This window comes from Streptomyces acidicola (assembly GCF_009377235.1).
In the GTDB taxonomy this organism is placed as follows: Bacteria; Actinomycetota; Actinomycetes; order Streptomycetales; family Streptomycetaceae; genus Streptomyces; species Streptomyces acidicola.
In genome coordinates this window covers 1-57671 of the sequence record NZ_VMNX01000019.1, presented here as the reverse complement: position 1 = coordinate 57671, position 57671 = coordinate 1, and the positions used below count along the sequence as shown (strand labels likewise).

Here is a 57671-nt window from a genome sequence, read left to right as displayed (position 1 = left end):
ATGTTCTGCCGCCTCCCTGTGGGCCGAGGTGCTGTCAGCGTCACCCTGCGGATAAGATGAAGCAAATCGATGAATTGCATATAGTGATTGGTTAGTTCGATGGAAGTGACTCTGCGGCAACTCGGGGTGTTCGTTGCGATCGCGGACCATGAAGGATTCGGCGCCGCCGCCACCGCGCTCGGCATGAGTCAGTCCTCGGTGTCGCACTCGCTCGCCGCACTGGAGCGCGCGGTGCAGGGCGAACTCGTATGCCGCGCCGCTCCGGTCCGGCCGACCCCGCTGGGTGACGTCCTGCTGCCGCACGCGCGCGCCACCCTCTCCGCCGCCCGCGGTTTCACCGCCGCCGCTGCGGCGCACACGAGCGCTGCGGCCGGAGGGTCGATCGGGCTGGCCGTGCCGCCCACAGCCGCGCGGGGCCTGCTGCCCGGCCTGTTGCGGCTGTGGCACGAGCAGTTGCCCCACGTCGAGATCACGCTCTTCGAGGGCCTCGACGGCGAGATCGGGGAGTGGCTGGAGAGCGGCACGGTCGACGCGGCGATCCTCGTCGACCCGGACCCGCTGCCCCGCGGTGCCCTGCACCTGGCGACCGACGCCTACGAGGCCGTCGTACGCAGCGACCACCCGCTGGCAGGCGAGGAGTCCATCGAACTGGCGGACCTACTGGAGGATCCGCTGCTGGCGACCACCTCCGGTTGCGAGAACCAGGTCAAGCACCTGCACTCCCTCACCGGGCTGCCGTACCGGCCCACCCAGCGCATCCGTGAACTCACCACGCTGCTGTGCATGGTGGAAGCCGGCCTCGGCGTCGCCATCGTGCCGTCGCTGGCGGCGAGCATGCTGTCCAAGACCCTCACCCTGGTCCCGCTCAGGCCGCGTCTGGAACGCCGGCTCGTCCTGACCGGCCCGACCAGCCGTCCCTGGCATCCGAACGTCACCGCGATCCGGGAGCTGGCCGAGAAGCACGTATCCGCACCGGCGTCGAGCTGACGCGGGGTTCAGGTACGGCCGGCCGATCGACATCGCTCGGCTCCCTCGCTCCGGCGACAGTGGTGACGCCGACGAGATCCATCGAATCGAATTTCTGCATCGGACGATGGTTTTGATTGATTTGACGCATCCATGCAGGCTGAACAGGCTGAGCTGACCTCACAAGGAAGGGCGCACCATGTCCATCAGCTATCGTCGGCTCGGCAACTCCGGCCTGACCGTCTCCACCGTCGGCCTCGGCTGCAGCAACCTGGGCAGGCCGAACACCGCCAGCGCCACCCAGGAGGGCAGCAACGCCGTGGTGAGAGCCGCCCTCGATGCCGGCATCACCTTCTTCGACGTCGCCGACACCTACGGCACGCCCCCGGGGCTGAGCGAACAGCTCCTCGGCGCGGCGCTTGACGGGCACCGGGACGACGTCGTGATCGCCACCAAGTTCGGCATGGACGCCGAGGGGGCCAATGGCCGTGACTTCGGCGTTCGCGGCTCGCGCCGCTACATCATGCGCGCAGTCGAGGAGTCCCTGCGCCGGCTGGGCACCGACCGGATCGACCTGTACCAGTTCCACACCCCCGACCCGGGCACGCCGATCGAGGAGACCCTGGCAGCACTCGACACCCTGGTGCGGCAGGGCAAGGTGCTCTACATCGGCCACTCCAACTTCGCCGGCTGGCAGATCGCCCAGGCCGAGTACCTCGCCCGCCAACTCGGCACCGCCCGCTTCGTCGCCTCGCAGAACCACTACAACCTGCTCGACCGCCGCGCCGAGCTCGAAGTCCTGCCCGCCGCCCAGGCGTTCGGCCTCGGAGTCCTGCCCTACTACCCGCTCGCCAGCGGGCTCCTGACCGGCAAGTACTCCTCCGGCAAGGCACCCGAAGGCGCCCGGCTGACCCACTTCCGCCAGGACGACCTCGAGAACGCCGACCTTCAACAGCTCGCGGCCTTCAGCGACTTCGCCGAGAAGCGGGGCCTCACCGAGGTCCAGGTCGCCTTCTCCTGGCTCGCCTCCCGCCCCGCCGTCGCCTCGGTCATCGCCGGCGCCACCCGCCCCGAGCAGGTCGCCCAGAACGCGGCAGCCGTCGGATACGAGTTCGGCACGGACGACCTCGCCGAACTCGACGAGATCTTCCCCCCACTGCCGCCCATCGCGCTCTTCTGACGGCGAGCCGTGGATCGGGTGCGCGTGGACGACGCCCGCTCTGCCTCGCCGGTCCGGTCCCGGTCGGCGAGGAGACGCTCGGCGTGCTCCGGCCGGCGGGGGAGCGTGAGGACGACGACCTCCACCTGCGTGCCGTCGGACAGGCCGCCGTGGTCCTCGGCCTGGAGATGCTGCGCCGCCGCGCCGTCACCGACGCCCAGTGGCAGCTCAGTGGCGACCTGGTCGCGGAACTGGCGAGCGGGACGCTCACCGACCCCGGGGCGGTGACCGCGCGCGCCGACCGGCTGGGCAGCTGCGGCGCAGCCGGAACCGGGTCGGCGATCGTCAGCGCTGGTGCACGGTGACGGGAGTGCTCATGGCCCGCGTGTGGCCGACGAAGCGGGTGCCGCCCTCCAGCGTCACCTCCACCATGTGACCCTCATCGCCTACGGACCGCGCCACGGCGAGCAGGATCCGACCCGGTTCGACGCGCCTGCGCAGGTCATGACCGGTGAGTCGGGCAGAGCGCGTGGCGATCGGGGACTTCGGTCCCGGCCCAAAGTCCCAGAAAAGTCCCCGAGGCGCCGCCACGTCCCCTCCTGCCCCGCATTCATGCAGGTCAGCAGGGGTGTGGCGGCAGTTATTCGCAGGGTGTTCAGATGTCCCGGAAGATCTCGATCTGCGCCCCCACCGAGTTGAGCCGCTCGGCCAGGTCCTCGTACCCGCGGTTGATGACGTACACGTTCCGCAGGACGGAGGTGCCGTCCGCCGCCATCATCGCCAGCAGGACGACCACGGCGGGCCGCAGGGCGGGCGGGCACATCATCTCGGCGGCGCGCCAGCGGGTGGGTCCCTCGACCAGTACGCGGTGCGGGTCGAGGAGTTGGAGGCGGCCGCCGAGCCGGTTGAGGTCGGTGAGGTAGATCGCGCGGTTGTCGTAGACCCAGTCGTGGATGAGGGTCTTGCCCTGCGCGGAGGCGGCGATGGCCGCGAAGAACGGCACGTTGTCGATGTTGAGGCCGGGGAACGGCATCGGGTGGATCTTGTCGATCGGCGCCTCCAGCTTGGAGGGCCGGACGGTGAGGTCCACCAGACGCGTACGGCCGTTGTCCGCGACGTACTCGGGGGTGCGGTCGTGGTCGAGGCCCATCTCCTCCAGGACCGCGAGCTCGATCTCCAGGAACTCGATCGGGACGCGACGGACCGTCAGCTCCGACTCCGTCACCACGGCGGCGGCCAGCAGGCTCATCGCCTCGACCGGGTCCTCCGAGGGGGAGTAGTCGACGTCCACGTCGATGTCCGGCACGCCGTGCACGGTGAGGGTGGTCGTCCCGATGCCCTCCACCCGCACGCCCAGGGCCTCCAGGAAGAAGCACAGGTCCTGGACCATGTAGTTGGACGAGGCGTTGCGGATGACGGTCGTGCCGTCGTGCCGGGCGGCGGCGAGCAGCGCGTTCTCGGTCACCGTGTCGCCGCGCTCGGTCAGTACGATCGGCCGCGCCGGGCTGACCGAGCGGTCCACCGTGGCGTGGTACTGGCCCTCGGTCGCGGTGATGTCCAGCCCGAACCGGCGCAGCGCGATCATGTGCGGCTCGATCGTCCGCGTACCGAGGTCGCAACCGCCTGCGTAGGGCAGCCGGAAGCGGTCCAGACGGTGCAGCAGCGGGCCGAGGAACATGATGATCGAGCGGGTGCGGCGGGCCGCCTCCTCGTCGATGGCGTTCATGTCGAGGTCGGCCGGGGGCACGATCTCCAGGTCGACCCCGTCGTTGATCCACCTGGTGCGGACGCCGATCGACCCGAGTACCTCCAGAAGGCGGTACACCTCCTCGATACGGGCGACCCGGCGCAGCACGGTGCGCCCCTTGTTGAGCAGCGTGGCGCACAGCAGCGCGACACACGCGTTCTTGCTGGTCTTCACGTCGATGGCGCCGGACAGGCGGCGGCCACCGACCACGCGCAGATGCATCGGACCCGCGTAGCCCAGCGAGACGATCTCACTGTCCAGGGCTTCACCGATTCGAGCGATCATCTCAAGGCTGATGTTTTGGTTGCCGCGCTCGATGCGATTCACGGCGCTCTGGCTGGTGCCGAGTGCCTCCGCGAGTTGCGACTGTGTCCAGCCCCGATGCTGCCGGGCGTCACGGATGAGTCTGCCGATGCGTACGAGGTAGTCGTCTCCCATGGGGCGACCGTATATCTGATGTGAGATATACGAAAAGCGGAAGACCGCCTTCCGAGTGAGTCGGCCCGGATGAGGCCTTCCTCGGCCGCGCCGTGCGTGCGGGAACGCGGGAACGGCGCGACAGGGCCAACAGGGTTCTGGGCATGACCGCGCCGCGCGCATGTACTAGAGTTATCTCGACATCGAGATATCTGCCGAGGCGCGCCGCAGCCGCACGCCAACACCGAATGGGCGGTAAGGCGTACCTAAGTTAGCCTTACCTTAGCGGATCGTCGAGACGGCGTGGCGGCAGGATGCGGTGGTACGCGCACAAAAATGAAGGAGACTGTCGTGTCGGCGAACAGCTTCGACGCCCGCAGCACGCTGCAGGTGGGCGACGAGTCGTACGAGATCTTCCGGCTGGACAAGGTGGAGGGCTCGGCCCGCCTTCCCTACAGCCTCAAGGTCCTGCTGGAGAACCTGCTCCGCACCGAGGACGGCGCGAACATCACCGCCGACCACATCCGGGCCCTCGGCGGCTGGGACTCGGGGGCCCAGCCCAGCCAGGAGATCCAGTTCACGCCGGCCCGCGTGATCATGCAGGACTTCACCGGCGTGCCCTGTGTCGTGGACCTCGCCACCATGCGTGAGGCCGTCGCGGCGCTCGGCGGCGACCCGGCGAAGATCAACCCGCTCTCCCCGGCCGAGATGGTCATCGACCACTCCGTCATCGCCGACAAGTTCGGCACGAACGACGCCTTCAAGCAGAACGTCGACCTGGAGTACGGCCGCAACAAGGAGCGCTACCAGTTCCTGCGCTGGGGCCAGACCGCCTTCGACGACTTCAAGGTCGTCCCGCCGGGCACCGGCATCGTCCACCAGGTGAACATCGAGCACCTGGCGCGTACGGTCATGGTCCGTAACGGCCAGGCCTACCCGGACACCCTCGTCGGCACCGACTCGCACACCACCATGGTCAACGGCCTCGGCGTCCTCGGCTGGGGCGTCGGCGGTATCGAGGCCGAGGCCGCGATGCTCGGCCAGCCGGTGTCGATGCTCATCCCGCGCGTCGTCGGCTTCAAGCTGACCGGTGAGCTCCAGCCCGGCACCACCGCCACCGACCTCGTGCTCACCATCACCGAGATGCTGCGCAAGCACGGTGTGGTCGGCAAGTTCGTCGAGTTCTACGGCGAGGGCGTGGCCGCCACCTCCCTCGCGAACCGCGCCACCATCGGCAACATGTCGCCGGAGTTCGGCTCGACCGCCGCGATCTTCCCGATCGACGCCGAGACCATCAACTACCTGAAGCTGACCGGCCGCAGCGAGCAGCAGCTGGCGCTCGTCGAGGCGTATGCCAAGGAGCAGGGCCTCTGGCTCGACCCGGCCGCCGAGCCCGACTTCTCCGAGAAGCTGGAGCTCGACCTCGCCACGGTCGTCCCGTCGATCGCCGGCCCGAAGCGCCCGCAGGACCGCATCGTCCTCGCAGGCGCCGCCGAGCAGTTCAAGACGGACGTCCGCAACTACGTCGACACCGTGGACGAGGCGGGCCAGGAGTCCTTCCCGGCCTCCGACGCCCCGGCCGTCACCCCGAACGGCGTCCCGTCCAACCCGGTCACCGTCACCGCCCCCGACGGCTCGACCTACGAGATCGACCACGGTGCGGTGACCGTCGCGGCCATCACCTCCTGCACCAACACCTCGAACCCGTACGTCATGGTCGCCGCCGCGCTCGTCGCGAAGAAGGCCGTGGAGAAGGGCCTGACCCGCAAGCCGTGGGTCAAGACCACCCTCGCCCCGGGTTCGAAGGTCGTGACGGACTACTTCGACAAGGCCGGTCTGACCCCGTACCTCGACAAGGTCGGCTTCAACCTCGTCGGTTACGGCTGCACCACCTGCATCGGCAACTCCGGCCCGCTGCCGGAGGAGGTCTCCAAGGCCGTCAACGACCACGACCTGGCCGTGACCTCGGTCCTCTCGGGCAACCGCAACTTCGAGGGCCGCATCAACCCCGACGTCAAGATGAACTACCTGGCGTCCCCGCCGCTGGTCGTCGCGTACGCCATCGCGGGCTCCATGAAGGTGGACATCACCAGGGACGCCCTCGGCATCGACCAGGAGGGCAAGCCGGTCCACCTGTCCGACATCTGGCCCTCCGAGGCCGAGGTCAACGACGTCGTGGCGAACGCCATCGGTGAGGACATGTTCAACAAGTCCTACTCCGACGTCTTCGCGGGCGACGCCCAGTGGCAGGCCCTGCCGATCCCGACCGGCAACACCTTCGAGTGGGACGCCGAGTCGACGTACGTCCGCAAGCCCCCGTACTTCGAGGGCATGGAGATGGAGCCGTCCCCGGTCACCGACATCGCCGGTGCCCGCGTGCTCGCCAAGCTGGGCGACTCGGTCACCACCGACCACATCTCCCCGGCCGGTGCCATCAAGGCCGACACTCCGGCGGGCAAGTACCTCACCGAGCACGGTGTGGAGCGCCGCGACTTCAACTCGTACGGGTCCCGCCGCGGCAACCACGAGGTCATGATCCGCGGTACGTTCGCCAACATCCGCCTGCGCAACCAGATCGCGCCGGGCACGGAGGGCGGCTACACCCGCGACTTCACGCAGGAGGGCGCGCCGGTCTCCTTCATCTACGACGCCTCGCAGAACTACCAGGCCGCCGGCACCCCGCTGGTCGTCCTGGCCGGCAAGGAGTACGGCTCCGGTTCGTCCCGTGACTGGGCGGCCAAGGGCACCGCGCTCCTCGGCGTCAAGGCCGTCATCGCCGAGTCGTACGAGCGTATCCACCGCTCGAACCTCATCGGCATGGGCGTGCTCCCGCTGCAGTTCCCGGAGGGTGCCTCGGCCGAGGCCCTCGGTCTGACCGGCGAGGAGACCTTCTCCGTCTCCGGCGTGACGGAGCTGAACGAGGGCACCACGCCGCGTACGGTCAAGGTCACCACCGACACGGGTGTCGAGTTCGACGCGGTCGTCCGCATCGACACCCCCGGTGAGGCCGACTACTACCGCAACGGCGGCATCATGCAGTACGTGCTGCGGAGCCTGATCCGCAAGTGATGTGCCCCCTGGCGTGAGCGCCCAGGGTTCTGGCCGCTGCCCTTCACGGGGCGGCGGCCAGTGCCGCCCCGTGAAGGGCGACACGGGCACGGCCCCTCACCCTCGCGCGGAGACTGTGCGTGCTCTTGGTGACCGTGTCGCCCGTCCGGAGTGCACGGGCCTCGAACGCGACTGAGGCGACGCGATCCGCGTGGTCGGTGACGGCGTCTTTCGCCAGGAGCGTCGTCCAGGATCCCGCTGGCCGCGCTCCTCCTGAGGAGCGACGCGGCCCTTCGCTCCGGCTACACCCAGCCGCGCTGCGCGGCCCGCATCCCCAGCTGGAACCGGCTCGCCGCTCCCAGCCGCTCCTGCAGCTCACTCGTCCGCCGCCGCAGCGTCCTGAGGCTCACCCCCAGATGGCGGGCCACCGCCTCGTCCTTCATTCCGGCTGCCAGCAGCCGGGTCAATGCCCGTTCAGCCTCGGAGAGTTCACCGTCGTCAGACCCCTGGCCGAGCGGCGTCGCCTGCTGCCAGGCCAGGTCGAAGAGCCGCTGCAGGGCTTCGGTCACCGCCGAGTGCCGTACCACGACGGCGCAGTAGCCGCCCGCCGCTGAGGCGGTCAGCGGGAGCATCGCCCGACTCCCGTCGATCACCAGCAACTTGACCGGCACCGACGGCAACACTCGGGCCTGCTCGCCGAGTTCGGCCATCTTCCAGGCGTGGGACAGGACGTCCGGATCCTCCAGGGCGGCGGCCGCGTAGATCGCACGATATGCGACCCCCCGGCTGAGCAGATCGGCTTGGAGGGCCAGCTGCGGGGTGCGCGGGGCGAGATAGGGAGGACTGTCGAAGAGGCACACCTCGCGCTCGGCGCGCGCGTACAGCTCTTCCAGGCGCGCCGCGTTGGCGCCCTCTCCGGAGACGACCTCGACCAGTCGGGCGGGCTCCTCGCGCAGTACTCCGGCCTCGTACGCGGTGGCCATCTCCTCGGCCGTCGCGGCGAGCATCTCCGACTCCGCCTCGCGCCGCCGGATCAGTGCCCTGATCGCCACTCGGGGGTCGACCGGGCGTAACCCTCCCAAGGAATCCGGCGGTTGGAGCAGTCCGAGCGCGAGCAACCGGTTGCAGGACTCGCGTACCCGACCCAGGGAGGAACCGGTCAGCTGCGCCCAGCCGGCCGCGCCCGCATCGGGCTGATGAAGGACCGCCTGGTACACCCGCTCGTCGAAGGAGGAGACCCCCACCGCGGCCCAGGGGCTCGCGGCGGGGGTCCGTCTGGCCATGTCGTACGCCGTGTTCACCATGGCCCGGCACGGTAGACGATCTTTGTTAAGGCGGGTGCACCGTGCCGGGCCGCCCTCTACTTCAGGCCGAAGGCACGCAGTACGGTCTGGTCGATCGCGTTGCCGTCCCGGTCGGCGGCCCTCACCCGCAGCGACACGGACTCCGCGGCCTTCGCCGGCTTGAACCTCGCCTCGCCGTGCTTGACGTTCACCTCTTTCCAGGACGTGCCCTCGTCGTAGGAGACCCAAGCCTTCAGGCTGCTCGGCCGAACGCTCCCGAGCTGGTTCCCGACCGAGAGGTCGATCACCGACTCCCGGCTGCGCTCGGCACGGTTGAGGAGGTCGAGGCCCTTCGGGGCGATGCCGACGGTGAGCAGGGGCAGCGCCGTCCCGGCATCGGTGTGCGCCGAGGCGAAGGACCATTCGGTGTGAGAGCTCGTGGAGTACGCCGCCCAGGGTGCCCGGCGCTGTACGTCCAGCTCGAAGCGGTACGAGGCCTTGTCCGGCGCCACGTTGAACGTGCCGTAGCCGCCGAGGGCCGTGTCGCCGACCAGTTGCCCGTCCGCGTACAGCTTGCCCTTCGCGGTGTCCAGCGTGCCGTCGATGTATCCGTAGTGGCCCGGTGTGGCGTCGCTCAACTCCGCTACCCGGAGGGTGAGTTTGTCGCCGGTTCGCTCGGAGAGGCCGTACTCCTCGCTGGTCCCCGGGCGGACGACCTGCCGCAGCCAGTTCTCCGCGGGCTCCGTGGCCGCCTTGCTGTAGGTCCGCAGGGGACTCCACTGGCCCCTGGTCGCCTGCCAGTTCGGATAGACGGTGTGCCGGGTACGGGTGTCGGGGTCGGCGTAGTAGTACTCGGTCCGCTCCGTACCGAGCTGCAGGTAATCGGCGTTCTCGATACCGAAGAGCTGCCAGGGCCGGAACGTGTACAGGGCGTCCGCGCCCATCTCGCCGGCCGTGGCCCCGTAGTAACGAGCCTTCCGCTTCGCCGTGTTGGAGCTGTCCATGCGGTACGTCTGGCTCTGCGAGACGGAGCCGCTCTGTGCCACCAGGAGGTTGTAGACGTACGGACTGACCGGTGCGCCGCCCAGCTTCAGTTTGACCTTCTTTCCGGTCTTCAGCAGGCCGGTGAGCTTCGCGCCCTCCTCGCCGGTGGCGATCATCAGTGGGACAGTCGTCGCGCGGTCCACGGCCGCGATCCAGAAGCCGGGCTTCTTGCGGTACGCGATGACGTAACCCGCTCCCGCCTCCGTCGCGTTGGCCAGCGCCTCGTCCGCCACCTCCGTGGCGCCGAGCCCGACCACCGCCACCTTGCCCTTGACGTCGAGCCCCTCGAAGTCGGCGGCGGTACCGCCGCCCGCGTCCACGGCCTGCGCCATGCGGTCACCGCTGATCTTCAGCGGGAGGTCGTTGTACGTCTGCGCGTAGTAGAGCGACGACAGCGCGGACTTCTCCGGGCTGGTGACGCTCGCCGTCAACTCCTTGGCGTACAGGCGGAACTTGGCGGAGAACTCCAGGGTCCCCTCGGTGACCTTCTCGGTCGGCGCCACATAGATGTGGTCGGTCCAGAAGCCCTGGCTGTAGGTCAGCCCCCAGGAGCCGCCCGGTCCCTCCCGGTGCCAGCTGGTGCTGAAGCCCTGGAACTCGGAGTCCTCCTTGGTCTTCGGCTTGATCTCGACGGCCTTGCGGGCGTCGAGGACGACCTCGGTGTCCTTGTCGACCTTGATCTCGGGATCCCCGACGACCGAGGTGCCGACGGCCACGCCGCCCGCGTCCCGGTCCGGGATCCAGGTCGCGATGGAGTAGGTGCCGGCCGGTACCTGCCAGGTCCAGGTGCTGCCCAGGAACCCGTACTCGCTGGGATAGGCGCCGTTCAGCTCCTGCAGCGTGTAGTGCGACGCCGCGGTGGACGCCTTGCCCTGACGGTCCACCAGCGAGACCTTCAGGGCATAGGTTTTCGGCTGCTTCTCGAAGCCGACGCCCGTGGTGACCAGGACACCGTCCGCCCGTGCCGTGATGTGGCCCGCGTACCGGCCCTGCGGCTGGTCCGAGGGATCGACCGTGACCGCGATGGTGGCGGTGTCCTTCGCCGGGACGGTCACGGTGTCGGCGCCCAGGGCGGCCTCGGCCAGGGTCGAAGTGATCTTCAACTCCACCGGATTGTCAGTGGTGTTGGTGTACGTGATGACCTTGTTGTCGGCCTCCGTGTCGCCGTCCTCGTACTTACCGAAGCTCAGCGTCGGAGTCGCGAAGACGCCCTGTCCGACCGCCCGCACGGCGTCGACGCGGCCGTCGCCCTGTTCGAAGGCGGAGTTGTCGGGATTCGTCTTCGCGGTACTGGCCAGGGCCTGCTTGATCTGCGGCCCCGTCCAGTCCGGATGCGCCTGCGCGACCAGCGCGGCCGCGCCGGCGACATGCGGGGTCGCCATCGACGTGCCGTTCGCCGTCGTGTAGTTGTCGTCGACCGGCGTGCCCATGCTGGTGCCGGAGGCGCGGGCCGCCGTGATGCCCACGCCCGGCGCGGTGATCTCCGGCTTCACCCCGTAGTCGCCGTAGCGCGGACCCCGGCTGGAGAACGAGGCCAGCTTGTCGGACTTGTCGACGGCGCCCACCGTCAGCGCCGAGTCCGCGATTCCCGGCGTGCCGATGGTCTGCTCGGACGGGCCCGCGTTGCCCGCCGCGATCACGAAGAGGGTGCCCGTGGAGGCGGACAACTCGTCGACGGTCTCGCTGAGCGCGTCGGAGGGGCCCGACGCCGTACCGCCCAGCGACATCGACACGATCTTCGCGCCGGAGCGGGCCGCCCACTCCATGCCCGCGATGATCCACGACGCCTGGCCCTCGCCCGCGTTGTTCAGCACCTTGCCGACCAGCAGTTCCGCGCCCGGCGCCACGCCCTTGCGCCTGCCGTCCGAGGCCGCGCCCGAGCCGACGATCGTGGACGCCACGTGAGTGCCGTGACCGTGGCCGTCCTGCACGGGCTGGTCCGGCACGAAGCTCTGGGACTCCGCGATCCTGCCCGTGAGATCCGGGTGCCCGCTGTCCACGCCGGTGTCCAGGACCGCGACCTTGACGCCCTTGCCGTCGTAGCCCGACCGCCACACCTCGGGCGCGCCGATCTGCGGGACGCTGGTGTCGAGGGACGCCTTCACCTTGGCGTCCAGCCAGATCTTGTCGATGCCCTCGCCGAGTCGCCGCGCGGCCTTCGTGGTGGGTTCGGTGCCGAGCGCCGGGGCGATGTCCGCCCAGAAGGTGGTCGACTTCCGCGCGCTGAGCGCGGCGCCGTCGATCGAGGGCAGCGCGAGCGTCCGGCGTGCGCCGTCGGGGGTGGCACTGCCCTTCGCGTACGTCACGATCACCGGGGTGGCGCCGGTGACCGCGTCCGTGTATCCCTGCTTCACCAGCTGGGTGATGTTGAACAGGGCCGGGTCGAGGCGGCCCGCCCGCACCAGTGGGATCGCGTCCGCCGGTAAGACGCTGATCTCGCCGTCACGCTCGCTGGACAGGAAGGTGGCCGCCTCACGGCCCTTGCCGCGCCGGACGGCGACGGCGTTCTTGCCGTCCGGGCCGGCGGTGAGCGTCACGGTGTCGCCGGTGATGAGGGTGATGGTCTGCGCTGCGGGTGCGGTGGCTGAGGGTGCGGAGCCCGGCACGGCGACCGGGTATCCGGGTGCGGCCGCCGCGGGCGTGATCGCGCCCGCGAGCAGTCCGGCCGTTCCCGCCGCGGCCCAGAGGGCATGGAGTCTTCGCATGGCAGGCGTCCTCCCCTGAACGCTGAAACGCCTCCGGCCTGGTGGGCGGAAGCCAGTGATCAGGGTGAACGCCGTGCGTAAAGCGGCTCAAGGGATTCCCGTGGCCGTAGCGTGCCAATGCCCTCCCCGGTCACGGTTGCGGCTCAGCCGGAACACCGGGTGCGCTCCGTGAACCGGCACAACGCACCGAACTGCTGTTCGCTGCCGTCGCCGAGACGGGTTGGCGACCGTACCCGGCGCCCGACGGGGGAGAACGCGCTGCGCGTCGCCCGCGGCTGCGGTACGAGCACCCGAAACTGCCGGTCCTCCTGCTCACCGCTCGCGACGCGCTGGGGCACTGCATCGGCGGGCGCTCCGCCGGCGCCGACGACTACGTGACGAAGCCGGTCTCCCTGGGGGAGCTCGTGCTGCGGCTGCGCGGACTGCCGCGCGGGGCCGACGTCGAGGGGCGCGAGCCGGGGCGCACGGAGTCTGTGTGCGAGTGTGCGGGCGGGTGGTCGGGAAAACCCGGCCCGGCCCTCACTCCGCCCGGTGCTTCGCCGCCGACGCCTGGGCGAGGTCCTGGGACTTCTGCAAGGCCGTGACGACCGACTGCTGTCCGGCGATGGCGGAGCTGATCTGCTGGGAGACCGCGGTACCGAGAACGGCGAACTCGGGGATGGCCAGGAAACCGATACCGGCGTAGGGACGCGGCCCGACACCCGGGTCCTTCGGATCGGCGGACTGCGTCTCGGCCGTGTACTCCTGCCGGTACCAGGCGTGGGCCGCCTTCTGGTACTCGGGGTTGTCGTAGAGCGACTCGCGGCTCCCGGCGGGCGCCGCGGTCCAGCCGAGCTCCCTGCCCACCTCCGCCTGGTACTGCTTGGAGGAGGCCCAGGAGATGAACTTCCAGGCGGCGTCCTTGTGCTTGCTCGCCTTCTGGATGCCCCAGGCCCAGGTCCACAGCCAGCCGGACCTCTTGGTCTTGTCGTGCGGCGCCGGGACGTAGCCGACCTTGCCCTTGACCGGTGAACTGTCGGCCTCGATGGACGAGGCCAGCGACGTGGCGTCGTACATCATGGCGCACTTGCCCTGGACGAAGCGGTTGAGGATCTGCAGAACCCCCATCCGCTGGGCGTCGGGCTCACCGTACGTGCGGAGCAGGTGGACGTAGAACTCCACCGCCCGCTTGAAGTCCGGCGACGTGAGCCTGGCGTTCCACCCCGTGTCGTACCAGGAGCCGCCGAAGGTGTTGACGACGGTGTTGATCGGGGCGAGGTTCTGGCCCCAGCCGGGCAGCCCGCGCAGGCAGATGCCGCTCGCGCCGTCGGTGCCGTCGAGCCTGGCCGCGAGCCGGGCGACCTGCGCCCAGGTCGGGTTCGCCGGCATCGTCAGCCCGTCCATGCGGAAGAAGTCCTTGCGGTACATCAGGAACGATCCCTCGCCGTAGAACGGCTCGGCGTAGAGCTTGCCGTTCTTCCCGGTCAGCGCGGTGATCAGGTTGGGGAAGATGTCGCTCTGGTCGAACTGCTTGTCCGCCTTCGCGTACGAGTCCAGCGGGGTGAGCCAGCCGTTGGCCGAGTAGATCGGCACCTCGTACGCGCTGACGCTCGCCACGTCGTAGTGCCCGGCCTGGGTCGCGAACTCGCGGTTCATCCGCTCCCGCGCCGCGTTCTCCGGCAGCATGGTGTAGTTGACGTTGATGCCGGTCCGCGCGGTGAAGTACTTCTTGGTGAGTTTCTTGAGGTTCTGCATCTGGGGCGCGTCCGTGGTGAGCACGTTGATGCCGCCGTTCGACCCACCGGTCGGCGGGCCCGCGTGGCCACAGCCGGAGAGAACCAGACCGGTGGCGACCGTGGCGGTCACGGCCACCCGGGCGAGGCGGCTGCGCTTCATGGGACTCCGATGGACGCGAGGCTTTCTCCACCGTATGACAGGAATGCCCGACTCTTCCATTTGGTTGATGCTTCATCAAGAAGCAGGAAGCAGGAAGCGAGAAGCAGGAGAAGGCGACAGCCAAGAATTGTGGTGAGCGCGTCAATCGGCCCGTGGTCGACCGCTCAGCCTGTCGGCCCGCCGGGAGAGGGAGTCGGCCGCGACGGCGGCGAGCAGCACCCCTCCAGTGATCATGAACTGGATGGCGTCCTCGATCCCCAGCAGCGTCATGCCCGAGGCGATCGACTGGATGACGAGCACGCCGAGCAGTACGGACCAGGGCGAGCCGCGCCCGCCGAACAGACTGGTGCCGCCGATGACGGCCGCCGCGATGGCGTTGATCAGCAGCATGCCCGAGCCGGCGACACGGGCCGTCGTGGGGCTCGCCGAGGTGAGCCCCGACGCCACGAACAGGCCCCCGACAGCGGCCAGCGTTCCCGACAGCATGAACATCGAGATCCGTATCCGCTCGACACCGACACCGGCACGTCGCGCCGCCTCGACACCACCGCCGAGCGCGTACACCCGCCGTCCGTAGCGGGTGCGGCGCAGGATGTAGTCCGAGACGACGAGGACCACCAGGAAGATCAGCAGCGCCAGGGGAAGGCCCTGGAACTGGTTGAGCGTGCGGGCGGCGCCGAAGGCGAGCACCGCCAGGACACCGCCGCGCAACCAGATCTCGCCCGGTGGCCGGGACGGCATCCCGGCGGCCCGGTTCCGCTTGCGGTGCCGGAACGCGGCCAGCAGGTACCCGGCCGTGCCGAGCGCCGCCAGACCGTAAGAGACCGCGTGGGCACCGAAGTACCTGCTGGTCAGCGAGGCGACCAGGCCGGACTGGTCGATATTGATGGTGCCGCTCGCGCCGAGCAGGTAGAGCGTCAGGCCGTTCCAGATCAGCAGTCCCGCGAGGGTGACGACGAACGCGGGCACCCCGATCCGGGCGAAGAACACCCCGTGGAGGGCACCCACGGCCGCCCCCGAGACCACCGCCACGATCACGGCGAGCCACTCCGGAATGCCGAGGTTCACGTTCAGCACGGCGAACACGGCCCCCGACAGGCCGCTCACGGAGCCGACCGACAGGTCGATCTCCCCGATCAGCAGCACGAACACGATGCCGACCGCGACCAGACCGGTACCCACGATGTCCACGCTGAGGTTGGACAGGTTGCGCGGTGACAGGAAGCTGCTGTCGAGGCTCTGGAAGACGATCCCGATCACGACCAGACCGAGGACCGCCGAGATCGGGCCGTGGTCACCGTCCCGCACCCGGCCGCGGACGTCGTCGGCATACCCCTTGAGGCTCTGGTGCCATCCGCGGGTGCGCGGGCCCCAGCCGGGCGTGGCGGTCCCGGCACCGGTGCCGCCTCGCGGCCCGGCGCCCCGGGACGGTTCGCTGCCGCTCACGGCCATGCCTCCTCGGTGCCCGTCGCGCGGTGGGCCACGGCGTTGTCCGCGGCGCCGGTGATGGAGGAGATGATCTGCTCCTGGGATGCGGTGCTGACGTCGAACAGGCCGTTGTTGCGGCCCAGGCGCAGGACGGCGACACGGTCCGCGACGGCCTTGATGTCGCCCATGTTGTGGCTGATCAGGAGGACCGCCATGCCGCGGTCCCGTACCTGCTCGATGAGGTCGAGGAGGTGGCTGGTCTGCTCGACGCCCAGGGCGGCGGTGGGCTCGTCGAGGAGCAGGACCTTCGGTGAGCCCATCAGCGAGCGGGAGATCGCCACGGCCTGCCGCTGCCCCGCGGACAGTGCGGCGACCGGCACCCGCACATCGGGGATACGGATGGACAGGGTGTGCATCAGCTCGCGGGCGCGGCGCTCCATCTCCACCTCGTCGAGGATGCCCACCCGGTCGATCTCCCGGCCGAGGAACAGATTGCCGACGATATCGAGGTTGTCGCACATCGCGAGGTCCTGGTACACGGTCGCGATGCCCAGGGCCTGGGCGTCGTGGGGCCGTTTGATGTGGACGGGCCGGCCCTCCCACTCGATGACACCACGGTCGGCGGGCCCCACCCCCGAGATCACCTTGATGAGCGTGGACTTGCCGGCACCGTTGTCCCCGGCCAGGGCGACCACCTCACCGGCCCGGAGCTGCAGTTCCACGTCCAGGAGTGCCTGGACGCCGCCGAACCGCTTGGAGATGCCGCGCAACGCCAGCACGGGCGGGTACGCCACCGGGATCACCTCCCCTCTCCTTCTTCTTCGGTTCGGTGGGCTTCTTCGGTTCGGTGAGCCCGGCCCGGTCGCAGGCGGACCGGAGCTTCGGAGTGCAGATCTCGTGAATGGAGTACACCTTGTCCCTGACGAGGGTCCGCCCGATGGTGCCGGCCGTGACGGGGACCGGGGTGAGCAGCACGGCCGGGACGTCCTGGGTGGTGGGGCTGTCCACCGTCGTCGTGGCGATGGCGTGGACCGACCTGCCGTGCCCCAGGGCCACGGCCATGGAGGCGGCCACATCGGCCTGCCGCTTGAAGGACTTGTACACGGTCATGGTCTGCTCGCCCTTGACGATCCGCTGTACCGCGTCGAGGTCGGCGTCCTGGCCGGTGACCGGAAGCAGCGGTGAGACACGGGCGCTCTTGAGCGCCGAGATGACACCGGAGGCGATGGCGTCGTTGGCCGCCAGGACTCCGTCGATGCGGTGCGCGCCCAGGTCGCTGATCGCGGCGGCCATGTTGTCGTGGGCGTTCTCCGCCCGCCACTCCAGGTTGGCGTACTCCTTGCGGATCGTCACCTTGTCGTCGAGGACGGACCGGGCACCCTTTCTGTACCAGGCCGTGTTGGGGCTGATCGGGTCGCCGTTCATCATGACGATCCGCCGGCCTTTCGCCCTGTCGCCCATGGCCTCCAGGAGTGCCTTGCCCTGGAGCCTGCCGACCTGGGCGCCGTCGAAGCTGACGAAGCCCGAAATCGGGCCCTCGGCGAGCCGGTCGTAGGCGACGACCGGGATGTGCGCCCGGTCCGCCGCCCGGACCGAGGAGCGCATCGCCTTGACGTCGACCGCGTCCAGGATGATGACCCGTGCCCCTCTGGTGATCAGGGAGTTCATCTGGTCGCGCTGGTTCATCGCGTCGTCCGCGGCGTTGGCGTACGCCACTTTGCAGTGGGGGCACAGCGCCTTCACCCGCTTCTCGATCAGGGGTCTGTCGAAGCGTTCCCAGCGGGGGACCGCGCTGCTCGGCAGCAGCAGGCCGACGGTGAAGCCGTCTTCGCCTTCTCCTTCGGTCTCTCCGCAGCCGGCCATGGACACGGCCATGAGCCCCGTGACGAGGGCGGCGAGGGCGTTGCGCGTGCGGGTCCTCATCTTCAGACCCCCTTGATTCCCTTTCTGGCCCCCTGGGTTTCCTTTCCGGCCCCCTCGGTTCCGTCCGGGCCCGCCCCCTCGCGTCCGGGTCCGGCGTCGTGCTGCGCGGGCCCGTCGTCCAGGGGCCCCGGTTCGGGCGGGGCCACGACCAACTCGCTCCACACCTGCTTGCCGCCGCCGACCGGCACGGAGCCCCAGGACACCGACATCGCCTCGACCAGGAACAGGCCCCGGCCGCCGGTCGACTCCCAGTCCACGATCACCGGCTTGGCGGGGGAGCGCGGTGAGGAGTCGGTCACGGTGACCCGTATCCGGTCCCCGGCGTGGGTGAGGTCGAGCCGGACGGCGCCCTGGGTGTGGACCAGCGCGTTGGTGACCAGTTCCGAGACGATCAGCAGCACCGTGTCGGCCTCCTCACCGACCTTCCACGAGCGAAGGGTACGCGCGGTGAAGCGGCGGGCGTGCATGACGGCGTCGGGTAGCCGCCACACCACCCATCCTGCCCGAACGGGCCGCACCTTCATCCCGTCGTAGCGCAGCAGCAGCAACGCCACGTCGTCCTCGCGGCGGCCGTCCTCGCCGAGCAGCGCGTCGGCCATCCGCCCGGGATCCGAGGGGTCGGCGGCGGCGAGCGCCTCAGCCGTGCGCCGCATGCCCTCGTCCAGGTGCAGGGCGGCCGACTCGACCAGGCCGTCGGTGACCAGCGCGAGAACGGCGCCGGGAGACAGCGCGACGGCGGTCAGGGGAAACTCGGCGTCGGCGACGATGCCCAGCGGGAGTCCGCCCTCGACGGCCACCTCCTCGGTGCTGCCGTCCGGGTGCCGCAGCAGCGGGGACAGGTGCCCGGCCCGGACGAACAGCGCGTTGCCCTCCTCCATGTCCAGTTCGACATAACAGCAGGTGGCGAACAGGTCGGTCTCCATGCCGACGAGCAGACGGTTCGCGTGCGCGACGACCACGTCGGGCGGGTGGCCCTCCACGGCGTAGGCCCTGACCGCGGTGCGCATCTGGCCCATGATCGTCGCGGCCCCGGCGCTGTGGCCCTGCACGTCGCCGATGACCAGGGCCACCCGGCGCTCGGACAGCGCGATGACGTCGTACCAGTCACCGCCCACCTGGAGTCCGCGCTGGGCGGGGAGGTAGCGGGCCACGGCCGTCCCGCCCGGCAGCTCGGGGAGGCGGCGCGGCAGCAGACTGCGCTGCAGCATCGTGGCGAGCTCCTGCTCGGCGTCGTACGCGCGTGCCCGCTTCAGGGCCTGCCCCACCAGCCCTGCCGTCGCGGTGAGCAGGGACCGCTCCTCCGGGCCGAACTCGTGCGGCTCGTCCCAGCCGACCAGGCACACCCCGGCGACGCCGGTCTTGGCCCGGAGCGGCAGGACGGCCAGCCCGCCGGGGCCGATGCCCATGAGCCCGGGGTCGATGGCGGCCCCGGCGGACCACAGTCTCATCCGGCCGTCCCGCAGCACCGCCTGGAGCGTGGACAGCGCGCCGACCGGCGCGTCGGGCCACTCCGAGCGCCACTCGGAACGCCACAGCTCGGGCCAGGCACCGGCCCCCGGCGGATCGAGCACGGTGACCGCCAGCCGGCCGTCCACCAACTCGGCGAGCGCCACCCGGTCGGCACCCAGCGGCTCGCGCAGGGCCGCGACCACCACCCCGCTGACGTCCCGGACCGTCGTGGCGTCGTCGAGCGCGGCGGTCAGCCACTGCACCCGGGCGACGTCACTGGCGCTCTGGCGCAGCACGGGAGCCGCGGTCACCAGACCCACCACCCGGTCCGGCCCGTCGTCCACTTCCCTCAGCACCCGGCAGACCAGGTGCAGCCAGCACAGCTCACCGCTGGGCCGGCGGATACGGAACTCCAGTTCCCGCAGGCCGCCGACCTGCGAGGACGGCTCCAGCACCGACATCAGCGAGGGAAGGTCCTCCGGCACGGTGTACGACAGGAGGGCGTCGGACTTGCCGTCGAAGTCGTCCTCGGAGATGCCGACCAGTTCGAGCAGGGTCGCGTCGGATTCGACCAGGCCGGTGCTCAGCACCAGGACGAACGAACCGACGCGCATGCTCCGCAGGGCGGGATCGAGCGGCGGTTCGGGCGTGGACGTGTCGCCCTCGCCCCGCAGCCGGCCGGAGATCGCTTCGGCGTACTGCTCCAGGAAGTCCCGCTGCTCGGCTCCGAAGCCGTCCACGGAGTCGCCCACGACGACGAGACAGCCCAGCCATCCGCCCGCCGCCCCGAGCGGCAGCACCGCGAGAGGACCGTCCGCGGGACGTGAGGCGAACGCCGCGGAACTCAGCCACAGCTGCCGGCCGACCCGGAAGGCGTCGGCCACGGGCGAGTCGCCGGAGACCGGAATGCGCTCCGGCAGCCCGTCCCGGCCCGTGCCGGTTCCGGCCGACTCGACGAGCCGGAGGTGCCGGCCCCCTTCATTCGGCACGTAGACAGCCAGCAGCGCAGCCCCGGTGAACGCCAGGACCCGCTCTCTCACAGTGGGCTCCGACGCCGGGCGAGGCAAACCGACGTCCTGTGCCCCGGCCCCGAGTGCCCGCAGACCCGACACTGCGGCCCGGGCACCGCCGTAATGGGGCATTGTCCGTACCTACCTCCCGTCCGTGCCGCAGGTGCCGGCAGGTAGGGGTTCCCCTGAACTCAGGCGGCGACGGCGTGGGCGCACGACCCGACGAGACCGGACCGCGCCGCCCGTGAGCGGCAGGGCACCCACACATCAGAATCGCATACCTGGACGAACACGCCATATGTTCCGTCGTCGCGGGGCCCCGGCAGGCGCGGGCGCCCCGGGCCGGGACCGCGGGTGCGGCGGGTCAGCGGCCGGCCCGGTGGGGCCGCTCGCCCTCGCGGAAGGAGGGCGGGGCGTCGGCGGGGTCGCTGCCCCAGGTGCGGTTCGGAGCGGCGCCCAGGGTGTAGTCCAGCCGCCCGCCGTCACGGACGAACGACGACGGCAGCCAGGGGCGATCGGCCGGACGGCCGTCGACCTTCAGCGCGTGGACGTACGGGGCGCCGGCCGACGCCCCCGTCGCGCGGATCTCGATGTCGTTGCCGTGCGGTCGCTCGATGTGCACGTAGGGGAACAGCGGGGAGGACAGGACCAGTTCGGCGCGTGACGGGACCTGGGGATACATGCCGAGCGCCGAGAAGACGTACCAGGACGACATCGTGCCCAGGTCGTCGTTGCCGGGGATGCCGCCCGGCCGGGTGGACCACAGCTCGCGCATCGCCGCGCGGACCGTCTCCTGCGTCTTGTACGGGGCGCCCGCGTACGCGTAGAGGTAGGGGACGTTGATCGTCGGCTCGTTGTCCAGTTCGGACTTCTCGCCGCCGCTGTCCGTGAGCGCCCAGCTGCCGTCGTCCTTGTGGAAGAAGTTGTCCAGGCGGGCGACCGCCTTGTCCCGGCCGCCCATGGCCGCGAACAGGCCGGCCGGGTTGTGCTGCACCATCCAGGTGTACTGGGCCGCCGTGCCCTCCACGAAGCCGTTGCGGGTGGCGGGGGTGAAGCCCGTGACCCAGGAGCCGTCCGCCTTGCGGTTGGCGATGTAGCCGCCGGCCGGAGTGGCCGCGCTGTTGAAGTTGTTCCGCCACCACTGTGAGCGGTCGGCGAAGGCGGCTGCCGTGGTGCTCTCTCCTGCCGCCCGTGCCAGCTGGGAGAGCGCGAAGTCGGCGCCCGACATCTCCAGTGTCTCGGCGGCACCGCCCCAGGCGTTCGACACCGACGGCATGTAGTGCTTCGCCAGGTACTTGTCCAGCGAGGGCCGCTGCCCCGCCGAGAGGACCGGCCTGCCCGCCGGTGAGAGGTCCCGTTCGGTGGGCACCGTGGCCGCCCGCACCAGCGAGTCCAGCGCGCCCCGCAGGTCGAAGTCCGTGCCGCCGAACGCCCGGATGCCCGCGAGGGCGATGGGCGACGGGTCGCCGTTCATGACGTGGGTGCCCGCCGCGCCGTGCAGCCAGCGGTCCCACACGCCCCCGTTCTGGCGGGCGAGTTCGAGGAGCGACTGGGCGACGTCGGAGCCGGTGCGCGGGTCGAGGAGGGTCAGCATCTGGACCTGGGAGCGGTAGACGTCCCAGCCGGAGAACGTGCCGTACTGCGCACCGCGTCCCCTGGCGACCTCATGCACGCGGTCGTCGCTGCCCCGGTACCGTCCGTCGGCGTCACTGATGACGTTCGGGTGGAGCAGGGAGTGGTACAGCGCCGTGTAGAAGGTCGTACGGTCCGCTTCCGTGCCGCCGCCGACCCGGATCGCACCCAGGCGGTCCCGCCAGGCGCGGCGCGCGGCCTCCCGTACGGCGTCGAAGGACCGGCCGCGCGGGTTCTCGGCCCTGAGGTTCGCCTCGGCGCCGGCCCGGCTGACGTAGGAGATGCCGACCTTGACGTTCACGGGTCCGGAACCCGGCTCGAACTCCACATAACCGCCCGCGCCCTTGCCCGCCACGGGACGGCCGCCCTCCCAGAACCCGCCGGTGCCACCGCCCGCCGACGTGGACCCGGGGGTCAGGGTGGCGTCCTGCCAGGTGCCGACCGCCTTGAAGGCGCGGTCGAAGCGGGCCGTGAAGTGCAGCGTGTAGTAGGCGCGCCGGCCTTCCGGGGAGAGATAGCCGCAGAAGTTGCCGGAGGTGACCGAGCCGGAGACCGTGCGGGTCGCCGGATCGATCCGTACGTCCGACACGGTCGATCCCACCTCCGAGTTGGCCGTGCGGATCAGCATCGTGGCGGGCCTGTCGGCGGGGTAGGTGAAGCGGCCGGAGCCCGTGCGGGCGGTCGCCGTGAGGTCGGCGGTCACTCCGGACGCCAGCTTCACCTTGTAGTGGCCGGGCTCGGCCGTCTCGTCGGCGTGCGCGAAGTCGGACGCGTACACCGCGTCCTTGGTGTCGCCGGCCGGGGAAGAGGTGACCTCGCCCGCGAACGGGAAGAACGGGATGTCACCGCTGCCGCCCGCGCAGCCCGTACCGGACATGTGGGTGAGGCTGAAGCCTCGGATGCGGGTGGCGTCGTACCGGTAGCCGCCGGGCGCGGCCGTGCGGGTGGCGTCGCCGCGGGTGTTCTCCGGGCTCCAGGAGAGCATGCCGTACGGGACGACGGCGCCAGGGAAGACGTTGCCGCCGTTGCTGGTGCCGATGAGGGGATCGACGTACACGGTGGGGTCCCGGACCGGTTCCGGGGAGGCGCTCTCCCGGTCCGTCAGAGCCGGGGTGGTGCCCCCCAGTGTCAGGGCTGCGGCCAGCAGCAGGAACGTGGGACGGAAACGCATGACGCGGCCCCTCCTCCTTCGGACGGGTCGCGCACCACAGATGGCACACACCGCGGGGACAGTGACGTGCGCCACCGGTACCACGGAAGCGGCCGTACGGTGCCGGAGGCGCGCGTGCGGTCTCACCCCTCCGGAGCAGACCGGCCCGGCGCGCGGACCGGATGAGCGGGCACGGCCGCCCACCCGGTCCGCTCCGAGCCGCCCGGCTCACGCGACCGGCTCACGCGACCGGCTCGCGTACCGGCCGCGGTGGCCGCTCAGCCGACCCGGCAGGCCAGGCTCGTGGCCGCATCACCTCCCGAGCCGTCCACCACGTACCCGAACGTCGTGCTCTCGCCGGGATCCAGCGACCCGTTCCAGTCGACGTTGTGGACCATCACGTTCTGCCCGCTGTAGGTGGCGTTGCCGCTCCACAGGCTTCTGACCGACTGCCCGCCCGGCAGCGTCCAGTCGACCATCCAGCCCAGCATCGGCACGTTCCCGGTGTTCTCGACGGTCACCTCGGACTGGTAGCCGCCGTTCCAGGTGCCCGTCGTGCGGCGGGTCGCCGAGCACTGGCCCGGTACGGGGTCGGTGGGGTTGCCCGGCTCCTTGATGCCGGTCACCTCGCCGTTGCCGCCGTCGAAGACGACGTCCGAGCAGGAGTAGAAGGTCTCCTGGCTGTCGGAGCGCTGCCAGACCACGTAGACGATGTGGCGGCCCGACTTGTTGTCCGGGAGCTTGCCCCGCCACGAGTAGTTGGCCTCGACCGTGCCCGGGCTGCCGTTCAGCGGCGGGTGGTCGACGGTCAGGAACGGCTGCTCCTCCATGTCGTTCCAGGTGAGCGTCTTCGTCGGGTCGTAGCCGTCCTTGGTGATGTAGACGTAGAACCAACCGGGGTGCGCCGCCCACGCGTTGTACGAGAAGTCGACGGTCGCGCCCGAGGTGAGGTGGGTCAGGGGCCAGTCCTTGCTGGGCGTGTTGAACCCGGTGAAGTTGGGGTTGCCGCCGCTGCACAGTTCCCCGTCGGGGACGAAGCCGCGGGTGCGGCCGGCGCCGTCCGAGCGGAGCACGGAGAACCAGTTGTAGAACGGCGTGGTGCCGCTGACCTGCTGGGCCGCCTTGCAGGCCGGGTTGACCGGTTTGATCTCACCGGTGTCGGTCAGCCCGTCCTGCCAGCACAGGAAGGTGCGGCTGCCCGGTTTCATGGGAGTGCCGTGGGCCTCCGCCTTGCCGCTGCCGGCCGTCATGACCAGGCCGAGCGCCGGGATCGTGGTGACGAGGGCGAGCAGGACCAGGAGGAGGGCTCTGTGGCGTTTGGGGAGCATCGATCGTAGGGTTAACGTGTGCATGACAAACGCTCCTTCGGTGTACAGCCATGAGGAACGTGCGTGTGTGCGTCGGGTGCGCGCAGGGGTGCCGGGTGCGTGCGGTGCCCCTGCGTGCGGGAGGTGGGAGCGCTCCATGGGATGGGTTCCGGTCCACCGCATATGGGAGCGCTCCCACCGCACCTGCTTCGGACGCTAGCGCCGAGCGGTCCGCTTGTAAACGCCTGACGCACGAGGGCCGCACCCGAGCGGGTGCGGCCCTTGGCGAATGAGTTGCGGGGTCAGAATCCGACGAGCCCGTCGAGGTCGATCTCGACCGGGAACGGCATCTCGGTGATGAGCTTGCCGTGGTGCACCGGGTGCATGGGAGCGGAGACGTATGAGCGCGTGTCCACGTTGAGCCAGTACTCGTGCACCGCGAGCCGGCGGTCCCGGTCGAGTTCGACGCGCCAGTAGCAGGGGACCTTGTTCGCAGCGAAGAGTGCGGGCTTGCGTACTCGGTCGTGCTGACGGGAGCCGGGGGAGACGACCTCGACGACGAGGGCGAGCTTTTCTGCGGGGACGCACTCAAGCTCGAAGAAGTTCAGCTTCCGGGGGTCGAAGACGATCACATCGGGCTTGGGGACGTTGCGGTCGTCCACCATGACGCACTGCTGGGCCACCACCGCGTGCGGCTCGCTTCGGGCGGCCTCCAGGGCATGCCTCAGCCCGTCCCGCACGTGGTTGTGCCACACCTTGGTCTGCCCGCGAGCCGCGATCACTCCGTCCACAAGTTCCCAGTCGAAGGGCAGCTCCAAGTGCTTGACCTGGTCGAAGGTCCAGCCGTCTGCCGGCGGGGAAAACCAGGTGTCCTCGGTGGCCGGTGCCGGCTCGGGTGTGGTCATCGCTGCTCCCATGGGCGCCAGTGTGCACGCCGTGGTGCGTCGTGCTCCCGGGTACGAAGGTGTCACCACGCGAAGTGACGAGACCACGGCACGCCATTGACAGTGCAAGGCGGGCGCGGAGATCCCTCCGCGCCCGCCTCTCCCTCAATGGGGGAACCCGGTTCAGGCCAGCAACTCCACCTCCGCCAAGGTCGACTCGCCGGAGAGAACAAGGCGGTACTGGGTGTACGCACCCGGCGACGCGACCGAGAAGACGCGTGTCTGCCTGTCCCAGGTGAAGGACTCGTCGGACCGCTCGTCGAGGGTCTTCCAGGTGGTGCCGTCAGCCGACCCCTGGAGCACCCATCCGGTCGGTGCCTTCGAGCGGTCCGTGGACGACGTCAGCGTGTACTGAACGGCCTTGGTGCGCTCGGCGACGGGCAGGTCCAGGGACGTGACGCTCGCGTCCGTCGCCGAGGTGTTGTCGAACAGCGCTCCCTCGCCCTTCGTCACGTCCGAGCGCGGTGACGGCACCGCGTCGTCCTGCGTGATCGAGACGGGCGCCGCGTTCTCGCCCGTGCCCCACGAGGACGGCTTGGGGCCCATGTCGAACTCCAGGGTGCCGCCCTTCGCGATCAGCTCGTGGGGGAGCGATGTCGTCTTCCACGCCTTGCCGTTGACCTTCAGGCCCTGGACGTAGACGTTCTTCGCGCTGTTCTTCGGGGCCTTGACCACCAGGTCCCTGCCGTTCTCCAGGTGGACCGTCGCCTTGGTGAACAGCGGGGAGCCGATGGCGTACTCGCCGCTGCCCATGACCAGCGGGTAGAAGCCGAGCGCGGAGAAGAGGTACCAGGCCGACTGCTCGCCGTTGTCCTCGTCGCCGTGGTAGCCCTGGCCGATCTCGCTGCCGGTGTACAGGCGGGAGAGGACCTCGCGGACGTTCTTCTGCGCCTTCCACGGCTGGCCCGCCGCGTCGTACATGTAGAGCGCGTGGTGGGCCACCTGATTGGAGTGCCCGTACATGCCCATCCGGACGTCCCGCGCCTCCGTCATCTCGTGGATGACCCCGGAGTAGGAGCCCTTGAACTCGGGGGAGGCCGTCTCCGGAGTGGCCAAGTACTCGTCCAGCTTCTCGGCCAGTCCCTTCCGGCCGCCGTACAGGTTGGCCAGGCCCCGGCTGTCCTGGGGAGCGGTGAAGGCGTAGCCCCAGCCGTTGGTCTCCGTGTAGTCGTAGCCCCACACGCGCGGGTCGTACTTGGAGGACTCGACCCGCCAGTCACCCTTGGCGTTCCGGCCCTGGAAGAAGCCCGCCTTGTCGTCGTACAGGTTCACGTAGTCCTGCGCACGGTTGAGGAAGTACGCGGACTCCTCCTTGTAGCGCTTCTCGCCCGTCTTCTTGTACAGGGCCTCGCCCATCCGCGCGATGCCGTAGTCGTTGAGGTAGCCCTCCAGCGCCCACGACAGGCCCTCGTGGGTCTCGGTGCTCGTGTAGCCGAGGAAGGGGGACGTGGTCATCCCCTTGCGGCCCACGCCCGAGGACGGCGGGACGACCGTCGCGTTCTTCACTGCCGCGTCGTAGGCCGCCTTCGCGTCGAAGCCGACCCCCTTCACATACGCGTCCGCGAACGCCACGTCCGACGAGGTGCCCGTCATCAGGTCCGCATAGCCGGGGGAGGACCAGCGCGAGGTCCAGCCGCCGTCCTTGTACTGCTGCACGAAGCCGTCGACCATTTCGCCCGCCTGAGAGGGCGTGAGGAACGAGTACGCCGGCCAGGTCGTGCGGTACGTGTCCCAGAAGCCGTTGTTGACGTACACCTTGCCGTCCACGATCTTCGCGCCCGTGTGGGTCGGCGTGTCCGGGCCGGGCATGGGCGAGAACGGGGACGCGTACTTGTCCTTACCGTCCACCTTCTCGAAGCCCGAGTTGGGGTACAGGTACAGCCGGTAGAGGCTGGAGTACAGCGTCGTCAGCTGGTCCGGTGTGGCGCCCTCCACCTCGACCTTGCCGAGGATCCTGTCCCACTGGCGCTGTGCCCGCGTCTTCACGGTCTCGAAGGACGTGCCGTCCGGGATCTCCTGGCGCAGGTTGTCCTTCGCCTGGTCGACGCTGATGAGCGAGGTGGCGAGGCGCAGGGTGACCGTGCGGTCGGCGCCCGGGGCGAAGCGGAGGTAGCCCTTCACCCCGGACGAGGTCCCCTCCGTCACCGGTGCGTCGAAGACTCCGTACACGAAGAGGCGGGTCGCGCCCGTCGACAGTCCGGACTTCACGTCCGAGTAGCCGGTGACGATCCCGTTCTCCTTGTCGAGGGTCAGGCCGGCCTCGTCGGTGACGTTGTCGAAGAGCACGCTCGCGTCGTCGCCGGGGTAGGTGAAGCGCATTGCCGCCGCGTGGTCGGTGGGCGCCATCTCGGCCTTGAGGCCGTTCTCGAAGCGGACGCCGTAGTAGTACGGCCGCGCCGTCTCGTTCTCGTGCCGGAAGGCCAGCGCCCGGGCCGCCCGGCCGGTGTCCGGGGTGCCCGACGCGGCCGACGGCATCACCTGGAAGGTCTGCCGGTCACCCATCCAGGGGCTCGGCTCGTGGCTCGCGCTGAACGCCTGGATGGTGGGCAGGTTGTCGTCGTTGTTCGCGCGTGCGTAGTCGTACAGCCAGCTCAAGGAGCCCGCGTTGGTGACCGGCGTCCAGAAGTTGAAGCCATGGGGCACGGCCGTCGCGGGGAAGGTGTTGCCGCGGGAGAAGCCGCCGCTGGAGTTCGTGCCGCGGGTCGTCAGCGCGTAGTCCGACAGGTGGGCCTTCGGCTTCTCGGGGGCGGCGGCGCGCAGGGCCACGTCGTCGAGCCAGCCGCGGAACTTCGCCGTGCCCTTCGGCGAGTCGTACGCCACCAGGATCCGGTCCACCGTCTTGCCGGCCGCGACCGAGCCGATCGACGAGCGGACGTTGTTCCACTGGTTGACGTACAGCACCTTGGACTCGCCCTGCCCGCGCGGTGTGAGCGCGAAGCCGTGCTGGTCGGTGGCGTTCAGCTCGCTCAGGTGGGTGCCGTCCGTGAAGGCGAGGTCCACGGACACGTTCGTGGAGTCGTAGTCACGGTCGCCGTCCGCCATGGACGGGAAGATCCGGTACGCCAGCTCGGTGTTCCGGCCGACGGCCACGTTCACGTCGAAGACCTTGTTGTACGAGTACGCCCGGCCGTTCACCGTGTGCCGGCCCGCGTACCGCAGCGCCCGCTTGCCGGTGAAGCCCGCGCCCGCCTTGGCGGTGGGGGAGCCGCTGGGGCCGCGGTCGACCAGCGAGAGCATGTCCTGGGGGACGGGATCACCGGTGCCACCCGTCGAGAACTGGACATCGGCCAGCTGGGTGGCGTCGGCGGCGCCGTTGTTGCTGGTGATCTCCAGCCGGAAGTGCCGGTACTCGGCGGGGGTGCCGTCGACGTCGTACGTCTTCGTCCGGAACCGCTCGGAGAAGGACTCGCCCGAGCGGGTGTCGAGTGTCTTCCAGTCCTCGCCGTCCGCCGAGGCCTTCAGCGTCCAGTCCTTCGGGTCCCGTTCGGCGTGGTCGTTGGCCGACGTCAGCGCGTACGTCACGACCTTCACCGGGGCGTCGAGGTCGAACTCCACCCAGCCGGTGGGCGCGAAGGTCAGCCACTTGGTGCTCGGTTCGCTGTCGACGAGGTTCTCCTTCACCTCGCCCGCGCCCGCGTACTCACCGCTCGCCCGGACCTCCGTGACATGGTCGGTCACATTGCCCGGGATGCCGCTGCTGTAGCCGCCGTCGACGCCGGACGCCCTCTTGGTGCCGTCCGGTGCGGTGTCGACGGTATTGAGCCAGTCCGGTGACGGATCATCTGATTCGAACGACGAGTGGAACTCCCGGTCCGCGGCCGCCGCCGTGACCGGCAGTGCCACGGCCACCCCTTGCGAGGCCGCCACGAGAGCGAAGGCGGCGGCGCCGAGCACCGCCGTGGATCCCCATCTGTGCCGCATGCGCGCGCACCCTCCCTGCGCCTGATCGGAACCGATCAGAAATGGACAACGTTGTCAACTTCGCTGCGCAAGCCACTAGTAGGGGTTCAGGTGGTGGGTGATGTCAAGGGTGTCGGGCGTGCCAACCGGGCTTTCTGTGGCTGGTTTCGCGCCGCAGAAGTCACGCCGAACCGGGGCGAAGTAGTGTGGATCTTCGCTTGGGAAGCTCACAGCGGTGTCATATTTCCGCGAGGTCTCAACTCGGAAAAGACCACAGGCCAAACTTGCGTTCGATCTTGCTCCGCTGACGGGAAGTGGACTATACCTGTCGGCGTCCGCATCGCTGTGGACAGGCACGACCCGGGGGGAATTACGGGTGGCCGCGGACCGTGTCACACGCGCCGACTGCCGTCCCGCCCCTGTTGAATCCTCACGCACGACCCCAGCACGAACCGACCGCGGTGCCGGGAGGATCCGGTTCACCGCCTGAGTCCTGGAGAAGGCGAGGACTTGAGCATGGGATCCACTACCGACGGGAGCAACGGCTCCGAGGGTGTCGGCCGCCGTGATCTGATCAAGCGCTCCGCTGCGCTGGGCCTGATCTCCGTCCCCACGATGGGCTTCCTCTCCGCGTGTGCCAGCAGCGGTGGCGGCGGCGAGGAGAAGGCCGAGGCGGGCGAGAAGACCGCGAAGAACCCGCTCGGCGTCAACGACGCCACGCAGATGGAGTTCGTCCTGTTCGACGGCGGCTTCGGCAAGGAGTACGGCCAGGACGCCGTGAAGCTCTATGAGAAGAGCTTCCCCAAGGCGAAGGTCAAGTTCTCCGCCACCCAGAAGATCCAGTCCACGCTGCAGCCGCGGTTCAACCAGGGCACCCCGCCCGACCTCATCGACAACTCCGGTGCCGAGCAGATGGACATGGGTGTCCTCGTCGGCAAGAAGCAGCTCGCCGACCTCACCCCGCTGCTGGACGCCCCGTCATATGACGACCCGGACAAGAAGGTCCGCGACACCCTGCGCCCCGGCATCGTGGAGATGGGCCAGTTCGACGGCGACCCGGTCTGGATCATGTACTACGCCTACACGGTGTACGGCGTCTGGTACTCGCAGAAGGCCCTGGACTCGCTCGACGAGCAGTACCCCGAGACCTGGGACCAGATGCTCGCGGTCTGCGAGAAGGCCAAGAAGAAGGGCATGGCGGGCTGGACGTACGCGGGCAAGTACCCGTATTACCTCCCCTTCTCGCTCTACCCGATGATCGCCAAGGTCGGTGGGCGCGAGGTCCTCGACGCCATCGACAACCTGGAGCCGAACGCCTGGAAGCACCCGGCGGTCAAGGCCTCATTCGAGGCCTACTACGAGCTCTTCAAGAAGGGCTACGTCCTCAAGGGCACCCCGGGCCTGGACCACATCCAGTCGCAGACCGCCTGGGCCCAGGGCAAGGCCCTGTTCCTCCCGAACGGCTCCTGGGTGGAGAACGAGTCGGCGAACGTCATCCCGAAGGACTTCGGCCTGGCCGTCAACGCGCCCACCGGCCTTGACTCCTCCGACAAGATGCCGTTCGGCACCATCTGGGCCTCCGGCGCCGAGCCCTTCGTCGTCCCGGCCAAGGCGAAGAACCCGTCCGGCGGCATGGAGCAGCTGCGCATCATGCTCAGTGAGGCCTCGTCAAGGAACTTCACCTCCAAGGTGAAGTCGCTGAGCGCGTACAACGGCGGCACCACCGGCATCACCCTCACCCCCGGCCTGGAGTCGGGCCAGGCGGCCCTGGAGAAGGCCGGGGACAACGTGGTGAACCCGCGTATCCAGGACTGGTATGTGAAGCTCCAGAAGGAGCAGATCGGTGTGTCCGGTCTTGGCGAGATGATGGCCGGCCGTATGACCCCGGCCGAGGCCATCAAGAAGATCCAGGGCTTCGCCGACGCGGCCGCCAAGGACACGTCGATCAAGCACTACAAGCACCAGTGAGGATGCGTCACCAGGGTGTGCCCGGCGTGCGTGCGCCGGGCACACCCCGACGGCTTCCGCGCGCAGATCGGGGTCGGTGGTAATGCAGCACGGCAAGTACCGGTTCATCGTGGGGTTCCTCGCGGTACCCCTGGGGCTGTACGCGCTCTTCGTCGTCTGGCCGTTCATCCAGTCCATCTACTACTCGTTCACGGACTGGACCGGTCTGAGTCCCGAGTTCAAGATGGTCGGTTTCGACAACTACTCCAGGATGCTCGACGACGACATCTTCTGGAAGTCGTTGCAGCACAGCCTGCTGTTCGCGCTGCTGCTGCCGGTGGTGACGATCGGTCTGGCGCTGTTCTTCGCCTTCATGATCAATGTCGGCGGACGGCGGAGAAAGGGCGGACCGGTGGTCTCCGGGGTCCGCGGCTCCTCGTTCTACAAGATCGTCTACTTCTTCCCGCAGGTGCTCTCGATCGCGATCGTCGCCCTGCTGTTCCAGTTCGCGTACAACCCGGACAGCGGAGCGATCAACTCCCTGCTGCGCGGGATCGGGCTGGACAGTGTCCAGCCGCTGTGGCTGGGTGACCCGAACCTGGCGCTGTGGTGCGTGATGGCGGTGCTCGTGTGGTCCACGGTCGGCTTCTTCGTGGTCCTCTTCTCGGCCGGTATGGCCTCCATCCCCGCCGACCTGTACGAGGCCGCGCTGCTGGACGGGGCCAACCGCATCACCACGTTCTTCCGGATCACCCTGCCGCTGCTGTGGGACACCGTGCAGTCCGGCTGGGTCTACATGGGCATCCTCGCCCTCGGCGCCGAGTCGTTCGCGGTCGTGGGAATCATGACGACCGGGCCCGGCGGTCCCGACTACTCGACCACCGTCATGGTTCTCTACGTGTACCAGAAGGCGTTCCGTGACGGTCAGGCCGCCTACGCCACCACCATCGGCGTCGCCCTGCTCGTCGTCACGCTGGCCTTCGCCGCCATCGTGATGCGGCTGGGCCGGCGCGAGCGGCTGGAGTACTGACACATGAAGACGACCGAGACCCCCGCCCCCGTACCCGCCGAGTCCGGTGCCCCCGTCGTCAAGACGGACGCCCCGGCCGGAGCGCCCCCGAAGGAGAAGAAGGAGGGCGCCGTCCTCAACGTCTTCTCCCACGGGATGCTCGTCCTCTGGGCGTTCATGGTCGTCATGCCGCTGCTGTGGGCGGTGATGACGTCCTTCAAGGACGACCGATCGATCTTCAGTTCGCCCTGGTCGCTGCCGGACACGCTGCACTTCGAGAACTGGTCGCGGGCCTGGACCCAGGCCAACATGAGCGACTACTTCCTCAACACCGTTCTGGTGGTGGGTGGTTCGCTCATCGGCACACTGGTGCTCGGCTCGATGGCGGCCTATGTGCTGGCCCGCTTCGACTTCCCGGGCAACCGCTTCATCTACTTCCTGTTCATCGGCGGCATGAGCTTCCCGATCATGCTGGCGCTGGTCCCGCTGTTCTACGTGGTGAACAACATGGGCCTGCTGAACACCATCCACGGGCTGATCCTCGTCTACATCGCCTACTCGCTGCCCTTCACGGTGTTCTTCCTGACCGCGTTCTTCCGCACCCTGCCGAGCTCGGTGGCTGAGGCGGCGTTCGTGGACGGGGCCTCGCACTCCCGTACGTTCTTCCAGATCATGCTGCCGATGGCCAAGCCCGGCCTGATCAGCGTCGGCATCTTCAACTTCCTGGGGCAGTGGAACCAGTACATGCTGCCGACGGTGCTCAACACCGACCAGGACAAGCACGTCCTCACCCAGGGCCTGGTGCAGCTGGCCGTCAGCCAGGGCTACAAGGGCGACTGGTCCGGCCTCTTCGCCGGGCTGGTGATGGCGATGCTGCCGGTGCTCGCCGCGTACATCGTCTTCCAGAGGCAGGTGGTGCAGGGGCTCACGGCGGGTGCGCTGAAGTAGGAGAGCCACGGCGCCCGGCGGCCCGGCGCGTTCACCGATGTCACGTCGCTCCCGGTCTTCCGGGGGCGGCGCCCCATGCATGTGCAACGACCCGGATCTGGGTCAACCTCTTGACGGAACATGCCCCGAACAGCTCGACTTAGAGTTCAATTGTTGGACATGGACGGGGCCCCGCTGAAGCGGTCCCGCGCGCAGGAGGTCGTCGTGGAGACTCCGGGGTCGCAGTCGTCGCTGCACCGAGCCAATCTGGAGCGGGTCGTACGCGCCGTGCGGCTGGCCGGATCCCTCACACAGGCGGAGATCGCGCGGACGACGGGCCTGTCGGCGGCGACCGTTTCCAACATCGTGCGGGAGCTCAAGGACGGCGGAACGGTCGAGGTCACGCCCACCTCGGCAGGTGGCCGGCGGGCCCGGGCCGTGTCCTTGAGCGGTGACGCCGGCATTGTCATAGGCGTGGACTTCGGGCACACGCATCTGCGCGTCGCCGTCGGAAACCTCGCCCACCAGGTGCTGGCCGAGGAGTCCGAGCCGCTCGACGTGGACGCCTCCGCGGCGCAGGGCCTCGACCGGGCCGAGCAGCTGGTGAACCGGCTGATCGAGGCCACCGGAGTGGACCGCGGCAAGATCGCGGGCGTCGGCGTCGGCGTGCCCGGCCCGATCGACGTGGAGTCCGGCACCCTCGGCTCCACCGCCATCCTGCCCGGCTGGACCGGGACCCGGCCCGCCGAGGAGCTGCGGGCGCGCCTCGGCGTGCCCGTGCACGTGGACAACGACGCCAACCTGGGCGCCCTCGGGGAGCTGGTCTGGGGCAGCGGCCGCGGGGTCAAGGACCTCGCGTACATCAAGGTCGCGAGCGGTGTCGGTGCCGGACTGGTGATCGCCGGGAAGATCTACCGCGGCCCGGGCGGCACGGCGGGGGAGATCGGGCACATCACGCTGGACGAGTCCGGCCCCGTCTGCCGCTGCGGCAACCGGGGCTGTCTGGAGACCTTCGCGGCCGCGCGCTACGTACTGCCGCTCCTGAACTCCAGCCACGGCACCGACCTGACCATGGAGGGCGTGGTCAGGCTGGCGCGGGACGGAGATCCGGGGTGCCGTCGGGTGATCGCCGATGTCGGCCGCCACATCGGCAGCGGAGTCGCCAGCCTCTGCAATCTGCTGAACCCCAGCCGGGTGGTCCTCGGCGGCGACCTCGCCGAGGCCGGGGAACTGGTGCTCGCGCCCATCAGGGAGTCCGTCGGCCGGTACGCGATCCCCAGCGCGGCACGACAGCTCTCGGTGCTGCCGGGGGCCCTCGGCGGTCGTGCGGAGGTCCTGGGTGCCCTCGCGCTGGCCCTCAGTGAGATGGGGGATTCAACCCTTTTGGACGGCACGCTGACTGCCGCGACCCCTGTCTTCACTTAGAGGACGGATGACACCGTTGCCAACCCGTTAAGGATTTACTTCTTGACGTCGTACGTGTGGCCGAGTTGACTTCCAGCCACCTCGGCCGCAGCGTCGCGGCCTCGTCAGGGAGGTTTCTGAAGTGAACACGCGTATGCGTAGTGCCGCCCTCGCCGTCGCAGTTGGTGCGATGGCCGTCTCGCTTGCCGCCTGTGGCAGCGCCAAGGAGTCGGGCGGCGACAACGAGTCCGCGGGCGCGGCGAAGGGGGACGACATCAAGGTCGGCCTGCTTCTGCCGGAGAACAAGACCGCCCGGTACGAGAAGTTCGACAAGCCCCTGATCGAGAAGAAGATCAAGGAGCTCACGAACGGCAAGGCCGACGTCCTGTACAGCAATGCGCGGCAGGACGCCAACCTCCAGGCCCAGCAGGTCGACACGATGATCACCAGCAAGGTGGACGTCCTCATCGTGGACGCCGTGGACGCCAAGGCCATTCAGAACTCCGTCCAGAAGGCCAAGGAGGCCGACATCCCGGTCGTCGCCTACGACCGCCTGGCCGAGGGCCCGATCAGCGCCTACACCTCGTTCGACAACGTCACCGTCGGCAAGACCCAGGGCGAGGCCCTGCTCGAGGTCCTGGGCGACAAGGCCAAGGACGGCGACATCGTCATGATGAACGGGTCGGCCACCGACCCCAACGCCGCCCAGTTCAAGGAGGGCGCGCTCTCCGTCCTCAAGGGCAAGGTCAACATCGGCCGCGAGTTCGACACCAAGGAATGGTCTCCGGACAACGCCAACGCCAACATGGAGTCGTCGATCTCCGCGCTCGGCAAGGACAAGATCATCGGCGTCTACTCCGCCAACGACGGCATGGCGGGCGGCATCATCACCGCCCTCAAGGCCGCCGGCCTGGACGTCCCCGTCACCGGCCAGGACGCGGAACTCTCGGCCGTGCAGCGCATCCTCACCGGCGAGCAGTTCATGAGCGTCTACAAGTCCTACCCGCAGGAGGCGGACGTGGCGGCCGAGATGGCCGTGGCGCTCGCCAAGGGCGAGAAGCTGGACTCCATCGCCAAGGACAAGGTCTCCAGCGGCAGCGCCAAGGACGTTCCCTCGGTCCTGGTCCCTGTGGTCTCGCTGACCAAGGAGAACATCAACGACACCGTCATCAAGGACGGTATCTACACGGCCGCCGAGATCTGCACGGCCAAGTACAAGTCGGCCTGCGACGAGGCCGGCGTCAAGTAGTCAGCCGCACGTCCCTGTCCCCGTACGCGCGTTCATCCTGAACTCCCGTACGGGGACAGGGACCGGCTCGTGCGGAGCGGCCCCATGACCCGGCCCGCTCCGCCCCAGGCTCCGCCGGCGCCCCGCGCATCAGACAGCCCCGCAAGCTCGCGCGGGGCGCCGGACGGAACACCCCCCAACTCTTCTGTGCAACCTTCCGCCGGGTCAGGCGGCGAAGGAGATGGTTCACGTGTCCGCTACGCCCGTGCTGGCGTTGCGCGGGGTCTCCAAGCGGTTCGGTGCCGTTCAGGCGCTCACCGACGTAGAGCTTGAGGTCCACGCCGGTGAGGTGGTCGCCCTGGTCGGCGACAACGGCGCCGGAAAGTCCACGCTGGTCAAGACGATCGCCGGCGTGCACCCCATCGATGAGGGCGTCATCGAGTGGGACGGCAGGCCCGTCCAGATCAACAAACCGCACGACGCCCAGGACCTGGGCATCGCGACCGTCTACCAGGACCTCGCGCTGTGCGACAACATCGACGTCGTCGGCAACCTGTACCTGGGCCGCGAGCTCAGGAAGTGGGGCGTCCTCGACGAGGTCGAGATGGAGCGGCGCTCCCAGGAACTGCTGCGGACGCTGTCGATCCGCATCCCCAGTGTGCGCATCCCGATCGCCTCGCTCTCCGGCGGACAGCGCCAGACCGTGGCCATCGCCCGCTCCATGCTCGGCGAGCCCAAGCTGGTCATCCTCGACGAGCCCACCGCGGCCCTCGGCGTCGAGCAGACCGCCCAGGTCCTCGACCTGGTCGAGCGGCTGCGCGAACGCGGCCACGCCGTCATCCTCATCAGCCACAACATGGCCGACGTGAAAGCCGTCGCCGACAAGGTGGCGGTGCTGCGCCTCGGCCGCAACAACGGTGTCTTCGAGGTCAGGACGACCTCACAGGAAGAGATCATCTCCGCCATCACGGGCGCCACCGACAACGCCGTGACCCGCCGTGCGGCGCGCACGAACGGGGAGGTTTCCCAGTGAGCTTCGACAAGACCTCCACGACCGCGCAGGACGAGCCCGTCGTCGAGAACCCCGAGGCCGCCGCGGCCGCGGTGACCGCGGTCGACCCCCGGCTCCTCATCCGCGAGCGCGGACTCACCGGCTACATCGGTGAGTTCAGGCGCAAGATGAAGGCCGGTGAGCTGGGCTCCATCCCGGTCGTCATCGGTCTGATCGTCATCTGCGTCGTCTTCCAGAGCCTGAACTCGGCGTTCCTCTCCGCGGAGAACCTGAGCAACATCACCATCACGATGGTCGGCACCGGCATGATCTCCGTCGGCATCGTCTTCGTGCTGCTGCTCGGTGAGATCGACCTGTCGGTGGGCTCGGTCAGTGGCGCGTCCAGCGCCATCGCGGCCGTGCTCGCGGTCAACCAGGGCTGGCCCGAGTGGGCCGCGGTGCTGTTCGCCATCGCCGCGGGTGCCGTCATCGGCGCGGCGCACGGCTTCTTCTTCGCGGTGCTAGGCGCCCCCGCGTTCGCCGTCACCCTGGCCGGACTGCTCTTCTGGCTGGGCTTCATGCTCCAGACCCTGGGCGAGAACGGCACCATCAACCTCGACAGCGACGGCCTGATCGGCAAGCTGACCACGTACTACTTCACGGACATCGCGGCCGCCTACGGTCTCGCCGCCGTGCTGGTCGGCGTGTTCTTCCTCACCTCGTTCCTGTCCAACCGCCGGCGTGAGGCGGTCGGCATCCCGTCGAGGCCGCTCAGCGACACGGTCCTGCGCACGGTGCTGCTTGCCGTGGTCTCCTTCGCCGCGGCCGCCATGTACAACCAGTACAAGGGGCTGCCGCTCGCCACGGTGATCTTCCTGGTGTTCCTGGTGGCCACCGACTTCCTGCTGCGCCGAACCGCGTACGGCCGTAAGGTCTTCGCGCTCGGCGGCAGCGTGGAGGCGTCCCGGCGTGCGGGTATCAACGTGACCGCCGTCCGTATCTCCGTGTTCGCGATCTCGGGCGGCTTCGCGGCGATGGGCGGCCTCTTCCTGGCCTCCAAGATCGCTTCGGCGAACCAGAGCGCGGGTACCGGGGATCTGCTGATGAACGCGATCGCCGCGGCCGTGATCGGTGGTACGTCACTGTTCGGCGGGCGCGGGCGTACGTGGAACGCGCTGCTGGGTGTGATGGTGATTGTGTCGATTCAGTACGGTTTGCAACTGGAGTCCATTGCTGAGCCGGTGAAGTACATGATCACCGCGGGGGTTCTGCTGACGACGGTGGTTATTGACTCCGTCACACGGCGGACGCAGAAGACCGCGGGGCGCGCGTAGCGGTTTTCAGGGGGAGCGCCGCGGGGGCTGGTGCGATGGGCCGGCTGCGGGTTTCGTGGTCGCTGGTCGCGCAGTTCCCCGCGCCCCTTGTAGGCCGCTGCGCGGCCATCCCGGCCGGGGACGTTTCGCAGCGGGACGGCTGCGCAGGATGGTCTACGTCCGATCGCGTGAGAAGGACGCGCGGGCCGGGCGTCGCCCGTACGGGCGGAACATTAGACTCGACGAACCCGGTAACGCTCGAACAGCACTATTGCAAGGAGGCACGGGTGCCGCTGCTGACCCGCATCAGGGGACCGCGCGATCTGGACCGGCTCAGCCTGGAGCAGTTGGACCAGCTGGCAGAGGAGATCCGGACCTTCCTCGTCGAGGCGGTATCCAAGACCGGCGGCCACCTCGGCCCCAACCTGGGCGTGGTCGAGCTCACCATCGCCCTGCACCGCGTCTTCGAATCCCCGAACGACAAGGTGCTCTGGGACACAGGCCACCAGTCATATGTGCACAAACTGCTCACCGGTCGTCAGGACTTCTCGAAGCTGAAGATGAAGGGCGGTCTGTCGGGCTACCCGTCGCAGGCCGAGTCCGAGCACGACATCATCGAGAACTCGCACGCGTCCACGGTCCTCGGCTGGGCCGACGGCCTCGCGAAGGCCAACCAGCTCCGTAAACGGGGCGACCACGTGGTAGCCGTCATCGGTGACGGTGCCCTCACCGGCGGCATGGCCTGGGAGGCGCTCAACAACATCGCGGACGCCAAGGACCGCCCGCTGGTCATCGTCGTCAACGACAACGAGCGTTCGTACGCCCCCACGATCGGCGGCCTCGCCAACCACCTCGCCACGCTGCGCACGACGGAGGGGTACGAGCGTTTCCTCGCCCGGACGAAGGAAGTGCTCGAACGCACCCCGGTGGTGGGCAAGCCGCTCTTCGACACGCTGCACGGCGCCAAGAAGGGGTTCAAGGACTTCATCGCTCCGCAGGGCATGTTCGAGGACCTGGGGCTGAAGTACGTGGGCCCGATCGACGGACACGACATCGAGGCCCTGGAGTCCGCGCTCGCGCGTGCCAAGCGGTTCGGCGGCCCCGTCATCGTGCACTGCCTCACCGAGAAGGGCCGCGGCTACCAGCCCGCCCTCCTGGACGAGGCGGACCGCTTCCACGCCGTCGGCAAGATCCACCCCGACACGGGTCTGCCGATCGCCTCCTCCGGCGCCGACTGGACGTCCGTCTTCGGCGAGGAGATGGTCAAGCTCGGCATGGAGCGCAAGGACATCGTCGCCATCACGGCCGCCATGCTGCAGCCGGTCGGTCTGGAGAAGTTCGCCAAGGCGTTCCCCGAGCGGGTCTTCGACGTCGGTATCGCCGAGCAGCACGGTGCCGTGTCGGCCGCCGGTCTGGCCACGGGCGGGCTGCACCCCGTCTTCGCCGTGTACGCCACCTTCCTCAACCGCGCGTTCGACCAGGTACTGATGGACGTGGCCCTGCACAAGTGCGGTGTCACCTTCGTGCTCGACCGCGCCGGCATCACCGGCACGGACGGCGCCTCCCACAACGGCATGTGGGACATGTCGATCCTCCAGGTCGTACCGGGGCTGCGGCTCGCCGCGCCGCGCGACGCCGACCAGGTCCGCGCCCAGCTCCGCGAGGCCGTCGAGGTCAAGGACGCCCCGACCGTGGTCCGCTTCTCCAAGGGGGCCGTCGGTCCCGCCGTACCCGCCGTGGGCCGGATCGGCGGGATGGACGTGCTGCGCGAGCCGGGCACCGACACGCCGGATGTGCTGCTGGTGTCGGTGGGCGCCCTCGCGCCGATGTGCCTGGAGATCGCCGACCTGCTCGACAAGCAGGGCATCTCCGCGACCGTGGTCGACCCGCGCTGGGTCAAGCCCGTCGACGAGGCCATGGCACCGCTCGCCGAGCAGCACCGCGTGGTCGTCACCGTCGAGGACAACTCCCGTGTCGGCGGCGTCGGTTCGGCCGTCGCCCAGGCCCTGCGCGACGCCGGTGTGGATGTCCCGCTGCGCGACTTCGGCATTCCGCCGCGCTTCCTCGACCACGCCTCCCGCGCCGAGGTCATGGCGGAGATCGGCCTCACCGCGCCGGACATCGCGCGTCAGGTCACCGGGCTGGTCTCCAAGCTGGACGGCCGGTTCGACCAGGTGGACTCGGTGGAGCCCGCCCGCGACTGACCCGCGCTCCGGGCCGGCTCCGAGCCCGGCGCTAGGCAACCAGCTGGGCTGGAAATCGACCGAATGGGCCGGTTTCATCAACCTTTACGGTGGTGAAACCGGCCCATTCGCGTGAATTCCCCCATGTCGGGGCATGCGACCTACACCCCCTCTCGATCATGTCGGGGACGACGCAGTGTGGGAGGTACGCCCGTGACGCCCGTGAGCAGCACCCTCTTCAGGACGAAAAAGATCGAACAGTCCCTCAGGGACACCGAGGAACCCGAGCGTGCGCTCAGGAAGTCCCTGTCCGCTCTGGATCTCACCGTCTTCGGCGTCGGCGTCATCATCGGCACCGGCATCTTCGTCCTGACCGGCACGGTCGCCAGGAACAACGCGGGGCCCGCGGTCGCGCTGGCGTTCGTCCTGGCCGGAGTCGTCTGCGCCCTCGCCGCGCTCTGTTACGCCGAGTTCGCGTCCTCGGTCCCGGTCGCCGGGTCCGCGTACACCTTCTCGTATGCCACGCTCGGAGAGCTGCCCGCCTGGATCATCGGCTGGGACCTGGTGCTGGAGCTCGCGCTCGGCACAGCGGTGGTCGCCGTCGGCTGGTCCGGCTACGTCCGCTCACTGCTGGACAACGCGGGCTGGCATGTGCCCGAGGAGCTGGCCGGCCGGGAAGGCGCCCACGGCTTCGGCTTCGACATCCTCGCTGCCCTGCTCGTCCTCGTCCTCACCGGCATCCTCGTCCTCGGGATGAAGCTCTCGGCGCGGCTCACCTCGCTCGTCGTCGCCGTCAAGGTGATCGTCGTCCTCGTCGTCATCATCGCGGGCGCGTTCTTCATCAAGACCGCCAACTACCACCCGTTCATCCCGAAGGCACAGCCCGTGGAGGCGGGCGGGGACCTCCATGCCCCGCTGATCCAGCTGATGTTCGGCTGGGCACCCTCCAACTTCGGTGTGATGGGCATCTTCACGGCCGCGTCCGTCGTCTTCTTCGCCTTCATCGGCTTCGACATCGTGGCCACGGCAGCCGAGGAGACCAGGAACCCGCAGCGGGACATGCCGCGCGGCATCCTCGGCTCACTGTTCATCTGCACCGCGCTCTATGTGGCGGTGTCGATCGTGGTGACCGGCATGGAGCACTACACGAAGCTCTCCGTGGACGCCCCGCTCGCCGACGCGTTCAAGTCCACCGGGCACCCGTGGTACGCGGGCTTCATCAGCTTCGGAGCCGCCGTCGGTCTGACCACCGTCTGCATGATCCTGCTGCTCGGTCAGAGCCGGGTGTTCTTCGCGATGAGCCGTGACGGGCTGCTGCCGCGCTTCTTCTCCCAGGTCCACCCCAAGTACAAGACGCCGCACCGGCCGACGATCCTGCTCGGCGTGATCATCGCGATCGTCGCCGGCTTCACGAGCCTCGGTGAACTCGCCGAACTGGTCAACATCGGCACGCTGTTCGCCTTCGTCGTCGTGGCGATCAGCGTCCTCATCCTCCGCAGGACCCGCCCCGACCTGCACCGTGCCTTCCGCACGCCGTGGGTGCCCGTCATTCCGGTCCTGTCCGTCCTCGCCTCGCTGTGGCTGATGCTCAACCTGCCGGCCGAGACGTGGATCCGCTTCGGCGCCTGGATGCTCCTCGGCTTCGTCGTGTACTTCCTCTACAGCCGCACACACAGCCGCCTCGCGCAGCACGAGGGGACCCCGCCCGGCGAGGTGACCACGCCACCGAACTGCGATGCCCAGTGATCAACCGGCGGTGGCGCACCACCGGGTGACTACCGGTCGGCTCAGGACGGGCCGTGCACCGTGCGCGGCCCGGCGACGTCCGCACCCAACTCACCGACCCGGCGCCGCAGTTCGCGGTCGGCCGTGACGACGAGACGGGGTCGGTCGGGGGCCTCGGCGACGAGTTCGACGATCCGGTCGTCACCGCTTCCGGGCGCCTGGTCGACCCGTACACCGGGGACGGACTCCACACCGCGCGCCGCCCCCTCGACGACCAGGACGAGCTCCACGGGTTCGTCCTGTCCGGGCATCCCGTCCCGGGCGAGCCGGTCACGCAGTCGTTCCGCGGCGCCGCGCCGGTCGCGCCACCAGCCGTCGGGGACGGAGCCGATGACGTTGGCGGCGTCGATGATCACGAGTGTTGTCATGGTGGTGCCTCCGGGCCAGGTCCTGTCGGCCCAGGCCCCATGCGTCATGGGGCGGTCGAGGCCGCCGGTCACCCGGGACTGTACGGCGGAAGGGCCCCCGCCGGAGCGGGGGCCCTCTGCACACGCCTGGAGGTTACGCGGGAACCGACGCGATTCCGGGCTCCAGGAACTTCTTGCCGTTCACGCGGTCGCTGACGCCCTCGCGGTCCAGGTACGGCGTGATGCCGCCCAGGTGGAAGGGCCAGCCGGCACCCGTGATGAGGCACAGGTCGATGTCCTGGGCCTCGGCGACCACGCCCTCGTCGAGCATGAGTCCGATCTCCTGGGCGACCGTGTCCAGGACCCGCGCCCGCACCTGCTCCTCGGTCAGGACGGTGTCGCCCTGCTTCAGCAGCGCGGCGACCTCCGGGTCGAGCTCGGGCTTCCCGCTGTCGTACACGTAGAAGCCGCGCTTGCCCGCCTCCACGACCGCCTTGAGGTTCGGGGAGACCTTGAAGCGGTCCGGGAAGGCGCCGTTCAGCGTCTCGGAGACGTGCAGACCGACGGCGGGGCCCACCAGCTCCAGCAGCACCAGCGGCGACATCGGCAGACCCAGCGGCTCGACCGCCTTCTCGGCGACCTCGACCGGGGTGCCCTCGTCGATGACGTTCTGGATCTCGCCCATGAAGCGGGTGAGGATGCGGTTCACGACGAACGCGGGGGCGTCCTTCACCAGGACCGCCGTCTTCTTCAGCTTCTTGGCGACGGCGAACGCTGTAGCCAGCGAGGCGTCGTCGGTCTTCTCACCGCGGACGATCTCCAGCAGCGGCAGCACCGCGACCGGGTTGAAGAAGTGGAAGCCGACGACCCGCTCGGGGTTCTTGAGCTTCGACGCCATCTCCGACACCGACAGCGAGGAGGTGTTCGTCGCCAGGATCGCGTGCGCCGGGGCGACCGCCTCGACCTCCGCGAACACCTGCTGCTTGACGCCGATCTCCTCGAACACGGCCTCGATGACGAAGTCCGCGTCGGCGAAGCCCTCGGCCTTGTCCAGGACTCCCGTCACCAGGGCCTTCAGACGGTTCGCCCTGTCCTGGTTGATACGGCCCTTGCCGAGCAGCTTCTCGATCTCCGCGTGGACGTAGCCCACACCCTTGTCGATGCGCTCCTGGTCGATGTCGGTCAACACGACCGGCACTTCCAGGCGGCGCAGGAAGAGCAGCGCCAGCTGCGAGGCCATCAGGCCCGCGCCGACGACGCCGACCTTGGTGACCGGGCGGGCCAGGTTCTTGTCGGGCGCCCCGGCCGGACGCTTGCCACGCTTCTGCACCAGGTTGAACGCGTAGATACCGGCGCGCAGTTCGCCGCCCATGATCAGGTCGGCGAGGGCGACGTCCTCGGCGTCGTACCCCTGCTGGAGGTCGCCGTTCTTGGCGGCGGCGATGATGTCCAGCGCGCGGTACGCGGCCGGGGCCGCGCCGTGCACCTTGCTGTCGGCGATGAAGCGTCCCTTGGCGACGGCCTGGTCCCAGGCCTCACCGCGGTCGATGACCGGACGCTCGACCGCGATGTCGCCCTTGAGGACGTTCGCCGTCCAGAGAAGCGACTGCTCCAGGAAGTCGGCGCCCTCGAAGATCGCGTCGGCGATGCCGAGGTCGAAGACCTGTTGGCCCTTCAGCTGCTTGTTCTGGTTGAGGCTGTTCTCGATGATCACCGAGACGGCCTTGTCGGCGCCGATCAGGTTCGGCAGCAGGGTGCAGCCGCCCCAGCCGGGGACCAGGCCCAGGAAGACCTCGGGGAGCGAGAAGGCCGGGAGCGCCTTCGAGACGGTCCGGTAGGTGCAGTGCAGACCGACCTCGACGCCACCGCCCATCGCGGCACCGTTGTAGTACGCGAAGGTCGGGACCGCCAGCGCGGACAGGCGCTTGAAGACCTCGTGGCCGCCCTTGCCGATGGCGAGCGCGTGGTCGTGCTGCTTCAGCAGCTCGACGCCCTTGAGGTCGGCGCCGACCGCGAAGATGAACGGCTTGCCGGTGATGCCGGCGCCGACGATGTCGCCATCGGCCGCTTCCTTCTCCACCTGGTCGATCGCGGTGTTGAGGTTGGCGAGCGAGGCCGGGCCGAAGGTGGTCGGCTTGGTGTGGTCGAGGCCGTTGTCCAGCGTGATGAGCGCGAAACGCCCAGCACCGAACGGCAGGTCGAGGTGGCGTACGTGCGCGGACGTCACGACCTCGTCGGGGAACAGCTCGGCCGCACCCTTCAGAAGCTCAGCGGTGGTACTCACTTGTCCCCCTCGAAGTGCGGGTTCTCCCAGATGACCGTCGCGCCCATGCCGAAGCCGACGCACATGGTGGTCAGGCCGTAGCGGACGTGTCGCTGCTCCTCGAACTGGCGGGCCAGCTGCGTCATCAGCCGGACCCCGGAGGAGGCCAGCGGGTGACCGAAGGCGATGGCGCCGCCGTACTGGTTGACGCGCTCGTCGTCGTCCGCGATGCCGTAGTGGTCGAGGAAGGCCAGGACCTGGACGGCGAAGGCCTCGTTGATCTCGAAGAGGTTGATGTCCTCGATCGACAGCCCGGCCTTGGCGAGGGCCTTCTCCGTCGCCGGGATCGGGCCGTAGCCCATGACCTCCGGCTCGACGCCCGCGAAGGCGTAGGAGACGAGGCGCATCTTCACCGGCAGGTCGTTCTCGCGGGCGAAGTCCTCGGAGGCGATGATCGAGGCGGTGGCGCCGTCGTTCAGACCGGCCGCGTTACCGGCCGTGACCCGGCCGTGGACGCGGAACGGCGTCTTGAGGTTCGCCAGGTTCTCCAGGGTGGTGCCCGGACGCATCGGCTCGTCGGCGGTGACCAGGCCCCAGCCGGTCTCACCGGCCTCAGGCGTCGTACGACGCACCGAGATCGGCACCAGGTCCTGCTGGATCCTGCCGTTGGCGTAGGCCTTGGCGGCCTTCTCCTGCGAGCGCACGGCGTACTCGTCGGCGCGCAGCTTGGTGATGTGCGGGAAGCGGTCGTGCAGGTTCTCGGCGGTCATGCCCATGAACAGCGCCGACTCGTCGACCAGCTTCTCGCTGACGAACCGTGGGTTGGGGTCCACGCCCTCGCCCATCGGGTGACGCCCCATGTGCTCGACACCGCCGGCGATGACGGCGTCGTACGCGCCGAAGGCGATGGAGCCGGCCGTGGTCGTCACGGCGGTCAGCGCGCCCGCGCACATCCGGTCGATCGAGAAGCCGGGCACGGACTGCGGCAGGCCGGCGAGGATGCCCGCCGTACGGCCGATGGTCAGACCCTGGTCACCGATCTGCGTGGTCGCGGCGATGGCGACATCGTCGACCTTCTCCGGGGCGAGACCGGGGTTGCGGCGCAGCAGCTCCCGGATCGCCTTCACGACGAGGTCGTCGGCACGGGTCTCGTGGTAGATGCCCTTCGGGCCCGCCTTGCCGAACGGGGTACGGACGCCGTCCACGAAGACGACGTCCCTGACGGTACGAGGCACGATGGCTCTCCTCCAGGGTGCGGGGTGGCACTGCTGCGACGCGCGAGCGCTGAGCGCGCGCTCAGGACCCATGCTACTTGTGGGTAACCATGCTGCCCAGTCCAGTGTCCCGGAGCGGCGAAGGTCACATGACTTTTTTGTACTCCGCTCAGGCGGCCGCGCTCTTTCAGGGGCCGCAGATGACCCGGAGCCGTGCAACCTCACCGAGGCGGCGCCGTCGAGCCACGTGGTGTCAGCACAGGCGTCGGAACGGGATGCGACCCCGCCCCCTCACCCTCGTCACCCTTACCCGTGATCACCTCGAACAACGTCCGCGCCACCTCCGCCCCGAACCCGTGCACGTCATGACTCATCGCGGACAACGTCGGACGCGTCAGCCGGCACAGCTGGGAGTCGTCCCAGGCCAGCAGCGAAACATCGTCCGGCACCGACAGCCCCATCTCCGCAGCCACCGACAACCCGGCCACCGCCATGATGTCGTTGTCGTACACGATCGCCGTGGGCCGGTCCCCGCCGGAGGCACTGAGCAGCGACCGCGTCGCCCGCGCCCCCGCCTCCCCCGAGAAGTCGGTCGACACCTGCCACGCCCCGGCCAGCGCCAGCGCCCTCGCGGCCTCGTCGAACGCGGCCGTACGGAGGGAGGTGTGCCCGAACGCCGCCGCACCCCCCACCCGCGCGATCCGCCGGTGCCCGAGCGCCGCCAGGTACCGTACGGCCTCCGTCACGGCGGTGGTGTCGTCGGTCCACACGGAGGTGAGGCCGCCGGTCAGGGAGGGGTGCCCGACCGCGACCACCGGCATCCCGAGCCGTCGCACCGCCGCCACCCGCGGATCATCCGCGCGGAAGTCGACGAGGATCGATCCGCTGACCTGCTTCCCCCGCCACCACGCGTCCTGGAGCCCCACCTCCTCCTCCAGGTTCCGCACCAGACGCAGGAGCAGCGAGCAGGACCGCTCGGTCAGCACGCTCTCCACTCCGGCGATGAACTCCATGTAGAACGGTTCGAGGCCCAGCAGTTTCGCCGGACGGCAGATCGCCAGCCCCACGACGTCCACCCGCCGGCCGGCCAGCGACCGGGCGGTCAGGTTCGGCGCCCAGCCCAGCTCGCGGGCCGCCGTGAAGATACGGTCCCGGGTGGCCTCGGACAGCCCCGGCTTGTGATTGAAGGCGAGTGACACCGCTCCCTTGGACACCCCGGCCCGCGCGGCGACCTCCCTTATCGTGACCCGGGGTGCCGGAGGCGTCGGCGGTGTCGGCGGTGTTGTCATCGGGTCGGCTCCACGCAGTACAGGGCGGACCGGACGGCGTCCGCACCGGAGCCGTCGTCCGGAGCCTGCCAGCCGCGTACGCCCATGGTGACCCGTTCGCCGGGCAGCAGGGTGACCAGCCCGGTGTCGGTCCGTGCCGCGGGGGCCAGGCGGTCGGCCTGGAGCAGCAGATCCCGGACGAGCGTGCGGGCCGTCACGGTCACCGTGCCCGGTGCCGTGGTGACGTCGAACTCCGGCCGGGGGTAGGGGACTTCGCGGTCCGGTACGGGGAAGTGCAGGGCGCGCAGCCTGTCTGTGTCTGTGTCTGTGTCGGGGTCGGCGTCTGCGACCAGGAATTCCTTCGGGCCTGTGGGCACCAGCTCGCGCGGCACGCGGACGTCGGCGACCGTCCGTGCGGCGGCCGTAAGAGCCACGTCCACCGTGCCCACCACCACACCGTCCACGGACATCCGCCGCAGCCGGAGCGAGCACGACCAGTCCTCGCCCGCCTGGTTCACGGCGGCCAGCACCAGCTCGCCGTCCCGTGGCTGAAGTGTGAGCAGCCGGTCCGCGTACACCCTGCGCAGCTCGTGGTAGAGCGGCTTGGGCCGTCCGTCGCCGTCGATCGCGGCCCAGGAGGTCACTGGCCAGCAGTCGTTGAGCTGCCACACGACCGTGCCCGCGCAGACGGGCCAGTGCGACCGCCAGTGCTCGATCCCGGCGGCGACGGCCCGGGCCTGGTTGACCTGCATGAGGTAGTGCCAGCGGTCGAAGTCCCCTTCGGGGACCGGGAAATGGCGGGCGAGCCCCCGCTCCAGCTTGCCGTTGCCGTCGTCCGCCTTCTGGTGGTGCAGCATGCCGGGGGAGTCCGGAGCGAGCTCCTCGCCGGGCAGGGCACGCCGTAGCGTCGTGTACGCGGGCGGTGCCTGCCAGCCGAACTCGGCCACGAAACGCGGGACATGGAGCCGGTAGTCCGCGTAGTCGTCCCGGTTCCACACGTCCCACGAGTGGTGCGTGCCGTGCGCCGGGTCGTTCGGGTGGTGGTCCCAGGACCCGGACCAGGGGCTGCCCGCCGTGTAGGGCCGGGCCGGGTCCAGCTCGGCGACGACACGCGGCAGTACGCCCAGGTAGTACCCCTCGCCCCAGGACTCCCCGGCGAGCCGCTCCTCCCAGCCCCAGTCCCTGAAGCCCCACAGGTTCTCGTTGTTGCCGTTCCACAGCACCAGCGACGGGTGCGGCATCAGCCGTACGACGTTCTCGCGCGCCTCGGCCTCCACCTCGCCCCGCAGCGGCTGCTCCTCGGGGTAGGCCGCACACGCGAACGGGAAGTCCTGCCAGACGAGCAGCCCCAGTTCGTCGCACGCGTCGTAGAAGTCCTCGCTCTCGTAGATGCCGCCGCCCCACACCCGGACGAGGTCCACGCCCGCCCCGGCCGCCTGGGCCAGCCGCTCGCGGTAGCGCTCGCGGGTGATCCGGGACGGGAACACGTCGTCCGGGATCCAGTTGACCCCGCGTGCGAACAGCCGTGTCCCGTTGACGACGAGGGTGAAGCCGGTGCCGTGCTCGTCCGTGCTCCGGTCCAGCTCCACGCTCCGGAAGCCGATGCGGCGCCGCCACACGTCGAGCGGCGTGCCGTCGTGGGCGAGGGTCAACTCGACGTCGTACAGCGGTTGTTCCCCGTATCCCCGGGGCCACCACAGCGCTGCGTCCGGCACCTCGAGCCGTACGGTCCCGCTGGTCCCGTCGACCGCCGCGCTCACCTGTACGGCACCGATCCGGGCCTGAAGTGTGAGGTCCGCCTCGACGCGGGTGCGTTCGACGTCGACGGCCAACTCGACGCGCCCCACGCCGTCTTCGACGGTCACCAGCGGGCGCACCCGCGCGATCCGGGCCGTCGACCAGTGCTCCAGGCGCACCGGCCGCCAGATCCCGGCCGTGACGAGGGTGGGCCCCCAGTCCCAGCCGAAGGAGCAGGCCATCTTGCGGAGGAACGGGAAGGGCTCCGGATAGGCGTTCGGCCGGTCACCGAGCCGGTCCCGCACCGCCTCGGCCTCCGTGTACGCGGAGGCGAAGCGCACCGCCAGCCGGCCGCTCATACCGGTCACGTCGAAGCGGTACGAGCGGTGCATGTTCCGTACCCGGCCCAGGAGCCGGCCGTCCAGGACGATCTCGGCGGCCGTGTCGAGGCCCTCGAAGACGAGATCGGTCTGCTCGTGCCCGGAGGAGCCGAACGAGCCCGAAGCGGCCGGCAGTTCCGTCTCGTACACCCACTCCCTTCGCCCCACCCACGCCACCTCGGTCTCGTTCCGGCCGAGGAAAGGGTCCGGGATCGCGCCCGCCGCCATCAGGTCGGTGTGCACACAGCCCGGTACGGCGACGGGCAGCGCGCGGCCGTCGTACCGCAGGCTCCATCCCTCGGTGAGCGGTGTCGCGTCCAGCATGCGCACTCCCTAAACCGGTCCAGTCAAGCGTCCGAGAACACTGCCCGAAATGTTTCGGAACCCTTGGCGAAATAGGGACTTTACCGGTTCAGTACGGGCTGTCAGAGTGCCGAACCAGCCAACCCATTCGTGCTCATCCGTCCCCGAACGGAGCTGGTGCACATGAACCGTCGCAGGAGTCTCATCGGAACGCTGCTGGCCGCCGCGCTCATGGCCGCGGGCTGCACCGGCAGCGGCGGCACGTCGAAGGGCGCGGACGCCAAGGCACCTGACGACCCGTCGAAGGTGTCCGGAACCATCAAGGTCCTCACCCACCGGACCGACATCGTGCAGGACGGCACGATGGAGAAGTACGCCGATGAATTCAACAAGACCTATCCGAAGGTCAAGGTGGAGTTCGAGGCCATCACCGGCTACGAGGCCGAGGTCAAGATCCGTATGAACACGGAGAACTACGGCGACGTCCTCATGATCCCGGCCGTCATCAAGAAGAACGACTACCCCAAGTTCTTCGCATCGCTGGGTACCGAGGCCGAGCGCGGCGAGAAGTACCGCTTCACCGACTTCACCGCGGTCGACGGCAAGGTCTACGGGCAGACCACCAACGGCGTGATGCCCGGCTTCGTCTACAACAAGAAGGTCTGGCGGGAGGCCGGGGTCACCGACTGGCCCACCACTCCGGCCGAGTTCCTCACCGCGCTGAAGGCCATCAAGTCGAAGACGGACGCGGTCCCGTACTACACGAACTTCAAGGACATGTGGCCGCTGACCTCGTGGACGTATGTCAACGGCTCGGTGCACTGCGACACGCAGGCCACCACCAAGCTGACCGAGGGCGACCCCTGGGCCGAGCGCGCCGACCTCCGCGTCGGTGACCGGCTCCTGTACGACATCGTGAACCAGGGCCTGATCGAGAAGGACCCGGCGACGACCAACTGGGAGGCGTCCAAGCCCCGGCTCGCGAAGGGCGAGATCGGCACGATGTGGCTCGGCACATGGGCGATCATCCAGTTCCGGCAGGCCTCCGAGAAGGCCGGCGCCGACCCCGACGACATCGGGTTCATGCCCTTCCCCGCCCAGGTGGACGGAGGGTTCTGCGCGACCGCCGCCCCCGACTACAACCAGGCGGTGAACGTCCACTCCCAGCACAAGGAGGCCGCCCGCGCCTGGATCGACTGGTTCACGGAGAAGTCCACGTACGTGGCCGACAACCTGGCCATGTCCCCGCTCAAGGACGCTCCGCTGCCCGACGTGCTGAAGGCGTACGAGGACGCCGGTGTGAAGGTCATCGAGGTCGACGACAGCGAGGGCGCACTGGTCAAGGAGATCGACAACACCTCGGAGGTCGGCATCTACGCGCCCGACTACCGCCAGGACCTGGTCGACCTCGCCCGCGGCGCGAAGGACGGCGACGTCGACGACTTCCTCGCCGATCTCGGCAAGCGGTGGACCGAAGCGGAAGAGTCCCTGGGGTCCTGATGACGCACACCACGGAGACGGAGAAGGCGGCGCGGCCGAAGGCCGCCGCGCCACCACCGGCGGCAGGGACGTCCCGTCCTCCGCGGAAGGTACGGGTGTGGCGGCGAGTGACCCCCTGGCTCTTCCTGGCCGTGCCGCTCGCGCTGTTGGTCACCTTCACCTACGCGCCGGTCGCCAACATGGTGGCGTACAGCTTCACCGACTGGGACGGCGTCAGCCCCGAACTGCACTACACCGGCGTCGAGAACTACGTCGACATCTTCACCAGAGCGGATCTCTTCCAGGTCTTGCTGGTCAGCGGCTACTACCTCGCCGCCTCGGCGGTCCAGATCGGCCTCGCGCTCTATTTCGCCACGATCCTCAGCTTCAACGTCCGCTTCCGGAACTTCTTCAAGGGTGTGCTCTTCTTCCCGTACCTGATCAACGGGGTGGCGATCGGCTTCGTCTTCCTCTACTTCTTCCAGGACGGCGGCACACTGGACTCGGTGCTGAGTCTGTTCGGCCACGACCCGGACCGCGCCTGGCTGTCCACGTCGACGTCGGCGAACATCTCGCTCGCGGGCGTGTCGGTCTGGCGCTACATGGGCCTGAACTTCGTGCTGTTCCTGGGCGCGATCCAGTCGATTCCCGGCGAGTTGTACGAGGCCGCCGAGCTGGACGGCGCCAACCGCCGGCAGCAGTTTCGGTACATCATCGCGCCCGGCATCCGCCCGGTGATCGGCCTGACCGTCATCCTCTCGATCTCCGGCTCGCTGGCGGTCTTCGAGATCCCGTACATCATGACCGGCGGGGCGACCGGCACCGAGACCTTCGTGATCCAGACGGTGAAGCTGGCCTTCCAGTTCAACAAGACGGGGCTGGCGTCGGCCGCCGCGGTCGTCCTGTTGCTGATCATCCTGGCGGTGACCTGGGTGCAGCGCCGACTGGTCCCCGACGACAAGGTGGATCTCGTATGACGCTCATGGCCCCGACGCCCGCGGTCCGCAGGGGAGTCGCCCGAACGTTCACGTATCTGTCGCTGGTCGTGGCGAGCGTGGTGGTACTGCTGCCGCTGGCAGTCGTCTTCCTGACGTCGCTGAAGACCTCTCAGGAGATGGCGGACGACAGCGGCGCGCTCAGCCTGCCCGGCGACCTGCTGAACCTGGACAACTACGTGACGGCGTTCCAGGACGGCAGGATGCTCATGGCCATCGGCAACACGGCCTTCATCCTGCTCTTCGCCATCACGGGCACGGTGATCATCGGCTCGATGGCGGCGTACGCGATCGACCGCTTCACCTTCCGTTTCCGTAAGCTCGTCGTCGCGCTGTTCCTGTTCGCGACCCTGGTCCCCGGTGTGACCACCCAGGTGGCGACCTTCCAGATCGTCAACAGCTTCGGCATGTTCGACAGCCGCTGGGCACCGATCATGCTCTACACGGGCACCGACATCGTGTCGATCTACATCTTCCTGCAGTTCGTACGGTCGATCCCGATCTCACTCGACGAGTCGGCCCGCCTGGACGGCGCCAACGCCTTCACCATCTACCGGAAGATCATCTTCCCGCTGCTGAAGCCCGCGATCGCCACGGTGGTGATCGTGAAGGGGATCGCCGTATACAACGATTTCTACATCCCCTTCCTCTATATGCCGTCCAAAGATCTTGGCGTGATTTCGACGTCCCTGTTCCGCTTCAAGGGCCCCTTCGACGCGCACTGGGAGGTCATCTCGGCCGGAGCGGTCCTCGTGATCCTGCCGACGCTGATCGTGTTCCTGTTCCTGCAGCGGTACATCTACAACGGGTTCATGAGGGGGGCGACGAGGTAGGGGGCCGTGCCCCGCAGGGGGCGTAGCCCCCCAGGGGCGCGGGGCTGTGTCGATGTGCGGCTGCGCCGCGTGGGCGCGAGCAACCACAGACGACCCGCAGCCGCCGTACGAAGGCACGCCCCGCGGTGCCTAGGGCCGAAAAACGGCCCTAGGCACCCTTCGCCTCTGACAACGCGCTCACCAGTACGGGCGTCACCTGCTCAACCTGCCAGGGCCGCGCTCCGTACCCGGCAAGCGCGGCCGCAACCGACTCGGCACCCACAGAGCCCGGCGGCTCCCAGCACACTCTCCGCACGGTGTCCGGAGTGATCAGGTTCTCCTGCGGCATGTTGAGCTGCTCGGCCAGCGCCGAGACCGCGGCGCGCGCCGCGGACAGCCGCGCCGCGGCCGCCGGGTCCTTGTCGGCCCAGGCACGCGGCGGCGGAGGCCCGGTCACCGGCTGCCCCGGCTGCGGCAGCCGGGCATCCGGCAGAGCCTTCGCACGATCGACCGCGGCCTGCCACTGCTCCAGCTGGCGTCGGCCCATCCGGTGCCCGAAGCCGTTGAGCGAGGCGAGCGCCTGCACGTTGGCCGGCAGGCCCAGCGCGGCCTCGACGATGGCCGCGTCACTGAGCACCTTGCCGGGCGAGACGTCCCGGCGCTGCGCGATGAGGTCGCGGGACTCCCACAGCTCCCGTACGACGGCCATCTGGCGTCGCCGCCGCACCTTGTGCATCCCGGACGTACGGCGCCAGGGGTCCTTGCGGGGCTCCGCCGGCGGCGCGGACGCGATCGCGTCGAACTCCTGCCGGGCCCACTCCAGCTTCCCCTGCCGGTCGAGCTCCTTCTCCAGCGCGTCCCGCAGGTCGACCAGGAGCTCGACGTCGAGCGCCGCGTACCGCAGCCATGGCTCGGGGAGCGGGCGCGTGGACCAGTCGACGGCGGAGTGTCCCTTCTCCAGGACGTAGCCGAGGACACCCTCGACCATCGCGCCGAGGCCGACCCGGGGGAAGCCGGCGAGGCGCCCGGCGAGTTCGGTGTCGAAGATCCGCGTGGGAACCATGCCTATCTCACGGAGGCAGGGCAGGTCCTGGGTGGCCGCGTGCAGCACCCACTCCACGCCGGAGATCGCCTCGCCGAGGCCCGACAGATCGGGGCAGGCGACGGGATCGACCAGCGCGGTGCCCGCGCCCTCACGGCGCAGCTGGACGAGATAGGCGCGCTGGCCGTACCGGTACCCGGACGCGCGTTCGGCGTCCACGGCGACGGGACCGGAGCCGGCGGCGAACGCGGCGATCGTCCTGGCGAGCGAGGTATCGTCGGCGATCACGGATGGAATGCCGTCCCGAGGCTCCAGCAAAGGAATCGGCGCCCCCGTCGCAGAAGATCCGCCGTCGTCCGGAGGGGCGCCTCCGGTGGTTCGCAGTGAGCTGTCTGCTGCGGTCTTTTGGGCGTCGGTCACCTGTCAAGGGTATCTGTGTATGCACAACGCCCGCCGACGGAACGTTCCGTCGGCGGGCGTTCGATGGTCGTAATCCAGTCACATGGCACACGCGCCACATGTGTGTCAGTGAATGCGTCCGGTGCGCGGTCCGTCGCACCTGGTACACGGGACCGATCGGTATCCCGTGTCCGGGACCGGCGCGGGGCCGTCGGTCCCGGACACGGGGTACCGATCGTCGGTCACCGTCCCGTGGTCAGTGGATGATCCCGGTGCGCAGGGCCACCGCCACCATCCCGGCGCGGTCGCCCGTGCCGAGCTTGCGTGCGATGCGGGCGAGGTGGCTCTTGACGGTGAGTGCCGAGAGGCCCATCGAGACGCCGATGGCCTTGTTGGACTGGCCTTCGGCGACCAGGCGCAGCACTTCGACCTCACGGCCCGACAGCTCGCGGTAGCCACCCGGGTGACTCGGGGCACCCGGGGGGCGGCGGTGCATACGGGCCGCCGCGGAGCCGATGGGGGCGGCTCCGGGGCGGGTGGGGAGGCCGATGTTCGTCCGCGTACCGGTGACGACGTAGCCCTTCACACCGCCGGCCAGGGCGTTGCGGACGGCGCCGATGTCGTCGGCGGCGGAGAGGGCGAGGCCGTTGGGCCAGCCCGCGGCGCGGGTTTCGGACAGGAGGGTGAGGCCGGAGCCGTCCGGCAGGTGGACGTCGGCGACGCAGATGTCTCGGGGGTTGCCGACGCGGGGACGGGCCTCCGCGATGGACGAGGCCTCGATGACATCGCGGACACCGAGCGCCCAGAGGTGACGGGTGACGGTGGAGCGGACGCGGGGGTCGGCCACGACCACCATCGCGGTGGGTTTGTTCGGGCGGTAGGCGACCAGGCTTGCGGGCTGCTCTAGGAGAACGGACACCAGGCCTCCTGGGGTGCGGGACGGGGCCGGCTCGTGGGGGTGAAGCCGGGACGAACCGTGCTTTCAAGGTCACACACGTCTTCGGCACCCGACGCGTGCTCCTTTAGGGAATGATCACGATTTGGTGAGTAACAATCCGTACAATTCGGACACGCCTTCGATCATTCGAAGATCGAACGGGTTCGCTCTGCGTCGATACCGGTCCGAAAGTGGCCGTATCGACAAAGAGGTAGCGGCGAAAGGGTGATGTGCGGAGCAGGGATGCATGATCACGCCGAAAGCGCCGTGGAAGATGCCGAGGGAGCCTCAGGTGAACGAGGAAGCTCCCGCTGAACGGGGCCCTGCTGAGCCGAGGGCGCCCGGTGGACGAGGCCCTGGTCGCCGAGGGCGGGCGCCCCCGGCGACCGTGTGCGATCTCCGGATGGTGCGGCGGGCCTAGCGAGGCTGCGGTCCCCGGCGCTGGGGCAGGGTGACCACGGACGCCTCGCCCGGGACCGCCGGTGGCAGGCCGGCCACCTGGGAGAGCAGGTCGCACCAGGAGGCGAGGTGGGAAGCGGTGTCGGGCACGCCCCCGAGGCCCTCACGGGGCGTCCAGGAGGCGCGGATCTCGATCTGGCAGGCGGCGGGGCGGGCACTGAGGCCGCCGAAGTAGTGGGAGCTCGCCCGTGTGACGGTGCCGCTCGGTTCGCCGTACGACAGACCGCGGGCCTGGAGCGCCCCCGTCAGCCACGACCAGCACACGTCGGGCAGCAGCGGGTCGGCGGCCATCTCCGGCTCCAACTCGGCGCGGATCAGGGTGACCAGACGGAACGAGCCCTGCCAGGCCTCGTGTCCCGCCGGGTCGTGGAGGAGGATGAGGCGACCGTCGGCCAGGTCCTCGTCGCCGTCGAGGACCGCCGCCTCCAGGGCGTACGCGTACGGGGCGAGCCGCTGCGGCGCGCGCGTGGGCTCGATCTCGATCTCCGGCCGCGGTGTCGCGGCCCCCAGCGCGTCGACGGCCGTGCGGAAGGGCAGCGGAGCCGTCTCCGTCTCCATCGCTTCCCGGTCCCCCTCCGTCGCGTCGTCCATTCCGCCAGCGCCGTCCGACAGTCGTCCCTGAGCCGCAGCCATGCGGGGAAGATTAAGGGGAACGGAGCCCGAGCGCAGGGAGAGACACCCGTGCACCGGGTCACGGTCGCATCGCGCTGAGCGAAAGGGGCGCCCCGTTTCAGGCCTTCGCACGCCTCCGCGCGTCCCCTTCGGCTACCTCGCGGGGTCCCGGAGACGGCCCTACCCGGCGTCGGGGGCGGCGCGGGGCGTGCGAGACTTTCCGTCGTGAGTGCCAACGCCGGCCCCTCGGGCCACCAGCCGACCGCTACGACCGCCCAGCGTGACGCGGTCCAGGATTCAGCCTTCCTCAAGGCGTGCAGGCGCGAGCCCGTGCCGCACACGCCGGTGTGGTTCATGCGGCAGGCCGGCCGGTCCCTCCCCGAGTACCGGAAGGTGCGCGAGGGCATCCCGATGCTGGAGTCCTGCATGCGCCCGGAGCTGGTCACGGAGATCACGCTCCAGCCGGTGCGGCGGCACAACGTGGACGCGGCGATCTACTTCAGCGACATCGTGGTCCCGCTCAAGGCCATCGGCATCGCCCTCGACATCAAGCCCGGCGTCGGCCCGGTCGTGGAGAACCCGATCCGCACCCGCGCCGACCTCGCCCAGCTGCGCGATCTGACCCCGGAGGACGTCCACTACGTCACCGAGGCCATCGGGCTGCTCACCGCCGAACTCGGTGAGACCCCGCTCATCGGTTTCGCGGGCGCGCCCTTCACCCTCGCGAGCTACCTCGTCGAAGGCGGCCCGTCCCGCACGTACGAGAACGCCAAGGCGATCATGTACGGGGACCCGCAGCTGTGGGCCGACCTGCTCGACCGGCTCGCCGAGATCACCTCGACCTTCCTGAAGGTGCAGATCGAGGCGGGCGCCAGCGCCGTCCAGCTCTTCGACTCGTGGGCGGGCGCCCTCGCACCCGCCGACTACCGACGCTCGGTCATGCCCGCGTCCGCCAAGGTCTTCGAGGCGGTCGCGTCGTACGGTGTGCCGCGCATCCACTTCGGTGTCGGCACCGGCGAGTTGCTCGGCCTCATGGGCGAGGCCGGCGCGGACGTCGTCGGCGTCGACTGGCGCGTCCCGCTCGACGAGGCGGCCCGCCGCGTCGGCCCCGGCAAGGCGCTCCAGGGCAACCTCGACCCCACGGTCCTCTTCGCCACCCGGGAGGCGGTGGAGACCAAGACCCGCGAGGTACTCGACGCGGCTGCCGGTCTTGAGGGCCACATCTTCAACCTGGGCCACGGCGTCATGCCCTCCACGGACCCCGACGCCCTGACCCGGCTCGTCGACTACGTCCACACGCGGTCCGCGCGCTAGGGCGTGTTTCGAAAGTCCCGTCGTCCGCCCGAAGGGCGGGCCCCGCGGCGGCGATGGGGGTCCCCCCGCGCGAGCGAAGCCGAGCGTGGGGGAGCGTGCGATCGCAAGGCGCCGGAGCGCCCTAATAGCGGAGCTATTCGGGCGTTTCGGCCAACGCCGCGAGCGTGCGTGCCAGGCGTCGCGGGGCAGGCGGGACTTTCGAAACACGCCCTAGTCTTCTGAGTCGGGAATTCTGTTCAGATGTATAGGGTTACGGGGTGGCGCGTACTGGGCGGCCGAAGGCCGAGTTGATTCTGTCGGATGAGGAACGGGCTGCGCTGGAGGGCTGGGTTCGGC

General features: G+C 69.3%; 37 protein-coding genes and 1 pseudogene (1 of these 38 running past the window's edge). 17 read left to right on the top strand and 21 right to left on the bottom strand.

The features are described from left to right. Positions 1 to 2, bottom strand: a 2-nt sliver of a protein-coding gene (locus tag FPZ41_RS08695) for a DMT family transporter (protein WP_152860705.1). The gene continues 991 nt to the left of window position 1, outside the view; just 2 of its 993 coding nucleotides fall inside the window; its start codon straddles the left edge of the window (only 2 of its three bases are visible, at positions 1 to 2); its stop codon lies beyond the left edge, outside the window. A 97-nt stretch (positions 3 to 99) separates the two neighbouring features. On the opposite strand from FPZ41_RS08695, the gene FPZ41_RS08690 reads away from it, so the two are divergent. The 3 genes from FPZ41_RS08690 to FPZ41_RS46960 all read left to right on the top strand — a co-directional run bounded on the left by FPZ41_RS08690 (position 100) and on the right by FPZ41_RS46960 (position 2490). After that, the gene (locus FPZ41_RS08690) at positions 100 to 987 is read left to right on the top strand and encodes a LysR family transcriptional regulator (protein WP_152860703.1); all 888 of its coding nucleotides are present in this window, start codon (positions 100 to 102) and stop codon (positions 985 to 987) included. 178 nt (positions 988 to 1165) lie between these two features. Then, positions 1166 to 2146, top strand: a complete 981-nt coding sequence (locus FPZ41_RS08685) for an aldo/keto reductase (protein WP_152860701.1) — start codon at positions 1166 to 1168, stop codon at positions 2144 to 2146. An 83-nt stretch (positions 2147 to 2229) separates the two neighbouring features. After that, a complete protein-coding gene (locus FPZ41_RS46960) occupies positions 2230 to 2490 on the top strand; it encodes a hypothetical protein (RefSeq protein ID WP_194236032.1) in 261 nt (86 codons plus the stop codon). Between the two features lie 290 nt (positions 2491 to 2780). Here the strand turns inward: FPZ41_RS46960 and FPZ41_RS08675 are convergent, their stop codons facing one another. After that, complete coding sequence (locus FPZ41_RS08675; protein WP_131566467.1) at positions 2781 to 4310, bottom strand: helix-turn-helix domain-containing protein; 1530 nt, start codon at positions 4308 to 4310, stop codon at positions 2781 to 2783. Between the two features lie 330 nt (positions 4311 to 4640). On the opposite strand from FPZ41_RS08675, the gene acnA reads away from it, so the two are divergent. Beyond that, entirely contained in the window at positions 4641 to 7358 is a 2718-nt protein-coding gene (gene acnA, locus FPZ41_RS08670; RefSeq protein ID WP_322619981.1) for an aconitate hydratase AcnA, read from the top strand. A 281-nt stretch (positions 7359 to 7639) separates the two neighbouring features. On the opposite strand, the gene FPZ41_RS08665 is transcribed toward acnA, so the two are convergent. From FPZ41_RS08665 to FPZ41_RS08610, 11 genes and pseudogenes are all read right to left on the bottom strand, one after another. Next, positions 7640 to 8641, bottom strand: a complete 1002-nt coding sequence (locus FPZ41_RS08665) for a helix-turn-helix transcriptional regulator (protein WP_152860697.1) — start codon at positions 8639 to 8641, stop codon at positions 7640 to 7642. A gap of 56 nt (positions 8642 to 8697) precedes the next feature. After that, the gene (locus FPZ41_RS08660; RefSeq protein ID WP_152860695.1) at positions 8698 to 12369 is read right to left on the bottom strand and encodes a S8 family peptidase; all 3672 of its coding nucleotides are present in this window, start codon (positions 12367 to 12369) and stop codon (positions 8698 to 8700) included. A gap of 519 nt (positions 12370 to 12888) precedes the next feature. Next, positions 12889 to 14244, bottom strand: a complete 1356-nt coding sequence (locus FPZ41_RS08650) for an ABC transporter substrate-binding protein (protein WP_152860693.1) — start codon at positions 14242 to 14244, stop codon at positions 12889 to 12891. A 141-nt stretch (positions 14245 to 14385) separates the two neighbouring features. Beyond that, a complete protein-coding gene (locus tag FPZ41_RS08645) occupies positions 14386 to 15696 on the bottom strand; it encodes a sugar ABC transporter permease (RefSeq protein WP_152860691.1) in 1311 nt (436 codons plus the stop codon). Next, positions 15687 to 16466, bottom strand: coding sequence for an ATP-binding cassette domain-containing protein (locus tag FPZ41_RS08640; protein ID WP_322619980.1), 780 nt, complete (start codon positions 16464 to 16466; stop codon positions 15687 to 15689). The genes FPZ41_RS08645 and FPZ41_RS08640 overlap by 10 nt, the downstream gene beginning before the upstream one ends. Next, positions 16369 to 17595 carry a sugar ABC transporter substrate-binding protein gene (locus tag FPZ41_RS08635; RefSeq protein ID WP_152860689.1) on the bottom strand — a complete coding sequence of 409 codons (1227 nt, stop codon included), beginning with the start codon at positions 17593 to 17595 and terminating at the stop codon, positions 16369 to 16371. Before FPZ41_RS08635 ends, FPZ41_RS08640 begins: the two co-directional genes overlap by 98 nt. Positions 17596 to 17597: 2 nt before the next feature. Next, positions 17598 to 20186 carry a SpoIIE family protein phosphatase gene (locus FPZ41_RS08630; RefSeq protein ID WP_152860687.1) on the bottom strand — a complete coding sequence of 863 codons (2589 nt, stop codon included), beginning with the start codon at positions 20184 to 20186 and terminating at the stop codon, positions 17598 to 17600. A gap of 238 nt (positions 20187 to 20424) precedes the next feature. Next, positions 20425 to 22857: pseudogene (locus FPZ41_RS08625) on the bottom strand (GH92 family glycosyl hydrolase); the annotation flags it as partial. A gap of 257 nt (positions 22858 to 23114) precedes the next feature. Next, entirely contained in the window at positions 23115 to 24164 is a 1050-nt protein-coding gene (locus FPZ41_RS08620; RefSeq protein WP_152860685.1) for a lytic polysaccharide monooxygenase auxiliary activity family 9 protein, read from the bottom strand. A 281-nt stretch (positions 24165 to 24445) separates the two neighbouring features. Next, entirely contained in the window at positions 24446 to 25060 is a 615-nt protein-coding gene (locus FPZ41_RS08615; protein WP_152860683.1) for a Uma2 family endonuclease, read from the bottom strand. Positions 25061 to 25210: 150 nt separating this feature from the next. Further along, positions 25211 to 29008 carry a GH92 family glycosyl hydrolase gene (locus FPZ41_RS08610; RefSeq protein WP_152860681.1) on the bottom strand — a complete coding sequence of 1266 codons (3798 nt, stop codon included), beginning with the start codon at positions 29006 to 29008 and terminating at the stop codon, positions 25211 to 25213. Positions 29009 to 29503: 495 nt separating this feature from the next. Between FPZ41_RS08610 and ngcE the strand changes: the two genes are divergently transcribed. The 9 genes from ngcE (at position 29504) to FPZ41_RS08565 (ending at position 41735) form a co-directional block, all read left to right on the top strand. Next, positions 29504 to 30955 carry an N-acetylglucosamine/diacetylchitobiose ABC transporter substrate-binding protein gene (gene ngcE / locus FPZ41_RS08605; protein ID WP_152860679.1) on the top strand — a complete coding sequence of 484 codons (1452 nt, stop codon included), beginning with the start codon at positions 29504 to 29506 and terminating at the stop codon, positions 30953 to 30955. An 82-nt stretch (positions 30956 to 31037) separates the two neighbouring features. Next, complete coding sequence (locus tag FPZ41_RS08600; RefSeq protein WP_152860677.1) at positions 31038 to 31964, top strand: carbohydrate ABC transporter permease; 927 nt, start codon at positions 31038 to 31040, stop codon at positions 31962 to 31964. Positions 31965 to 31967: 3 nt separating this feature from the next. Beyond that, positions 31968 to 32891, top strand: coding sequence for a carbohydrate ABC transporter permease (locus FPZ41_RS08595; RefSeq protein ID WP_152860675.1), 924 nt, complete (start codon positions 31968 to 31970; stop codon positions 32889 to 32891). A gap of 204 nt (positions 32892 to 33095) precedes the next feature. Continuing rightward, entirely contained in the window at positions 33096 to 34295 is a 1200-nt protein-coding gene (locus tag FPZ41_RS08590) for an ROK family transcriptional regulator (RefSeq protein ID WP_322619982.1), read from the top strand. A gap of 133 nt (positions 34296 to 34428) precedes the next feature. Then, the gene (locus FPZ41_RS08585) at positions 34429 to 35523 is read left to right on the top strand and encodes a sugar ABC transporter substrate-binding protein (protein WP_152860719.1); all 1095 of its coding nucleotides are present in this window, start codon (positions 34429 to 34431) and stop codon (positions 35521 to 35523) included. Positions 35524 to 35743: 220 nt separating this feature from the next. After that, positions 35744 to 36535, top strand: a complete 792-nt coding sequence (locus tag FPZ41_RS08580; RefSeq protein WP_131562788.1) for an ATP-binding cassette domain-containing protein — start codon at positions 35744 to 35746, stop codon at positions 36533 to 36535. After that, complete coding sequence (locus tag FPZ41_RS08575; protein WP_322619979.1) at positions 36532 to 37827, top strand: sugar ABC transporter permease; 1296 nt, start codon at positions 36532 to 36534, stop codon at positions 37825 to 37827. Before FPZ41_RS08580 ends, FPZ41_RS08575 begins: the two co-directional genes overlap by 4 nt. A gap of 266 nt (positions 37828 to 38093) precedes the next feature. Further along, on the top strand, positions 38094 to 40010 hold the full coding sequence (gene dxs / locus FPZ41_RS08570) for a 1-deoxy-D-xylulose-5-phosphate synthase (RefSeq protein WP_322619978.1): 1917 nt from the start codon (positions 38094 to 38096) through the stop codon (positions 40008 to 40010). A 201-nt stretch (positions 40011 to 40211) separates the two neighbouring features. Next, entirely contained in the window at positions 40212 to 41735 is a 1524-nt protein-coding gene (locus tag FPZ41_RS08565; RefSeq protein ID WP_322619977.1) for an amino acid permease, read from the top strand. A gap of 41 nt (positions 41736 to 41776) precedes the next feature. On the opposite strand, the gene FPZ41_RS08560 is transcribed toward FPZ41_RS08565, so the two are convergent. From FPZ41_RS08560 to FPZ41_RS08540, 5 genes are all read right to left on the bottom strand, one after another. After that, positions 41777 to 42142 carry an NYN domain-containing protein gene (locus tag FPZ41_RS08560; protein WP_152860669.1) on the bottom strand — a complete coding sequence of 122 codons (366 nt, stop codon included), beginning with the start codon at positions 42140 to 42142 and terminating at the stop codon, positions 41777 to 41779. A gap of 133 nt (positions 42143 to 42275) precedes the next feature. Next, a complete protein-coding gene (locus FPZ41_RS08555; RefSeq protein ID WP_322619976.1) occupies positions 42276 to 44405 on the bottom strand; it encodes a 3-hydroxyacyl-CoA dehydrogenase NAD-binding domain-containing protein in 2130 nt (709 codons plus the stop codon). Continuing rightward, positions 44402 to 45619 carry a thiolase family protein gene (locus FPZ41_RS08550; RefSeq protein WP_322619975.1) on the bottom strand — a complete coding sequence of 406 codons (1218 nt, stop codon included), beginning with the start codon at positions 45617 to 45619 and terminating at the stop codon, positions 44402 to 44404. Before FPZ41_RS08550 ends, FPZ41_RS08555 begins: the two co-directional genes overlap by 4 nt. A 200-nt stretch (positions 45620 to 45819) precedes the next feature. Further along, entirely contained in the window at positions 45820 to 46887 is a 1068-nt protein-coding gene (locus tag FPZ41_RS08545; protein WP_152860667.1) for a LacI family DNA-binding transcriptional regulator, read from the bottom strand. Continuing rightward, the gene (locus FPZ41_RS08540; protein ID WP_152860665.1) at positions 46884 to 49307 is read right to left on the bottom strand and encodes a glycoside hydrolase family 2 protein; all 2424 of its coding nucleotides are present in this window, start codon (positions 49305 to 49307) and stop codon (positions 46884 to 46886) included. The genes FPZ41_RS08545 and FPZ41_RS08540 overlap by 4 nt, the downstream gene beginning before the upstream one ends. 162 nt (positions 49308 to 49469) lie before the next feature. Here FPZ41_RS08540 and FPZ41_RS08535 point away from each other — a divergent pair, with 162 nt between their 5' ends. The 3 genes from FPZ41_RS08535 to FPZ41_RS08525 are packed head-to-tail and all read left to right on the top strand — an operon-like array spanning position 49470 to position 52593. Next, positions 49470 to 50786, top strand: coding sequence for an ABC transporter substrate-binding protein (locus tag FPZ41_RS08535; RefSeq protein ID WP_152860663.1), 1317 nt, complete (start codon positions 49470 to 49472; stop codon positions 50784 to 50786). Then, a complete protein-coding gene (locus FPZ41_RS08530) occupies positions 50786 to 51742 on the top strand; it encodes a carbohydrate ABC transporter permease (protein ID WP_152860661.1) in 957 nt (318 codons plus the stop codon). The genes FPZ41_RS08535 and FPZ41_RS08530 overlap by 1 nt, the downstream gene beginning before the upstream one ends. Continuing rightward, the gene (locus FPZ41_RS08525) at positions 51739 to 52593 is read left to right on the top strand and encodes a carbohydrate ABC transporter permease (protein WP_152860659.1); all 855 of its coding nucleotides are present in this window, start codon (positions 51739 to 51741) and stop codon (positions 52591 to 52593) included. Before FPZ41_RS08530 ends, FPZ41_RS08525 begins: the two co-directional genes overlap by 4 nt. Before the next feature lie 148 nt (positions 52594 to 52741). Here FPZ41_RS08525 and FPZ41_RS08520 read toward each other — a convergent pair whose 3' ends face one another. The 3 genes from FPZ41_RS08520 to FPZ41_RS08510 form a co-directional block, all read right to left on the bottom strand. Beyond that, positions 52742 to 54034 carry a ribonuclease D gene (locus FPZ41_RS08520; RefSeq protein WP_322619974.1) on the bottom strand — a complete coding sequence of 431 codons (1293 nt, stop codon included), beginning with the start codon at positions 54032 to 54034 and terminating at the stop codon, positions 52742 to 52744. Between the two features lie 235 nt (positions 54035 to 54269). Further along, entirely contained in the window at positions 54270 to 54932 is a 663-nt protein-coding gene (locus tag FPZ41_RS08515; protein ID WP_150206749.1) for a response regulator transcription factor, read from the bottom strand. A gap of 435 nt (positions 54933 to 55367) precedes the next feature. After that, complete coding sequence (locus tag FPZ41_RS08510; RefSeq protein ID WP_152860655.1) at positions 55368 to 56042, bottom strand: DUF3000 domain-containing protein; 675 nt, start codon at positions 56040 to 56042, stop codon at positions 55368 to 55370. Between the two features lie 204 nt (positions 56043 to 56246). Between FPZ41_RS08510 and hemE the strand changes: the two genes are divergently transcribed. After that, entirely contained in the window at positions 56247 to 57335 is a 1089-nt protein-coding gene (hemE, locus tag FPZ41_RS08505) for a uroporphyrinogen decarboxylase (RefSeq protein ID WP_322619973.1), read from the top strand. The last annotated feature ends 336 nt before the right edge of the window (positions 57336 to 57671 follow it).

Bases quoted from the DNA above. Each gene is read 5' to 3' on its own strand.
- FPZ41_RS08690 (WP_152860703.1), top strand. From the start codon at position 100: ATGGAAGTGACTCTGCGGCAACTCGGGGTGTTCGTTGCGATCGCGGAC.
- FPZ41_RS08685 (WP_152860701.1), top strand. From the start codon at position 1,166: ATGTCCATCAGCTATCGTCGGCTCGGCAACTCCGGCCTGACCGTCTCC.
- FPZ41_RS08675 (WP_131566467.1), bottom strand. From the start codon at position 4,310: ATGGGAGACGACTACCTCGTACGCATCGGCAGACTCATCCGTGACGCC.
- FPZ41_RS08665 (WP_152860697.1), bottom strand. From the start codon at position 8,641: ATGGTGAACACGGCGTACGACATGGCCAGACGGACCCCCGCCGCGAGC.
- FPZ41_RS08660 (WP_152860695.1), bottom strand. From the start codon at position 12,369: ATGCGAAGACTCCATGCCCTCTGGGCCGCGGCGGGAACGGCCGGACTG.
- FPZ41_RS08650 (WP_152860693.1), bottom strand. From the start codon at position 14,244: ATGAAGCGCAGCCGCCTCGCCCGGGTGGCCGTGACCGCCACGGTCGCC.
- FPZ41_RS08645 (WP_152860691.1), bottom strand. From the start codon at position 15,696: ATGGCCGTGAGCGGCAGCGAACCGTCCCGGGGCGCCGGGCCGCGAGGC.
- FPZ41_RS08635 (WP_152860689.1), bottom strand. From the start codon at position 17,595: ATGAGGACCCGCACGCGCAACGCCCTCGCCGCCCTCGTCACGGGGCTC.
- FPZ41_RS08630 (WP_152860687.1), bottom strand. From the start codon at position 20,186: ATGCCCCATTACGGCGGTGCCCGGGCCGCAGTGTCGGGTCTGCGGGCA.
- FPZ41_RS08620 (WP_152860685.1), bottom strand. From the start codon at position 24,164: ATGCTCCCCAAACGCCACAGAGCCCTCCTCCTGGTCCTGCTCGCCCTC.
- FPZ41_RS08615 (WP_152860683.1), bottom strand. From the start codon at position 25,060: ATGGGAGCAGCGATGACCACACCCGAGCCGGCACCGGCCACCGAGGAC.
- FPZ41_RS08610 (WP_152860681.1), bottom strand. From the start codon at position 29,008: ATGCGGCACAGATGGGGATCCACGGCGGTGCTCGGCGCCGCCGCCTTC.
- ngcE (WP_152860679.1), top strand. From the start codon at position 29,504: ATGGGATCCACTACCGACGGGAGCAACGGCTCCGAGGGTGTCGGCCGC.
- FPZ41_RS08600 (WP_152860677.1), top strand. From the start codon at position 31,038: ATGCAGCACGGCAAGTACCGGTTCATCGTGGGGTTCCTCGCGGTACCC.
- FPZ41_RS08595 (WP_152860675.1), top strand. From the start codon at position 31,968: ATGAAGACGACCGAGACCCCCGCCCCCGTACCCGCCGAGTCCGGTGCC.
- FPZ41_RS08585 (WP_152860719.1), top strand. From the start codon at position 34,429: ATGCGTAGTGCCGCCCTCGCCGTCGCAGTTGGTGCGATGGCCGTCTCG.
- FPZ41_RS08580 (WP_131562788.1), top strand. From the start codon at position 35,744: ATGGTTCACGTGTCCGCTACGCCCGTGCTGGCGTTGCGCGGGGTCTCC.
- FPZ41_RS08560 (WP_152860669.1), bottom strand. From the start codon at position 42,142: ATGACAACACTCGTGATCATCGACGCCGCCAACGTCATCGGCTCCGTC.
- FPZ41_RS08545 (WP_152860667.1), bottom strand. From the start codon at position 46,887: ATGACAACACCGCCGACACCGCCGACGCCTCCGGCACCCCGGGTCACG.
- FPZ41_RS08540 (WP_152860665.1), bottom strand. From the start codon at position 49,307: ATGCTGGACGCGACACCGCTCACCGAGGGATGGAGCCTGCGGTACGAC.
- FPZ41_RS08535 (WP_152860663.1), top strand. From the start codon at position 49,470: ATGAACCGTCGCAGGAGTCTCATCGGAACGCTGCTGGCCGCCGCGCTC.
- FPZ41_RS08530 (WP_152860661.1), top strand. From the start codon at position 50,786: ATGACGCACACCACGGAGACGGAGAAGGCGGCGCGGCCGAAGGCCGCC.
- FPZ41_RS08525 (WP_152860659.1), top strand. From the start codon at position 51,739: ATGACGCTCATGGCCCCGACGCCCGCGGTCCGCAGGGGAGTCGCCCGA.
- FPZ41_RS08510 (WP_152860655.1), bottom strand. From the start codon at position 56,042: ATGGCTGCGGCTCAGGGACGACTGTCGGACGGCGCTGGCGGAATGGAC.